Origin of the sequence: Amycolatopsis keratiniphila subsp. keratiniphila (assembly GCF_001620365.2) — a bacterium.
Taxonomy (GTDB): domain Bacteria; phylum Actinomycetota; class Actinomycetes; order Mycobacteriales; family Pseudonocardiaceae; genus Amycolatopsis; species Amycolatopsis keratiniphila.
The window spans coordinates 130,381-186,584 of record NZ_LQMT02000023.1 but is presented as its reverse complement, the minus strand read 5'-3'; the positions used below and the strand labels follow the sequence as shown (position 1 = coordinate 186,584).

Below are 56,204 nucleotides of genomic sequence, written 5' to 3'. Positions count from 1 at the left end.
AACCAGCCGCTGCGCGGGTGCTACAAGATCGCGATGCTGAGCCTCAAGGGCGGCGTCGGCAAGACCACCACGACGACCACGCTGGGCTCGACGTTCGCGTCGCTGCGCGGGGACCGGGTGGTCGCCGTCGACGCGAACCCGGACCGCGGCACGCTGTCGCAGAAGATCCCGATCGAGACCACGGCGACCGTGCGGCATCTGCTGCGGGACGCGGACAAGATCACCAGGTACAGCGACGTCCGCTCGTACACGTCGCAGGGCGGGAGCAGGCTGGAGATCCTCGCGAGCGAGCAGGACCCGGCGGTTTCGGAGGCCTTCTCCGAGGACGACTACCGGCGCACGGTCAACCTGCTGGAGCACTTCTACAACATCGTGCTCACCGACTGCGGGACCGGTTTGATGCACTCGGCGATGAAGGGCGTCCTGGACGTCGCGGACGCGCTCGTGGTGGTCTCGTCCGGCTCCGTCGACGGGGCGCGCAGTGCGTCGGCCACGCTCGACTGGCTGGAGGCGCACGGCTACGGCGACCTGGTCAAACGGTCCGTCGCGGTGATCAACTCGGTGCGGCCGAAGGGCGGCTCGGTCGATCTCGACAAGCTCTCCGCGCATTTCGGCGCGCGTGTCCGTTCGGTGTGCCGCATCCCGTTCGACCCGCACCTGGAAGAGGGCGCGGAGATCGAACTGGACCGGCTCGGCGAGGACACGCGGCTGGCGTTGCTGGAACTGGCGGCCACCGTCGCGGACGGCTTCGGCGGCCAGCAGTACCAGCCGATCCAGCCCTAGTCTTTACTCTTTGTCCTCGTCTTTACCTTTGCGCTGCTGCTCACCGAGCTTGCGCAGGAAGTCGGGGTCGTCGTCCGGGGCCAGTGTCGGTCGCGACGAGGGCACCCCGACACGCTCGATCCCGAACGCGCGCCACAACACCACGGCGACGGTGAGCGCTCCGATGGCCGCGAGCAGATAGATCATGCTCGGTCCCTTTCCGCGTGGAGGACGTTGCTCAGTCCCACGAGGCTAGCCTCTTTGCCGCGCGCGGGGGGACTCATGGATACCCCAATGTGACGAAGGGCGGTTACGAGCCCTTCGTCACTGGAGTCCTTTTTAGGGGAAATGCCTGGTCAGACCTTGCGAGTGGGCTCGCTGGCGTCGGTGGTCAGCTCGGCGAGGAGCTCGTTCACCTCGGCCTCACGGAACCGGCGGTGCCCGCCGGGAGTGCGGATCGAGCCGATCCGGCCCGCGGTCGCCCAGCGGGTCACGGTCTTGGGGTCGACCCGGAACAGGGCCGCCACTTCGCCGGGGGTGAGCAACCTTCCGCCCATGGTCGCGGTCATTTTCCGCCTCCTTCACGGTTTCGGTGCTAAACCGGAGGCGGGTCCGATGCCCGTCGTGCCGGGTAGCCAACACGGCAATCGTTGCATCTCACCCGTCAGGTACTCGAACGGTTGTCCATAGGTAAAGAGCCCTTAAAGGTCAAAACCGACAACCGCGACATGCGTGGATCGAGGCCCGGTCTTGTCACGGATGTATGAAAACGCGCCCTGATCTCGCGAATCGGGGCGTGGCACCTAAGGTGTAGCGGTGGACCAGGTGGATCGGAAGATCATCGCGGCATTGCGGGAGAACGGGCGGGCTACCTACGCCGACCTCGGCCGGTCTGTCGGGCTCTCGGCTTCATCAGTGCACGAGCGGGTCGGCAAGCTCGAAGCCGCCGGCGTGATCACCGGTTACCACGCCATGGTCGACCCCAACACGGTCGGACTCGGGGTGACGGCGCTGGTCGGCATCCACCCCACCGACACCGCGACCGAGGACGACGTCGCGGAGGCACTCGGGGCACTGGACGAGGTCGAAAGCTGCTACGCCGTCGCGGGTGACGAAGCCTTCGTCGTCAAGGTGCGGGTGGCGACCGTCGACGATCTGGAGAAGACGCTCGGCAGGCTGCGGCGGATCCCCGGCGTCGGCCGGACGAACACCACCGTCGTGCTCTCCACCCGCTTCGAAGGGCGGCCCAACAACGCGGGCCTGGACGAGGGCCGCAACGGCGACGCGTAGCCTGCGTTGATGTGAGCGATAATCACCTGCCCCGTGACCTGACGCTGTACGTGCTGGCCAGGTTCGTCCTGGTCGGGGTCATCGCGGGGGGCTTGCTGCTGGTCAACGTCCCGCTGCTGGTCGCGTTGCTGATCGGCCTGGTCGTGGGGCTGCCGCTGGGTCTGCTGCTGTTCCGCCCGCTGAACGCGCGCGTGACCGCCGGACTCGCCCGCCGCAACGAAAAGCGCGCTCGCGCCCGTGCCGAACTGCGCTCCCAGCTGCGCGGCGACCGAGCGGACGGCGCCGCGTGAGCCGTCTGCACAGCCGGAGCTGGGTTCGCGAAGCCGTCCGCATCATCGAGGCCGACGCGAACCGCAGCGCCGACACGCACCTGCACGTCTTCCCGTTGCCCGCCGAGTGGGGCATCGATCTTTACCTGAAGGACGAGTCCGTCCACCCGACCGGCTCGCTCAAGCACCGGCTCGCGCGTTCGCTGTTCCTGTACGGCCTGGTGAACGGCCAGATCGGGCAGGACACCGTGCTCGTCGAGGCGTCCAGCGGCTCGACCGCGGTTTCGGAGGCGTACTTCGCGCGGATGCTGGGGCTGCGGTTCATCACCGTGGTGCCGCGCAGCACGTCGCCGGAGAAGATCGCGCTCATCGAGTTCTACGGCGGCGAATGCCACTACGTCGACCGCGCCCCGGACATGTACCCGGAGGCCGAGCGGCTCGCCGCGGAGTGCAACGGCCACTACCTCGACCAGTTCACCTACGCCGAGCGCGCGACGGACTGGCGCGGGAACAACAACATCGCCGAATCCGTGTACGCGCAGATGCAGTCCGAGCGGCACCCCGTGCCGACATGGATCGTCGTCGGCGCCGGGACCGGCGGCACGAGCGCCACCTTCGGCCGCTACGTGCGCTACAAGCGGCACACCACGAAGATCGCCGTCGTCGACCCGGAGAACTCGTCGTTCTTCGGCGCCTGGCAGACCGGGGCGCTCGACTACAGCACCGGCATGCCGTCGCGGATCGAGGGCATCGGGCGGCCGCGCGTCGAACCGTCGTTCGTGCCCGGCGTGATCGACGAGATGCTCCAGGTGCCGGACGCCGCTTCGCTGGCGGCCATCCGCGTGCTGCGCGAGCGGACCGGGCACTGGGCGGGCGGCTCGACCGGGACGAACCTCTTCGGCGCGTTCACGCTGATCTCGCGGATGGTGTCGGAGGGGCAGGCGGGCAGTGTCGTCACGCTGCTGTGCGATGGCGGCGAGCGGTACGCGAATACGTACTACGACGATGCTTGGCTGGCGCAGAAGAACATCGACATCGCGCCTTATCTGGACAAGTACCGGGAGTTCTTGGCGAGCGGGAAGCTCGCTCCGGAGGCCTGAGGGTCTCGGCCGGGCTGGCGCTTCTCGGGGGTGTTGCGAAAGCCACTTTCGCAACCTTCAGCGTTGCGAAAGTGGCTTTCGCAACGCCGGATGGGCGGGTCTACCTCAGGTTCGCCGAATCACCAAAGGGAGCAAGGGACCTTTGCTACCACGTGAGCTACATGTGGTGACCGCACCGTTCCTGGACCACAACAGATAGTGCCTCGAAGCGAAAAACTCAAGGTATGAACGGCCCATTCATCCCCCGAACGAGGCCGGTCTGGTTAGTGCGCCAGTGGCCGACGGTGTGTGACCTGGTACCGCACTCACGTGATCGAAGCCGGAACTCGCGTGATCAGCGGCGGAACACTCGAGTGCGGCCTTCAATCACGCGAGTTACGTGCCTGATCACGCGAGTTACGCCTTCGCTCAAGCCGAGCCTCATGTTCCCAGTCCGTGAAGGGAGCCTTCAGCCCACTCGTGACAGCAGCGTGAACACACCAAACGACCCGAAATCCGGACAGTCCCGGAGCAAACTCAGAGCGCCAGCGCGACCGCGCTCAGCACCGCCCACCCCAGCATCGCGAACCCGGTGTCCCGCAGCGCCGGGATCAGCGCCCGCCCCTGCGCGCCGCCACCGACGGCCTTGACCGACTTCAGCAGCAACGGAGCGGTCACCAGGCCCAGCAACGCCCACGGCGTCACGAAGGCGAGCAGCACGCTCACGACGTACGGGACGGCGACCAGCGTCAGGTAAAGCCGTCGGGTGCCGCCATCACCGAGCCGGGTGGCGAGGGTGCGCTTGCCGGACTCGATGTCGGTCGGGATGTCGCGGAGGTTGTTGGCGGTCAGCACACCGGTCGAGAACGAGCCGACGGCGACCGCGCAGCCGAGCGCGGCCCAGCTCAGCTGTCCGGCTTGGACGTACACGGTGCCCAGCACGCCGGCCAGCCCGAAGAAGACGAAGACCGCGATCTCGCCGAAACCGTAGTAGCCGTAAGGCTTTTTGCCGCCGGTGTAGAACCAGGCACCCAGGATGCAGACCACGCCCATCGCCAGCAGCCACCAAAGTCCGCTGATAGCGACGAGCACCAGCCCGAGGACTCCGGCGAGTCCGAGTGCGACGAGAGCGGCCGTCAGGACGGCCTTCGGCTTCGCGACCCCGGAGCCGACCAGCCGCAGCGGGCCGACGCGGTTCTCGTCGGTGCCGCGGATGCCGTCGGAGTAGTCGTTGGCGTAGTTGACGCCGACGATCAGCGAAAGCGAGACGAGCAACGCGAGAATCGAGCGCGGCCAGGAGAAGCCGTCGAGCGCGACCGCCGCGCCGACTCCGGCGACCACCGGCGCCACCGCGTTGGGCAGCGTCCGCGGGCGCGCCCCTTCGATCCATTCACCAGCAGTCGCCATGCCGCCATTCTGGCCCTGGCCACTACCGGCCGGTATGCGGGGCTCGTCACCTGCCCGGCCATCGCGGGCAGGTGACGAGCGGCCCTACTTCAGGTCGTCGATCGCGTCTTCCAGGGTCCAGGTGAGCGTGCCGCTGTTCGGAACGGCGGTCTCCGGTTCGTCCGCCAGCGCGGGCCCGGCCAAAGCGACCAGTCCCATCGTGACGGCGGTGCAGGCCAATACTGTGCGTGTCCAGCGCGTCATATGTAGACGTAAACCCGCGGGTAATGATCGTGTCAACAACGTCCCGGTAATCGGTGGGGAATTCACGACCTTCGTAGGAGATTCCTGACGGCCGTCCTGTCGACCTTCCCGGGGCCCCTCAGGGGGAGTTCTTCGGCGAACTCGACCCGCTTCGGAGCGGCCGCCGCACCGGCCTCCTCACGGCACGCGGCACGCAGCGATTCGACGTCGCAACCAGCGCCGACGACGAGCGCGACGACGGCCTCACCCCACTCGGGGTCGGGTACTCCGACCACGCACGCGTCCCGGATTCCGGGTTGCGCGGTCAAGATCCGCTCGACGGCCGCGGCGGCCACCTTCACCCCGCCGGTGTTGATCATGTCGTCGATCCGCCCGAGGATCTCCAACCGCCCGTCGGCCGTCCACCGGCCACGGTCCGACGTGCGGAACCGGCCGCCCTCGAAGGCCTCCGCGGTCAGCCCGGGTCGCAGCCGGTAGCCGTGCGCGAGGACGCCACCCGTGATACAGACCCGCTCGTCTTCGAGGTCGACGTGTACTCCGTCCAGCGGTACGCCGTCGTAGACGCAGCCGCTCGCGGTCTCGCTCATGCCGTACGCGGGCACGATCTTCACGCCGGCTTCGGCCGCGCGCTCGCGGAGGTCGGCGGTGGTCGCCGCGGCGCCGACGATGATCGCGTCGAACGCGCGGGCCGCCGCGAGCCCCGGGCCGCCCGCGTCGAGCAACCGCCCGAGCTGAGTCGGCACGAGCGCGGTGTAGCGCGGGCCGTCCAGGCCCAGCAGCGGCGCGGCCGCTTCGGCGAAGGCGTCCGGCCGGAAACCGGAGCCGTGCAGGACGGCGGGCGTCGTCCCGGCCAGGAGCGAGCGGACCAGCACCTGCAGCCCGCCGACGTACTGGGCGGGGGTCGCGAGCAACCAGTGCCCCGGCCCGCCGAGCCGTTCGTGGGTCGCGTGAGCCGAGGCTGTCAGCGCCGACGCCGACAGCAACACCCCCTTCGGCTCGCCGGTGGACCCCGAGGTGGCGATGATCACCGCCGTCCCGGGCTCGGCTGGGCGGGCCGGTTCCATCGCGTTCCGCAGCGCCTCCGACGAGTAGGGGAGGACGGGCGAGCCGCCGTCGAGCGCCTCGGCCAGTGCCGCGGTCAGCTCGACGATCGACTCCGGACTCCCGTCCACCCCTACCGCACGCATCCCGCCAGGCTAACGCCGAAGGGACGCCCGCCTCAGCACTGCTTCGTGGCGCCGCCGTCGCTCAGGTAGTAGTCGGAGAACCAGCCCTGTTTCTGCGTGCCCGCGATCCGGCCCCAGGTCCAGGTCCGCTTGCCTTCGATGGATTCACCCACCGTCCAGCAGTGGTAATAGATCAGCGTGCCGCCGTCGACCCAGCCGTACGCGGAGCAGCTGGTGTGCGGGCCGGTGCGGTAGCGCATCCGCTGCTTCGCGCGCCCTTCGCCGCTGTCCTTGTTCGTGTGGCCGTGGTTGCAGCTCAGGGTCTGTACCGGGTCCGCGGGCGCCGCACTGGCGACGCCGCCGACACTGAGCAGCCCCGCCGCGACGATGCCGGGCAGCGTCAGTGCCGCTCTCCGTAGAGATTTCTTCATGGTCGTTCCCCCTCGAATGAGTCGGGTTTCTCTTTCGAGGGGGAACGTAAGCGCCGCCGAATGCCCTGCTCCAGGCCTTTTCGCCTGGTCGAAAAGGGGTCAGTAGTAGTACGGGAACGCCGACCAGTCGGGGGAGCGCTTCTCCAGGAAGGAGTCGCGGCCCTCGACGGCCTCGTCCTGCATGTACGCGAGCCGCGTGGTCTCGCCGGCGAAGAGCTGCTGGCCGACCAGGCCGTCGTCGGTGAGGTTGAACGCGTACTTGAGCATCCGCTGCGCCGTCGGCGACTTGCCGTTGATCGCCCACGCCCAGTCCAGTGCCTCGGCCTCGAGCTTCGCGTGCGGGACGGCGGAGTTGACCGCGCCCATCGCCTGCATCTGCTCGGCCGTGTACTCGCGCCCGAGGAAGAAGATCTCCCGCGCGAACTTCTGCCCGACCTGCTTGGCCAGGTACGCCGAGCCGTAGCCGCCGTCGAAGGAGCCGACGTCGGCGTCGGTCTGCTTGAACCGCGCGTGCTCGGCCGAAGCCAGCGTGAGGTCGCACACCACGTGCAGCGAATGCCCGCCGCCCGCCGCCCACCCCGGGACCACGGCGATGACCACCTTCGGCATGAACCTGATCAGCCGCTGGACCTCGAGAATGTGCAGCCGCCCGGCCCTGGCCGGATCGATCGTGTCGGAGGTCTCCCCGTCCGCGTACTGATACCCGGAGCGTCCGCGAATACGCTGGTCACCACCGGAGCAGAACGCCCAGCCGCCGTCCTTCGGCGACGGGCCGTTGCCGGTGAGCAGGACGCAGCCGACGTCCGAGCTCATCCGCGCGTGGTCGAGCGCGCGGTACAGCTCGTCGACGGTGTGCGGGCGGAAGGCGTTGCGGACTTCGGGACGGTCGAACGCGACACGTACGACACGTTTGCCTGAGCGGCTCTCAGAGGAGCGGTGATAGGTGATGTCGGTGAAGTCGAAACCTTCGACCTCGGTCCACAAGGCCGGGTCGAACAGCTCGGAAACCTGGGCGTCATCCACGTTTGGGAGAATAGGACGTGTGGCCGTGAGTCGTAGTGTGAAACCCGAGGTCTGCCGGTGAATCCTTCCACCGCGCAGGCCAGGGTCATCGTCGACGAACTCGTCCGCAACACCGTCTCGCACGTCGTCCTCTGCCCGGGCTCACGCAACGCCCCGCTGTCGATCGCGCTGTACGACGCGGCGGCGGCCGGACGCCTCCAGTTGCACGTCCGCATCGACGAACGCGGCGCAGCCTTCCTCGCCCTCGGCATCGCCGCGCGCACCGGCCGCCCCGTCGCCGTGCTGTGCACCTCGGGCACCGCGGCCGCGAACTTCCACCCCGCCGTGCTGGAGGCCGATCGCGCGGGGGTCCCGCTGATCGTGCTGACCGCCGACCGGCCGCCCGAGATGCGGGCCGCCGGCGCGAGCCAGGTCATCGACCAGCACCAGCTCTACGGCAACGCCGTCCGCTACTTCGACGAGCTCGCCGTCGCCGAACGCCGTGCCGGGCAGAACTCGTACTGGCGCGGCCAGATCTGCCGCGCCTGGAACGCCGCGTACGGCGAATGGCGCTGCGGGCCGGTGCACCTGAACATCCCGTTCCGGGAGCCGCTGGTGCCGGACATCGACGATGACGGCGAGTGGTACGAGTCACTCGAAGGGCGTCCCGACGGCGCTCGCTGGACCGAGCTTCCCGACTTCGGCGCGCTTCCCTCGTTCGTGGTGCCCTCGGCCCGGTCCGGCCTGGTCATCGCCTGCGACACCGGCGTGCAGGCGGCCAGCGAATGGGCCGAACTGCACGGCTGGCCGGTCGTCTCCGAGACCGGCGGCATCGGGATGGCAGGCGCGACGGCGATCTCGTCCGGCGCCTGGCTGCTCGGTGTCGAGGAGTTCATCTCGCGGCACAAGCCCGAACAGGTTCTCTGCATCGGCCGCCCGACGGTGTTCCGGCAGGTCCAGCGGGTGCTGTCCGATCCGGACGTCGAGGTGCTGCTGGTCCGGCCCGATTCGGACTGGCCCGCGCCCGCGCACAACGTCCGCCAGGTCGGCCAGTGGTTCGACGAGCCGTCCAAACCGGCCGACCCGGAATGGCTGGCGAGCTGGCAGCGCGCGGACAAGGCGGCGTCGGCGGCGGTGACCGAAGCGCTGGCCGCGGAGCCTTGGCCGAGCGGGCTGCGCCTGGCGACCGAACTCGTCGACGCGGTCCCGGAAGGGTCGCTGCTGGTCGTCGGCTCGTCCAATCCGACGCGTGACGTCGCGCTCGCCGGGCGGCTGCGGCCCGACGTCCTCGTGCACCGCAACCGCGGTGTCGCCGGGATCGACGGCATGGTCTCGACCGCGATCGGTGCCGCGACCGTCCACAGGGGACATTCGTACGCCCTGCTCGGCGATCTGACGTTCCTGCACGACGCGAGCGGCCTGCTGACCGGGCCCGCCGAACAGCGTCCCGACCTGACGATCGTGGTGCTCAACGACGACGGCGGCGGCATCTTCTCCCTGCTGGAGCAGGGGGCGCCGGAGCACAACGCCGGCTTCGAGCGCGTCTTCGGCACGCCGCACGGAGCCGATCTGGGCGCGCTGTGCGCCGGTTACCGCGTGCCGCATGTCGTCGCCGAGACACTCACCGAGTTCCGCGAGGCGCTCAAGCCCGCGCCGGGGCTGCGGGTGGTGGAGGTCCGCGTGGACCGAACGCGTCACCGCGAGCTGCACGCGCGACTCCGTACGGCGGTTTCCTCGGCTGTGCGGGCTGTCTAGCGGTTTTCGATCTCAGTCCAGGGGTTAGGAACCCCTCCTTTGGACGTGTCTGGAGCATGATCGGCTGGCTACGTTCGAGCGCGCTGACAAATCCTGGGAGGATTCGCAATGCGCTTGAAGACTCGCGCCGGCTTCGCCGGATTGACCGCGGGCGTCGTCTCGGTGCTGCTCGCCGGTTCCGCGGCGGCCGCACCCGCGCCCGGCTCGATCGGCATCGGCGACCCGTACTACCCGCACGCCGGTAACGGCGGCTACGACGTCGGGCACTACGACCTGCGGCTGACCTATCAGCCCGCGACCGACCTGCTGTCCGGGGCCACGACGATCCTGCTCACCGCGACGCAGGACCTCTCGGCCTTCAACCTGGACTTCGGTCTGAAGGTGTCGAGCGTCCGGGTGAACAACCGGCCCGCGAAGTTCGCGACGTCGACCGACGGCACCGGCGAGCTGACCGTCACGCCGTCGGCTCCGCTGAAGAAGGGCCAGACGGCCACCGTCGTCGTCGCCTACGCGGACACGCCCTCGAAGGTGAAGATCGACGGGTTCACCGCGTGGAAGAAAACCCCGGACGGCGCGCTCGCCGTCGACGAGCCGCAGAGCGCGGCCTGGTGGTTCCCGTCCAACGACCACCCGACCGATCTGGCCACCTACGACATCTCGGTCGAGGTCCCGAACGACGTCGCGGCGCTGTCGAACGGCACGCTCGTGCGCAAGACGGTGCAGCGGCCCGGCTGGACGCGCTGGAACTGGCGCAGCACCAAACCGCAGGCGACGTATCTCACGTCGCTGGAGGTCGGCAAATTCGAGGTGAACCAGCAGACCACTCCGGACGGTCAGCCGTTCATCACCGCGTACGGCGCCGACCTCGGCGAGTCGCTCGGCGCGGCCAAGGCCAGTATCGAGCGGACGCCGGAGATCACCGAATTCCTCGCCTCGAAGTTCGGGCCGTACCCGTTCGAGGCGCAGGGCGGCGTCGTCACCACCGGCATCACCTTCGCGCTGGAGAACCAGACGCGACCGGTCTACGGCGCCAGGGCGTTCCGGTCCGGCTCGAACACCTCGATCGTCGCGCACGAGCAGGCGCACCAGTGGTTCGGAGACAGCGTCACGCTCGGCAAGTGGAGCGACATCTGGCTGAACGAGGGCTTCGCCTCCTACGGCGAGTTCCTGTGGTCGGAGGAGACCGGCGAGGGCACGGCGGACGAACTCGCGCAGTACATCTACGACTCGGTGCCTGCCGAGGACCCGTTCTGGCAGGTCCTGCCCGCCGACCCGGGTGCGGAGAACCAGTTCGACGCCGCCGTGTACGACCGCGGCGCGCTCGCGGTGCACGCGTTGCGCAAGACCGTGGGCGACGACACGTTCTTCCGGATCCTGCAGACCTGGCAGCAGGTGAAGAAGGCCAAGTCGGCAGTGATCCCGGAGTTCATCGCGTTGGCGGAGAAGATCTCGGGCAAACCGCTGTACGACCTGTTCCAGACGTGGCTGTACACCAAGGGGAAGCCCGCGGTGGGCCCGAACGGTGCGCATGCTTTCCGGGCCGCTGTGGCCCCGGTCGCACCGAAGTCCTACCCGCAGATCAAGGCGACGCACGAATTCCTCGCCGCGCGACACGCCCACTGACGGGTAGCGATACGCTCGCGGCGTGACGGCCAAAACGGAGCGGGTGAGGCGCATCGGGTGGTATGCCGCCCTCGTTGTCGCCTCACTCGTCACCGTGCTCGGCGTCTCGCTGCTGTTCGCCGCCATCCGCAACGACAGCGCGATCGAAGCGGAGCTCGGGCAGGCCACGGCCCAGGTCGAGTCGGTGGCCTTCGACCGCACGATCATCAACTACGCGACCCCCGACGGCATCATCCACAGCCCCGCCAACGGCGTGCTCTACCCGTCGGGGCTGGCCGCCGGGCAGCTGGTGAACATCGAGTACGACGTCGGCGACCCGGAACTCGCGCGGGTGGCCGGGCGCTCGGCGGCGAACACGCTGCTGCCGCTGGGCAGCATGATCTTCTTCACCTGGCTGATCGCCGGTCCGCTGCTGTGGTGGATCCGGCGGCAACGGCTGGCTTACCGGCGCTTGCTCACCGAGTCCGCCGCCTGATCACGCGAGTTACGCCTTCAATCACGCGAGTTACGCCTCTAGTCACGCGAGTCCCGTCCCCAATCACGCGAGTCCCGTGCTCAGTCGCGCGAGCTTGCCGTGCGGAACCGGCGATCACACGTGATCAGACGGACGACACGCGTGATTGGAAGGCGAACTCGCGTGATTGGGGGCGGAACTCAGCCGACCGACTCCCGCCACCAGCCCAGCACCTCGTCCGCCACCCCGGGGGCAGCGACCAGGAGGGCGTCGACGGGCAGGGCGGTGTCCTCGCCGTGCCGGTCCAGCACCACGGCCCCGGCCTCGATGGCCAGCGCGACCGAGCCGGCGACGTCCCATTCGCGGTAGCTGTGCAGCACCGCCGCGGCCGCGTGCCCCAGCGCGACCTGCGCGATCGCCAGGGCCGCCGAGCCGAGCACCCGGACCCCGGCGTGCGCGGCGGCGGCCCGTTCGATGAACTGGCCCATCCCCGGCCAGACGCCCTTGCGCGTGAGCTCGGTGCAGACGATCGCCCCGGCGGTGCCGCGGCGGTCGGTCAGCGTGATCGGTTTGCCGTTCGCCCGGGCCCCGCGGCCGCGCGCGGCGGCGTAGATCTGGGCGCGGTACGGGTCCGCGACCACGCCCACCACCGGTCCCGAAGCGTCGATCAGGGCGAGGCTGTACGCGCACCACGGCACCCCGGCGACGTAGTTCGCGGTGCCGTCGACGGGGTCGACCACCCAGCGGTATTCGGCGACGTCGGCACCGTGGTCGGCGCCGAATTCGCCGCCGACGACGGGGATGCCGGGGAATTCCGCGGTCAGCACCCGGCGGGTGTGGCGCTCGAGGATCCGGTCGGTGTCGGTGACCCAGTCGAAGGGTGAGTCCTTCGGATCGGGCTGGGCGCCCCGGCCAGCGGTCGCGGTGATCACGTCGGTCGCGTCGTTGGCCAGCCGCCCGGCCACTTCGAGGGCCCTCGACACCAGCCCGGGCTCGACGGGCTGAGGCGGCCTAGACGACAGGAGGGTCATGCCTGCCTAGTGTGGCCGAGCCTGGTTTACGGAACACGACCTTGAGATGACATGTCGTCTGTTCCGTTTTTGTTGGCGTGGCCGTCACAACCGGATGCGACAGTGACCGCGTGCGAGTCGCGATAGTCACCGAAAGTTTCCTGCCCCAGGTGAACGGCGTGACCAACTCCGTGCTCCGCGTCGTGGAACACCTCCGCGACCGCGCGCACGACGTGCTGATCATCGCCCCCGGGCCGGGTCCCGTCGAGTACCTCGGCGCCCCGGTCGTGCGCATTCCCGCCCTCGACTTCCCCGGCGTGAACTCCCTCCCGGTCGGCGTGCCGACCAGGACGGTGCTCACCGCGCTGGCCGATTTCGGGCCCGACGTGGTGCATCTGGCGTCGCCGTTCGTGGTCGGCGCCCGAGGGCTCGCCGCGGCCAGGCGGCTGCGGGTGCCGTGTGTCGCGGTGTACCAGACCGACATCGCCGGATTCGCCGCCGCGTACGGCTTCGGCATCGCCGCCCGTGCCGCCTGGCGCTGGGTGCGCCGCCTGCACTCGCGGGCCGACCGAACGCTCGCGCCGTCGACGGATTCGGTGGAACAGCTGAAACTGCACGGGATCCCGCGGGTGCACCGCTGGGCGCGCGGCGTCGACATCGAGCGGTTCTCGCCGGTCCACGCCGATCCCGCGTTGCGTGCCGAACTGGCGCCGGACGGCGAACTGCTGGTCGGTTTCGTCGGCAGGCTCGCACCCGAGAAGGAGGTCGAGCGGCTGACCGCGCTGGCCGGGGTCGAGGGGATCCGCGTGGTCGTCGTCGGTGACGGGCCGGAGCTGCCGATGCTGCGCGAACGCATCCCGGGTGCGGCGTTCCTCGGCGCCCGCTACGGCGAGGAACTCTCCGCCGCGTACGCGAGCCTCGACGTCTTCGTCCACACAGGACCGCACGAGACCTTCTGCCAGGCCATCCAAGAGGCGATGGCGTCCGGCCTCCCGGTGCTGGCCCCGGACGCGGGCGGGCCGAAGGATCTGGTCCTGCCCGGCCGCACCGGCTATCTGCTCCCCGCCGACCGGGCCGGGTTCGCGACGGCGCTGGTGGACAAGGTGAACGACCTGCGCGACGAAGCGCTCCGGGCCAGGCTGGGGGAGAAGGCGCGCAAGGTCGTGCTCGGCCGGACCTGGCCGGCGGTGTGCCACGAACTGGTCGGCCACTACGAGGCCGTCCAGGGCAAGATCGCTCGCGCGGCCTGACTGATGCATATCGTCCAGCTGGCCAACTTCTACGGACCACGCTCGGGCGGGCTGCGGACGGCGCTGCACCATCTCGGCGCCGGGTACGTGGCCAGCGGTCATCAGGTGACCCTCGTGGTGCCCGGGCAGCGCTACGCGGACGAGACGCTGCCCTCGGGCGTACGCCGGTTTTCCCTTCCCGCGCCACAGATTCCCGGTACGGGCGGCTATCGCGCGGTCGATCCGCATCGCGTGCGCGCGGTGCTGAAACGCCTGGAGCCGGACAGGCTCGAAGTGTCCGACAGGCTCACCCTGCGCGGTATGGGTGTCTGGGCGCGGCGCAACGGCGTGCCCAGCATGGTGATCTCGCACGAGCGTCTCGACCGGTTGCTGGAGCAGTTCCTGATGCCCGAACCCGTCGCGCGGCGCGTCGCGGACGTCGCGAACCGGCGGATGGCGCGGCACTACGACACGGTGGTCTGCACGACGGCGTTCGCCCGCGCGGAGTTCGACCGGATCGCCGCGCCCAACGTGCGGCGCGTGCCGCTCGGCGTCGACCTCACGACCTTCGCCCCGGCCCGGCGCGACGACGGCTGGCGGCACACGCTGACCGGGAACGCCGACGCGCTGATCGTCCACTGTGGACGTCTGTCGCCGGAGAAGCACGTCGAGCGCAGTGTGGACACCGTCGCCGAGCTCACCGAGGCGGGGCACCGCGTACGGCTCGTCATCGCGGGTGACGGGCCCCGCCGCCGGGCGCTGGAACGGCGGGCACGCGGGCTTCCGGTGACCTTCCTCGGCTTCCTCTCCGGACGCGGCGACGTCGCGCGGCTGCTGGCCAGCGCCGACGTCTCCCTCGCGCCCGGTCCACACGAGACGTTCGGCCTGGCCGCGCTGGAGGCGCTCGCTTCGGGCACGCCGGTGGTGGTCTCGGCGTCGTCGGCGCTGCGGGAGATCGTGCGGCCCGGCTGTGGTGAGGCCGTCGACGATCGCGCGCCCGCCTTCGCGGGTGCGGTCACCGGACTGCTGGAGAGCCCGGAGGACGCCCGGCGGGCGGCGGCGCGGGCCCGCGCGGAGGAATTCGCCTGGCCGCGGGCGGTGCGGGGAATGCTCTCCGCGCACACTTGATCACTTTGTATCTTCTTTGTACAACCGGCATTCATCGTCCCCTCACGCCATCGAGCGAGAGGACGGCACGTGAGGTTCGAAGTACTGGGAACGTTCAGCATCTCTTCCGGTTCGGGGTCGGTCCCGCTGCACGGCCGGATGCGGAGAACGCTCCTCGGCGTGCTGCTGGTCCGGGCGAACACCTTCGTCCCGGTGAACGTGCTCACCGAGGCGCTGTGGGACAGCAAGTGGGAGCCGCGGGCGGTGCCGAAGCTGCACTGGCACGTCCACAAGCTGCGGCAGGCCTTGCCCGAGGGCGACCGGCTCGTCTTCGACAACGGCGGCTACCGGCTGGAGGTCCACCCCGGCGAACTCGACGTCGAGACCTTCGAGACGCTGGCGGGCCAGGCGTTGAAGGCCGCGGACCCGGCGCAGCGCGCCTCGCTGATCCGGCAGGCCCTCACGCACTGGCACGGCGCGCCCTACGAAGGCCTCGACGTCCCCTTGCTCTCGGACGAGACGATGCGGCTCTCGGAGCACCGCCTGGTCCTGCTCGAAGAGCTCTACCAGGCGGAACTCGACCTCGGCCGGCACGCGAGCGCGGCCGTCGAGCTGGCCGATCTGGTGCGGCGGCACCCCTTGCGGCAGCGTGCCCAGTACCTCCTGATGGACGCTCTGTGGCGAGCCGGCCGCACGTCCGACGCGCTCGCGGCGTACCGGCGTGCGCGCCGGATCTCGGTCGATCAGCTCGGCCTCGAACCGGGGCCGGAACTGCGGTTGCTGGAGCGGAGGATCCTCGCCGGCGAGGTCGCGGGGGCCGGTGCGCACCGTGCCCCGGCGTTGCTTCACCGGGCCAGGTGAACCTACGGGCTGTCGCTTTGCTCCCGCTTGGGTGACCTGTCTCAGAACTCCGGGGTTAGGGTTCGAGGTATGTCCCGAGCGAGTCTTGACAAGGATCCGCACGAAGTCGCCGCCATGTTCGACGACGTCGCGGACGGCTACGACCGCGCGAATTCGTTCATGACCTTCGGCTTCGACCGCCGCTGGCGCACCATCACCGGCCGGGTGCTGGACGCCAAACGCGGCGAGAAGGTGCTGGACCTCGCGGCGGGCACCGGCGTGTCCACCGTCGAGTACGCGCGCAACGGCGCGTGGTGCCTCGCGGCGGACTTCTCGGTCGGCATGCTCAAGGCCGGCAAGCATCGCGGCGTCCCGATGGTGGCCGCCGACGCGATGAAGCTGCCGTTCGCCGACGGCAGCTTCGACGCGGTGACCATCTCGCTCGCGCTGCGGAACTTCGTCGACACCAAGGCCGCGCTCACCGAGATCGCGCGGGTGGTCAAACCGGGCGGCCGGCTGGTGATCTGCGAGGTGTCGACGCCCACATTCCCGCCGATCCGCTTCCTGCACCGGAAGTTCATCGCGAAGCTGCTCACCTGGGTCGGCGCCAGGACCTCGTCGAACCCCGAGGCCTACTCCTACCTGGCCGAATCCATGCTGGCTTGGCCGGATCAGCGGACGCTGGGCGAGATCATCGCGAGCGCCGGGTGGACCGAGGTGGAGTGGCTGAACCTCACGTTCGGCGTCGTCGCCATCCACCGCGCCAAAAAGCCCTCTGTAGATTCTTAGACATGACCCGTCGCAACGCAGACCACGACGCCGAAGTCATCGTCGTCGGTGCCGGACCGGCCGGCTCCACCGCCGCCACGTACCTCGCCCGCGCGGGCGTCGACGTGCTGCTGCTGGAGAAGACCGAGTTCCCGCGCGAGAAGGTGTGCGGCGACGGCCTGACCCCGCGCGGCGTCAAGCAGCTCATCGACCTGGGGATCGACACCAGCGAGGACGCGGGCTGGGTGCACAGCCGCGGCCTGCGGATCCTCACCGGCGAGCTCACGCTGGAACTGGACTGGCCGGACCTGACGAGCTACCCGCCGTACGGGGTTTCGCGGACTCGCCAGGACTTCGACGACCTGCTCGCGAAGACCGCGGTGAAGGCGGGCGCGCGGCTCTACGAGCGCACCACCGTCACCGGTGCGGTGACCAGCCCGACCGGCCGCGTGATCGGCGTCGAGGCGAAGGTCGGCCCGGAGAAGACGCCGGTGAGCTACCGCGCTCCGCTGGTGCTGGCCTGCGACGGCGTCTCCGCGCGGCTCGCGCTGAGCGTCGGCATCCAGAAGAACGAGAAGCGCCCGATGGGCGTCGCGGTGCGGCAGTACTACAAGAGCCCGCGTCACGACGACCCGTTCATCGAGGGGCACCTGGAGCTGTGGGACCGCTCGGACCCGCGCGACCCGAAGCTGCTGCCCGGCTACGGCTGGGCGTTCCCGCTGGGCGACGGCACGGTGAACGTCGGCCTCGGCATGCTGTCGACGTCGGCCGCTTTCCGCAGCACCGACTACCGCGCGCTGCTGCGCCAGTGGCTCGACGGGACCCCCGAGGAATGGGGCTACCGCGAGGAGAACGCCATCGGCAAGGTCGGCGGCGCCGGTCTCCCGATGGGCTTCAACCGCACCCCGCACTACCGCGACGGCCTGCTGCTGCTCGGCGACGCCGGTGGCATGGTCAGCCCGTTCAACGGCGAGGGCATCTCGGCCGCGATGGAGTCCGCGCAGCTGGCGTCGGAGTTCGTCGTGCAGGCGCTGGCGCGTCGCGAAGGGCCTTCGCGTGAGCGTGCGCTGGAGGGCTACCCGCGCGCCGTCGCGGAGCTGATGGGCGGCTACTACCGGCTCGGCAACGTGTTCGCGAAGCTGATCGGGAAGCCGAAGATCATGCACGCCGCGACGAAGTACGGCCTGCGGATCAACTCGATCCTTCCGTTGGTCTACAAGGGACTTTCGGGTTGCTACGACGCCAAGGGCGGGGACGGCGTCGACCGTCTCATCGCTGCTCTGGCGCGGGCGACTCCCTCTCCGCGCTGACGCCACGCATTTCGTCCTCTGATTGCGGTAGTTCGCCCTTCGAACCACCGCAGTCAGAGGACGAAATGCGGGAAGTCGGGCGCGCGACGTCTGGACCGCTCATGGGCAACCCGGCCCTGCTCAGAGAGTTGTGAAAGCCACTTTCACAACCTTCAGCGTTGCGAAAGTGGCTTTCACAACGTCCCGTCCGAGGGTACGGCGGCGGGCGCGTCGCTCCAGGGGGTCGTGAGTGTTTTGGGTCGTTCTAACGACCCAAAACACTCACGACCAACCCCACCGCGCGCTCCGCCCACCCACCCCGCGCCGCCTCCCACCTGCGCCGGACCACACGTCTGGACCAGTCACGGGTACTCCGCGCAGTGGTATCGGTCACAGGACAAACGCGGTCAAACGGACCCCCGAAGCCGATCTTGAGAACGACGTCGCAGGTCACCGGTACCGCACGCCGGAAGTAACCGTACTGGCCGTGCGGTCAAGTTAGGGCAGCCTTATAGCACGGGGCCTAGGGACAAGAATGTGAGTCACGTCCTACACTCGCCCCATGCTTTGTGAATCGCTTCACATCCTCGACGGGAGGCTTGTGAACTATTTCACAAGCAAGGAGGCCGTCATGCACGGCCCGTAAGGGTTGCCTAACCCTCGGCGGTGTGACCCAGGTGACTTAGGGTGCCGACCGAGGGAAGCGGTGAACCCCGACTCGAAAACCGCAGCGGCGCGGAAAGGATGGCGAAAACCCCGTGCTGATGTTGCCCGTGCTGGCCCAGGCGGACACCTCGAAGGTGCCCAACCTGGACATGTACCTCCCCCTGGTCCTCTTGTTCGTCCTCGCGCTCGCGTTCGCGGTGCTTTCGGTGCTGCTCGGCCCGCTCGTCGGCCCGAGCAGGGCCAACAAGGCGAAGCTCGCGGCCTACGAATGCGGTATCGAACCGTCGCCGCAGCCGGTCGTCGGCGGCGGCCGGATGCCGGTCGCGTACTACATCACCGCGATGCTGTTCATCCTGTTCGACATCGAGATGGTCTTCCTCTACCCGTTCGCGGTCTCCGCGGACGCGCTGGGCATGTTCGGCCTGGTGGAGATCGTGCTGTTCATCGCGACGGTCGGTTTCGCGTACGCCTACGTGTGGCGTCGCGGCGGCCTGGATTGGAACTAGAGAAGCATGGGCCTCGAAGAAAAACTCCCCAACGGCATCCTCCTGGCCAGTCTCGAAGGCCTGGTGAACTGGGCCCGCAAGAACTCCATGTGGCCCGCCACCTTCGGTCTCGCCTGCTGCGCGATCGAGATGATGACCGTCGGCGGTTCCCGCTACGACATCGCCCGCTTCGGCATGGAGCGCTTCAGCGCGACGCCGCGCCAGGCGGATCTGATGATCGTCGCCGGCCGCGTCACGCAGAAGATGGCGCCGGTGCTCCGCCAGATCTACGACCAGATGGCCGAGCCCAAGTGGGTGCTGGCGATGGGTGTCTGCGCCTCGTCCGGCGGCATGTTCAACAACTACGCCGTGGTGCAGGGCGTCGACCACATCGTCCCGGTCGACATGTACCTCCCCGGCTGCCCGCCGCGCCCCGAGATGCTGCTCGACGCGATTTTGAAGCTGCACGCCAAGATCCAGGACGAGCCGATCAACGCCCGCCGGGCCGCGATCCGCGCCGCCAGCGGTGAGCGCACCGAGCTGATCGCCTCCTCGATCAAGTACGCGAAGAAGTGAGCGACGTGCCCGAAGAAAACTCCCCCGAAACCCCGGAAACCGGCGGCGAGCAGTCCAGCGCCGACCGGCCCGAAGGTGGCCTCGAGCCACAGGGCACCCGCCCGGCCGAGCCGGTCGTCACCGGTAAAGAGCGCCAGGGCATGTTCGGTGTCCGCGGCACCGGTGACACCTCCGGTTACGGCGGCGTCCGCCTCCCCGCGTACAGCCCGCCCCCGGCGGAGCGCCCGTACGGCGGCTGGTTCGACGAGTTCGCCGACGAGTTCTACGCGGCCTTGGCGGACAACAAGATCCCGGCGAGCGCGATCCAGCAGACGACGGTCGACCGCGGCGAGATCACCTTCTACGTCTCCCGCGAGCACCTCGTCGAGATCGCCAAGGTCCTGCGCGACGACGCCGGTCTCCGCTTCGAACTGCTCAGCTCGGTGTCCGGCGTCGACTACGGCGTCGACGTGCCACAGCGGCTGCACTCGGTCTACCACTTCACGTCGATGACCTACCGCCGCCGCATCCGGCTCGAGGTCACCCTCGACATCGAAGACCCGCACGTCCCGTCGCTGGTCGGGGTCTACCCGACGGCCGACTGGCAGGAGCGGGAGGCCTGGGACATGTTCGGCATCGTCTACGACGGCCACCCGGCGCTGACCCGCATCCTCATGCCGGACGACTGGGACGGCCACCCCCAGCGCAAGGACTACCCGCTCGGCGGGATCCCGGTCGAATACAAGGGCGCGGAGATCCCGCCGCCGGACCAGCGGAGGTCGTACTCGTGAGCACCGAACACCTCTCAGACGTCACCACGGGCACCGACACTTCGCCCGAGGGCAGCGACAGCGTCGAGTACGCCGACTCCCGCGAGACCACCGAAGGCCGCGTCTACACCGTTTCCGGCGGTGACTGGGAAGACCTCATCGAGGACTCCCGCCACGACGAGCGCATGGTCATCAACATGGGCCCGCAGCACCCGTCGACGCACGGCGTGCTCCGGCTCGTGCTGGAGATGGAGGGCGAGACCGTCACCCAGCTCCGCTCGGTCATCGGCTACCTGCACACCGGGATCGAGAAGAACTGCGAGTACCGCACGTGGACCCAGGGCGTCACCTTCGTGACGCGCATGGACTACCTCGCCCCGCTCTCGACGGAGATGGCGTACTGCCTCGGTGTCGAGAAGCTGCTCGGCATCCAGGCGCCGCGCCGCGCCGAACTGCTGCGCGTGATGCTGCTGGAGATCAACCGCATCGGCTCGCACCTGGTGTACATCGCCACCGGCGGGATGGAACTCGGTGCCACCACGGCGATGACGCTCGGTTTCCGTGAGCGCGAAGAGGTCCTGCACCTGCTGGAGCACCTCACCGGTCTCCGGATGAACCACGCGTTCATCCGTCCCGGCGGGCTCGCGCAGGACATGCCCGCCGACTACCACGAGGTGGTCAGCGCGTTCGTCAAGACGATGGACGAGCGGCTTCCCTTGTACGACAAGCTCTTCACCGGTCAGCCGATCTGGCGCAACCGGCTCAAGGGCGTCGGGTACCTGCCGGTCGACGCGTGCCTCGCGCTCGGCGTCACCGGCCCGGTGCTGCGCAGCGCCGGTCTCCCGTGGGACATGCGCAAGACCGAGCCGTACTCCCGCTACGAGGAGTTCGAGTTCGACATCCCGACCTCCACCGAGGCGGACTGCTGGGCGCGCTACCTGCTGCGCGTCGAGGAGATGCACCAGAGCCTGCGGATCATCAAGCAGTGCCTCAAGAAGCTCGAGCCGGGCCCGGTCATGGTCGAGGACAAGAAGGTCGCCTGGCCGGCGCAGCTCTCGATCGGCAGCGACGGCATGGGCAACTCGCTCGAGCACGTCCGCAAGATCATGGGCCAGTCGATGGAATCGCTGATCCATCACTTCAAGCTGGTCACCGAGGGCTTCAAGGTCCCGCCGGGCCAGACCTACACCTCCGTGGAGTCGCCGCGCGGTGAACTCGGCGTGCACCTGGTCTCCGACGGCGGCACCAGGCCGCTGCGGGTCCACGTGCGCGAACCGAGCTTCGTGAACCTGCAGTCGATGCCCGCGATGGCCGAAGGCGGCCTGGTGGCGGACGTGATCGCCGCCATCGCCTCGATCGACCCCGTCATGGGGGGAGTGGACCGTTGAGCACCCAGCCCGAAACGACACCCACGCCCGAGCCCGGCACCAGCCTGGCCGAGCAGACCCATATCGCCGCCGGTGGCGACGTCGACGTGATCGCGATCGCGCCGGATCCCGCCGAGGCGGAGGGGATCCTGGAGAACGCGAAGCTCGAAGACATCTTCGACGCCGACACCTACGCCAAGGCCCAGAACCTGATCGCGCGGTACCCGCAGTCGCGGTCGGCGCTGCTGCCGATGCTGCACCTGGTGCAGTCGGTGCAGGGTTACGTGAGCCAGGAGGGCATCGCCTTCTGCGCGCAGAACCTGGACCTGTCCGACGCCGAGGTCAGCGCGGTCGCGACGTTCTACACCATGTACAAGCGCCGCCCGTGCGGCGAGCACCTGGTGAGCGTCTGCACGAACACGCTCTGCGCGGCCATGGGCGGCGACGCGATCTACAAGAAGCTCCAGACGCACCTCGGCTCCGAAGAGAAGCCGTTGGGGCACAACGAGACCGCGGGCACGCCGAACGAGCCCGGCTCGATCACGCTGGAGCACGCCGAATGTCTCGCGGCCTGTGACCTCGCCCCGGTCATCCAGGTCAACTACGAGTACTTCGACAACCAGACCGAGGACAAGGCCGTCGCGCTGGTCGACGCGTTGCAGGCGGGCAAGAAGCCGGCCCCGACGCGCGGCGCGCCGCTGACGAACTTCAAGGGTGCCGAACTGCAGCTCGCCGGGTTCTTCCCGGAGGACGCGCAGCAGTACCGCACGGACGTCGACGGTCCTTCGCAGGCCGTCGAAACCCTGCGGGGCGCGCAGGTCGCGCAGGATCGCGGCTGGACGGCTCCCGCCATGAAGGACGTTCCGCTCCCCGAAGTGGAGAAGAAGTAATGGCCGATCCCATCACCCCGGTCCTCACGAAGCGCTGGCTTTCGCCCAACTCCTGGACGATCCAGTCCTACGAAGCCCTTGAGGGCTACACGGCGATCCGCAAGGCGCTCAAGGGCACGCCCGAGCAGCTCGTCCAGCTGGTCAAGGACTCCGGTCTCCGCGGCCGTGGCGGCGCGGGCTTCCCGGCCGGCATCAAGTGGTCCTTCATGCCGCCGAACGAGGACAAGCCGCACTACCTCGTCATCAACGCCGACGAGGGCGAGCCGGGTACCTGCAAGGACATCCCGCTGATGATGGCGGACCCGCACTCGCTGATCGAGGGCTGCATCATCGCCTCGTACGCGATGCGTTCGCACCACTGCTTCATCTACGTCCGCGGCGAGGCGCTGCACTGCATCCGCCGCCTCAACGCGGCCGTGCGCGAGGCGTACGAAGCGGGCTACCTCGGCAAGAACATCCTCGACTCCGGATTCGACCTCGACATCACCGTGCACGCGGGCGCCGGGGCGTACATCTGCGGCGAGGAGACGGCGCTGCTGGACTCGCTGGAAGGCCGTCGCGGTCAGCCGCGGCTCAAGCCGCCGTTCCCGGCCGCCGCGGGCCTCTACGCCGCGCCGACCACGGTGAACAACGTCGAGACCATCGCCAGCGCGCCGTACATCGTCAACGGCGGTTCGAGCTGGTTCCGCGAGATGGGCCGCGAGAAGTCGCCCGGCCCGAAGATCTACTCGATCTCCGGCCACGTCGAGAAGCCCGGCCAGTACGAATGCCCGCTCGGCACCACGCTGCGCGAACTGCTGGACATGGCGGGCGGCATGAAGGACGGCATCCCGCTGAAGTTCTGGACGCCGGGTGGTTCGTCCACGCCGATGTTCACCGCCGAGCACCTCGATGTTCCGCTGGACTTCGAAGGCGCGGCGGAAGCCGGGTCGATGCTGGGCACGACGGCCGTGCAGGTCTTCAACGAGACCGTCTCCGTGCCGTGGGCCGTGATGAAGTGGACGCAGTTCTACGAGCACGAGTCCTGCGGCAAGTGCACGCCGTGCCGTGAGGGCACGTACTGGCTGGCGCAGATCCTGGAGCGCATGGTCGAGGGCAAGGGCACCGAGGAGGACATCGACACCCTGCTCGACGTCTGCGACAACATCCTCGGCCGCTCGTTCTGCGCCCTCGGCGACGGCGCGGTCTCGCCGATCCAGAGCGGTATCAAGTACTTCCGGGACGAGTTCCTGGCTTTGTGTCAAGCAAACAAGCGCGAATTGGTGGGGGCGCAGGCATGACGATCGCACCCGACAAGCCCGGGACGTCCACAGAGGACACTCCGGTCCCCGAGGGCCACGTCAAGCTGGTCATCGACGGTGAAGAGGTCATCGCGCCCAAGGGCGAGCTGCTGATCCGCACCGCCGAACGGCTCGGCACGGTCATCCCGCGCTTCTGCGACCACCCGCTGCTCGACCCGGCGGGCGCCTGCCGCCAGTGCCTGGTCGAGGTCGAAATGGGCGGCCGTCCGATGCCGAAGCCGCAGGCCTCGTGCACCATGACGGTCGCCGACGGCATGGTCGTGAAGACCCAGCTGACCTCGGCCGTCGCGGACAAGGCCCAGCAGGGTGTGATGGAGCTGCTGCTCATCAACCACCCGCTGGACTGCCCGATCTGCGACAAGGGCGGTGAATGCCCGCTGCAGAACCAGGCGCTCGCGCACGGCCGCGCGGACTCCCGGTTCGTCGACACGAAGCGGACGTTCCCGAAGCCGCTGCCGATCTCCTCGCAGGTGCTGCTGGACCGCGAGCGTTGCGTGCTCTGCCAGCGCTGCACCCGGTTCTCCCGCGAGATCGCCGGCGACCCGTTCATCGAGCTCCTCGAACGCGGCGCCCACCAGCAGATCGGCACCGCCGAGACCGCGGACGTGCTGGACCTGGCTTCGCGGACGACGTCGGGCCAGCCGTTCCAGTCGTACTTCTCCGGCAACGTCATCCAGATCTGCCCGGTCGGCGCGCTGACGTCGGCCGCGTACCGGTTCCGTTCGCGGCCGTTCGACCTGGTGTCGTCGCCGAGCGTGTGCGAGCACTGCTCGTCCGGCTGCGCCGAGCGGACCGACTTCCGCCGCGGCAAGGTCATGCGGAAGCTCGCGGGCGACGACCCCGAGGTCAACGAAGAGTGGCTCTGCGACAAGGGCCGGTTCGCGTTCCGTTACTCGACCGCGGACGACCGCATCCGCCGTCCGCTGGTCCGCAACGCCGACGGCGTGCTGGAAGAGGCTTCCTGGACCGACGCGCTGCGCGCGGCCGCCGAAGGGCTGGCCAAGGCACGCGACGGCAAGGGCGCCGCGGTGCTGACCGGTGGCAGGTTGACCGTCGAGGACGCCTACGCGTACTCGAAGTTCGCGCGGATCGCCTTGGGCACCAACGACATCGACTTCCGCGCCCGGCCGCACTCGGCCGAGGAACTGGGCTTCCTCGCGTCGCACGTGGTCGGGACGACGCCGGAAAGCGGCGTCACCTTCGGCGAGATCGAGCGGGCGCGCACGGTGCTGTGCGTCGCGTTCGAGCCGGAGGACGAGGCGCCGATCGTGTTCCTGCGCCTGCGCAAGGCGGCCCGCAAGAACCGCACCCGCGTCGTCCACTTGGGACAGTGGACCACCTCGTCGGTCCGCAAGACCTTCGGCGAACTGCTGGCCTGCGCGCCGGGTGCCGAGGCCGCCGCGATCGACGGCATCGCGCAGCACGCGCAGGACGTCGACCAGGCATTGGCCTCGGAAGGCGCCGTGATCCTCGTCGGCGAGCGCGCCGCCGAGGTCCCGGGTCTCTTCTCGGCCCTGCATCGGCTGGTGGAGCGCACCGGCGCCCGGCTCGCGTGGATCCCGCGTCGCGCGGGTGAACGCGGTGCCCTGGCGGCGGGCGCGGCGCCGACGCTCCTGCCCGGTGGCCGTCCGATCGCCGACGCTTCGGCTCGTGCTGAGGTCGAAAAAGCGTGGGGCGTCACGCTTCCCGCCACGGAAGGCCGCGACACCACCGCGATCCTCAAGGCCGCTTCGGGTCAGGACATCGACGGCCTGCTCGTCGGCGGCGTCGACCCGGACGACCTGCCGGATCCGGACCTGGCCCGTCGCGCGCTCGAGAACGCGAAGTTCGTGGTGAGCCTCGAACTGCGGCACAGCGGGGTCACCGAGCACGCGGACGTCGTCCTCCCGATCGCCCCGGCGGTCGAGAAGGCGGGCAGCTACCTGAACTGGGAAGGCCGCCGCCGCGAGTTCGCCGTCACCCTCGAAGGCACCGGCGCCCTGCCGGACTGCCGGGTGCTCGACACCCTCGCCGTCGAGATGGACGCGGACCTGTTCACCCAGACCCCGGCCGCTTCGGCCGCCGATCTGGCCAAGCTGCCTGCTAGGAACGGGGCGTTCCTTGCGGAATTTGCAAGTAACGGACCGTTCATTGCACGCGCCGAGCCCAAGAACGGCCAGGTCCTCCTCGCCACCTGGCGCCAGCTGATCGACAACGGTTCGCTGCAGGACGGCGAGCCGCACCTCAAGGGCACCCAGCGCGAGGTCGTCGCCAAGCTCTCGGCGAAGACCGCCGAAGGCCTGGGCGGCAGCGTCAAGGTCTCCACCGAACGCGGTTCCATCACGTTGCCGATCGAGGTCGCCGACCTGCCGGACGGCGTCGTGTGGCTCCCGGGCAACTCCGACGGCTCGGCCGTCCGCGCCGCTCTAGCGGCCGGTCACGGTTCGGCCGTCACCCTCACCGGAGGTGAGAAGTGACTCCGTTGCTCAGCCAGATGCCGGACGCCGCCGAGCGGGCGGCGCTGCTGGCCGACGACCCGTTGTGGCTGATCCTGATCAAGACGGTCGTCATCCTGCTGATCGGCCCGATCCTGACGATCTTCCTGATCGTCTGGGAGCGCAAGGCCGTCGGCCGGATGCAGAACCGTCCCGGCCCCAACCGGGTCGGGCCCGGCGGTTACCTGCAGTCCCTCGCGGACGCGATCAAGCTGCCGTTCAAGGAACAGATCATCCCGGACACCGCCGACCGCAAGGTGTACTTCCTCGCGCCGGTGATCTCCGCGGTGCCGGCGCTGATCGCGCTGGCGGCGATCCCGTTCGGGCCGGTCGTCTCGATCTTCGGTGAGCGGACCGTGCTCCAGCTGGTCGACCTGCCGGTCGGCGTGCTGGTGATCCTGGCCTGCTCCTCGATCGGGGTGTACGGCCTGGTGCTGGCGGGCTGGTCCTCCGGCTCGCCGTATCCGCTGCTCGGTGGGCTGCGAAGCGCGGCTCAGGTGATCTCGTACGAGATCGCGATGGGTCTCTCCATTGTCGGCGTCATCCTCTACGCGGGTTCGATGTCGACCTCGCAGATCGTCGAGTCACAGCAGACCGGCTGGTACTTCTACCTGCTGCTGCCGAGTTTCGTGATCTACCTGATCTCCATGGTCGGTGAGACCAACCGCGCGCCGTTCGACCTCCCCGAGGCCGAATCCGAGCTGGTCGGCGGTTTCCACACCGAGTACAGCTCGATGAAGTTCGCGATGTTCTTCCTCGCCGAGTACGTCAACATGGTGATCGTCTCGGCGTTCGCGACCACGTTGTTCCTCGGTGGCTGGAAGTTCCCGTTCGTCGGCGCGGACCACGCGCTGAACCAGGGCTGGCTCCCGCTGATCTGGTTCGCCGCGAAGCTGTTCATCCTGCTGTTCGGCTTCATCTGGCTGCGCGGCACGCTGCCGCGGCTGCGGTACGACCAGTTCATGCGCCTGGGCTGGAAGGTCCTGGTGCCGGTCAACCTGGTCTGGATCGTCGTGATCGTCACGGTCCGCGCGATCAAGAACTCGGGTGGCCTGTCCACCCCGCAGATCCTCTTCGGCGGCGGCGCGCTCATCCTCTTCGTCGTCATCCTGAGCTTCCTGATCCCGGACAAGAAGGTCCCGGAAGACGACTACGTCCCGGTGACCGGCGGCGGATTCCCCGTGCCGCCGCTCGACCTGCAGGTCCCGGAGAAGACCCCGCGTCAGAAGGCCCTCGCGAAGGCCGAAGCCCGGGCTGCCAAACGCAAGCCCGCGGCGGTTTCCAGTGGAAGGGAGGCCGGCGATGGGGATGTTTGATCCCATCAAGGGTTTCGGTGTCACCTTCGGCATGATGTTCAAGAAGGTCGCCACCGAGGAGTACCCGGAGGCGGGCGCCCCCGCGGCTCCGCGGTATCACGGCAGGCACCAGCTCAACCGGCATCCGGACGGGCTGGAGAAATGCGTCGGCTGCGAGCTGTGCGCGTGGGCCTGCCCGGCGGACGCGATCTTCGTCGAAGGCGGCGACAACACCGAAGAGGCGCGTTACTCGCCCGGTGAGCGCTACGGCGCCGACTACCAGATCAACTACCTGCGCTGCATCGGCTGCGGGTTGTGCGTCGAGGCCTGCCCGACCCGGTCCCTGACGATGATCAACTTCTACGAGCTGGCCGACGACGACCGGCAGCGGTTGATCTACACCAAGGAAGACCTCCTCGCGCCGCTGCTGCCCGGTATGGAGCAGCCGCCGCACCCGATGCGGCTGGGCGACAACGAGCAGGACTACTACGTCAACGGCCCGGAACTCGCACGGAAGCCCGCCGAGTCGAAGGAGCCGGTCCAGTGATCACGGCTTTCCTCGCCCAGACGGACGTTTCGGCAGGCATCACCACCGGCGAGACCATCGCCTTCTGGGTGCTCGGCCCGCTCGCGCTGCTCGGCGGGCTCGGCATGATCTTCTCCCGCAACGCCGTGCACTCGGCGCTGTGGCTGGTCCTCACGATGCTGTGCCTCGGCGCGCTGTACATGATCCAGCAGGCGCCGTTCCTCGGCTTCACGCAGATCATCGTCTACACCGGCGCGATCATGATGCTGTTCCTGTTCGTGCTGATGCTGGTCGGCCGCGAGAGTTCCGATTCGGTCGTCGAAGTCCTGCGCGGACAGCGGGTCATGGCGACCCTGCTCGGCATCGGTGTCGGCGGGCTGCTCGCCGCGGGTCTCGCCCGCGCGCTGGCCAACGTCACCCCGGCGCTGCCGCGTGACCCGGCGGACCTCGACGGCGGCGGCCCCGGCGGGCTGGGACGGCTGATCTTCACCAAGTACCTGTTCCCGTTCGAGCTCACCTCGGCCCTGCTGATCACCGCCGCGCTCGGCGCGATGGTGCTCGCGTTCACCGACCGGCACGCCAAGGGCGGCAAGAAGTCGCAGAAGGAGCTGGTCGTCGACCGGTTCACCGGCAAGCACGACCGGCCTTCGCCGCTGCCCGGCCCGGGTGTGTTCGCCACGGCCAACTCGGTCGCCACCCCGGCGCTGCTGCCCGACGGCTCGATCGCCAGGGAGTCGCTCTCGGAGATCATCGAGTCGACTTCGGCCGCGCAGCTGGAAACCGAGCGCAAGCAGGTCGCCGGAACGGAAGAGGTTCCCGACGCCCACGCGCTCGTAGGTAAGAAAGAAGGGGACGAGGAATGACCCCGACGTACTACCTGCTCCTGTCCGCGCTGCTGTTCGCCATCGGCGCGGTCGGGGTGCTGGTGCGCCGCAACGCGATCGTCGTGTTCATGTGCATCGAGCTGATGCTGAACGCGGCGAACCTGTCCCTGGTCACGTTCGCCCGGATCAACGGGTCGCTGGACGGCCAGGTGATGGCGTTCTTCGTGATGGTCGTCGCCGCCGCCGAGGTCGTGGTGGGGCTTGCGATCATCATGGCGATCTTCCGCACCCGGCGCTCGGCCTCGGTCGACGACACCAACCTGCTGAAGTACTAGGGAGCACCGAGAGTGACCGCATCATCGTGGCTGCTGGTGGCCTTCCCGGCTCTCGGCGCCCTCATTCTTTTGCTGGCCGGTAAACGCGCTCGTCCCTGGGGACACCTCCTCGGCAGCGCGACCGTCACGCTGTCCTTCGTGTACGGCCTGATCCTGTTCTTCACGGCCGACACGAAGGCCACCGCGGACGTCAAGCTGTTCTCGTGGATCCCCGTTTCGGCGCTGCAGGTCGACTTCGGGCTTCGGATCGACGCGCTGTCGCTGACGTTCGTGCTGCTGATCACCGGCGTCGGCATGCTGATCCACTTCTACTCGATCGGCTACATGTCCGAGGACCGCGACCGGTCGAGGTTCTTCGCGTACCTCAACCTGTTCGTCGCCTCGATGCTGATCCTGGTGCTGGGCAACAGCTTCGTGACGCTGTACCTCGGCTGGGAAGGCGTGGGTCTCGCCTCGTACCTGCTCATCGGCTGGTACCAGGACCGCCCGTCCGCGGCCACCGCGGCGAAGAAGGCGTTCCTGATGAACCGCGTCGGTGACGTCGGGCTCGCGCTGGCGATCTTCCTGATGTTCAAGTACGTCGGGAGCACCGGTTACGCCGAGGTCTTCGGCGCCGTCGGCCAGATCCCGACCGGTGCGGTCACCGCGATCGCGATCCTCCTGCTGCTGGGCGCCTGCGGTAAGTCCGGCCAGTTCCCGCTGCAGGCCTGGCTTCCCGACGCGATGGAGGGCCCGACCCCGGTCTCGGCCCTCATCCACGCGGCGACGATGGTCACCGCCGGCGTCTACCTGGTCGCCCGCGCGCACGAGATCTTCAACGCCACCGCGGACGGCCGCCTGATCGTCACCCTCGTCGGCACGGTCACGCTGCTGATCGGGTGCATCATCGGTTGCGCGTACGACGACATCAAGAAGGTGCTGGCGTACTCCACGGTCAGCCAGATCGGTTACATGATGCTCGCCGTCGGCCTCGGGCCGATCGCCTACGCGCTCGGCATCATGCACCTGGTGGCGCACGGTTTCTTCAAGGCCGGGCTGTTCCTCGGGGCCGGTTCGGTCATGCACGCCATGAACGACGAGGTCGACATGCGGAAGTTCGGCGGGCTGCGCAAGCACCTGCCGGTCACCTTCTGGACCTTCGCCCTCGGCTACCTGGCGCTGATCGGCATCCCGCCGCTCTCGGGCTTCTTCACCAAGGACGCGATCATCGAAGCGGCGCTGAGCCAGGGCGGCTGGCGCGGCTGGGTGATGGGCGGCGCGGCACTGCTCGGCGCCGGGCTCACCGCGTTCTACATGACGCGCCTGATGGTGATGACCTTCTTCGGCAAGGAACGCTGGAAGGAGATCAAGTCCAGCGACGGCCGCGACTTCCACCCGCACGAGTCGCCGGCGATCATGAAGTGGCCGATGATCATCCTGGCGATCGGCTCGATCGGCGCCGGTGCGTTCTTCGCCCTCGGCGACCGGTTCGCCGAATGGCTTTCGCCGGTGGTCGGCCCGCTCGAAGAGGGTGGCCACAGTGTCATCCCGCACGCGCTGGTGCCGATCCTCACCGTGGCGCTTTCGGTGCTCGGCGCGGCGGCGGCGTGGCTCTTCGTCGGCCGTAAGGACGTTCCGGTGGAACGCCCCGAGCGGGTCTCGGCCGTGGTCAAGGCCGCGCGCAACGACCTCTACGGCAACGCCCTGAACGAGACGCTGGTCGCCCGCCCGGGCACCTGGCTCGCCAGGGCGCTGGTCTACGTGGACAACCGCGGCGTCGACGGCGCCGTCAACGGCCTCGCCGCCGCGCTCGGCGGCGGATCCGGGCGCCTGCGCCGCCTGCAGACCGGCTTCGTCCGCTCGTACGCACTGTCCATGCTGGGCGGCACATTCCTGCTTCTGGCGGCACTCCTGCTGGTGAGGTTCTCCTGATGACCTGGGTACTCGCAACCATCCTGCTGCCGCTGGTCGGCGCCGCGGTCGTCGCGGGGATGAAGAAGAACGACAGGCTGGCGACGCTCACCGCGCTCGTGGTGTCGCTCCTGACGTTCCTGCTGGTGATCCCGATGTGGGCGAGCTACACGCCTTCGGGGGACCGCATCCAGCAGAAGTCCTCGATGGACTGGATCCCGAACTTCGGCATCCACATCTCGTTCGGCATCGACGGCATCGCGCTGGTGATGATCGCGGTCATCGGCCTGCTGGTGCCGATCGTGGTCGGCGCGCTGGGCCTGACCGACAAGCTCCCGGCCGGGCGCTCGGCGGGCGGGTTCCTGTCGCTGATCCTGGTGCAGGAGGCGCTGACCATCGCGGTGTTCGCCGCGACCGACGTCTTCCTGTTCTACGTGCTGTTCGAGATCATGCTGATCCCGATGTACTTCCTGATCGGCGGCTACGGCGGCGCGAACCGGCAGTACGCGGCGGTCAAGTTCTTCCTGTACTCGTTCCTCGGCGGCCTGATCATGCTCGCCTCGGCGATCGGGGCGTACTCGCTCGCGTCGGACGAGCTCGGCAAGGGCAGCTTCGACTGGGAAACGCTCGTCACGGTCGTCCGCGACGCCCCGCTGGGCACGCAGATCTGGCTGTTCCTCGGGTTCTTCCTCGCGTTCGCGATCAAGGCCCCGCTGGTGCCGTTCCACACCTGGCTGCCGGACGCCGCGGGCCAGGCGCCCATCGGCGTCGCGGTACTGCTGGTCGGCGTGCTGGACAAGGTCGGCACCTTCGGGTTCCTGCGCTACTGCCTCCCGATGTTCCCCGACGCCAGCAAGGAACTCGCGCCATGGGTGCTGGTGCTCGCCGTCGCCGGTGTCCTTTATGGATCGATCCTGGCGGCTGGGCAGCGCGACATGAAGCGCTTCATCGCGTACGTGTCGATCGCCCACTTCGGTTTCATCGCGCTGGGCATCTTCACCTTCAACGAGCAGGCGATGGTCGGCTCGGTGTCGTACATGCTGAACCACAGCCTCGCCACCGGCATGCTGATCGTGGTCGTCGGCCTGATCGTGATGCGCGGCGGATCCACCAGGATCTCCGACTACGGCGGCATGGCGAAGGTGACCCCGCTGCTCGGCGGGATGCTGCTCATCGCCGGTCTGTCCACTTTGTCCCTGCCGGGCACGAACTCCTTCATCAGTGAGTTCCTGGTGCTGCTGGGGTCCTTTGTGGACTACCCGGTGTACACGATCATCGCGACGGTCGGCATGGTGCTGGCCGCGGCGTACGTGCTCTGGCTTTACCAGCGCGTCATGCAGGGCCCCGTCCGCGGTGACGCCCTGATGGCCGCGGGTGGCGGGCCGGGTACGGCGATCGCTCCCGAACTCGGGGCGACCAAAGCCATCAAGGACCTCGGCGGCAAGGAGATCGCGATCCTGGCGCCGATGGTCGTGCTGATCATCGCGCTCGGGTTCTATCCCAAGCCGGTGCTCGACACGATCACCCCGTCGGTGCAGGCGACGATGTCGTCCGTGCAGGGAGGCAAGTAAACCGTGCACTTCTTGACTCAGACGCCGGCGGTGCAGCTGCCGTCGATCGACTACTTCGCCGTCACGCCGATCCTGATCATCCTCGGGGCCGCGTGTGTCAGCGTGCTGTTCGAAGCCTTCCTGCCCAAGCACATGCGGTGGCCTTCGCAGGTCTTCCTGTCCCTGGTCGGGATCGGGGCGGCGGGCGTGTTCCTGGTCTGGTACGCCAGCTCCTCCGCGCCGAAGAACGGCATCACGACCTTCAGCGGCGCGATCGCCGTCGACCGGCCGTCGCTGTTCCTGTGGGGCACGCTGCTGGCGCTGGCCTTGGGCGCGCTGCTGCTGATCGCGGACCGCTCGGTCGAGCCCGGTGGCGCGTTCGTCGCGCAGGCCGGTATCCGCCCGGGCACGGTCCAGGACCGCGCGCAGGTGGGCACCACCGGGATGCAGACCGAGGTCTTCCCGCTGACGCTGTTCGCGCTCGGCGGCATGATGGCGTTCGTCGCGGCCAACGACCTGCTCACCATGTTCATCGCGCTCGAAGTGCTGAGCCTGCCGCTGTACCTGATGTGCGGTCTCGCCCGCCGTCGCCGCCTGCTCTCGCAGGAATCCGCGGTCAAGTACTTCCTGCTCGGCGCCTTCTCGTCGGCGTTCTTCCTCTACGGTCTCGCGCTGCTCTACGGCTACGCGAACTCCGTGAAGCTGTCGGACATCGCCAACGCCGCCGCCGGTTCGGACCGGTCGGACACGCTGCTGTTCGCCGGGCTCGGGTTGCTCGCGGTCGGCCTGCTGTTCAAGGGTTCGGTCGGCCCGTTCCACACCTGGACCCCGGACGTCTACCAGGGCGCGCCGACGCCGGTCACCGCGTTCATGGGCGCCTGCACCAAGGTCGCCGCGTTCGGCGGGATCCTGCGGGTGTTCCAGGTGGCGTTCGAGTCGACCAGCTGGGAATGGCGCGGCGTGCTCTGGGCCGTCGCGATCATCTCGATGCTGATCGGCGCGGTGCTGGGCCTGACGCAAACCGACGTGAAGCGCATGATCGCCTACTCGTCCATCGCGCACGCCGGGTTCCTGCTCGTCGGTGCCATCGCGATGACCGAGGAAGGCCTGTCGAGCACGCTGTTCTACCTGCTGGCCTACGGCTTCACCACGCTCGCCGCGTTCGGTGTCGTCTCGCTGGTGCGGGATTCGAACGGCGAGGCGACGCACCTGTCCGCCTGGGCCGGCTTGGCGAAGCGGTCTCCGGTACTGGCGGGCGTGTTCACCTTCCTGCTGCTCGCGCTGGCCGGTATCCCGCTGACCAGTGGCTTCGTCGGCAAGTTCGTGGTGTTCTCGGCGGCCCTGTCCGACGGGATGGCGCCGCTGGTCGTCGTCGCCCTGATCTTCAGCGCCGTCGCCGCGTTCTTCTACCTGCGGGTGATCGTGCTGATGTACTTCTCCGAGCCGGCGCCCGACGGCCCGACCGTCACCGTGCCCGGCGCGTTCACCACCACGGCGATCACGCTCGGCGTCATCGTCACGCTGGTGCTGGGCCTGCTCCCGGCGTTCGCCCTCGACTGGGCGGGCTCCGGCGGTTTCGCCCTCAAGTAGTCCCGGTTCGCGAAAGGCCCCCTCGCTGACGTGAGGGGGCTTTTTCGTGTCAGGGCGACGTCAGAGGGGTGTCAGGCCGGACCTCGATAGTTCCCTCATGACTTCCTCCACCTGGACCGGGATGGTCCCCGTCGAAGACACCGCGCTGGCCGTCACCGACACCGGCGGCCCCGGCGTCCCCGTCATCTACCTCAACGGCCAGTTCGCCACCCAGGGCTACTGGCGGCGGATCCTCGCCGACCTGGGCACGGACTTCCGCCACATCACCTACGACGAGCGCGCCCGCGGCAAGTCGCGGCGTTCGGCCGACTACTCCTTCGAAGCCGCCGTTCGCGACGTCGACGCCGTCCTCGCGGCCCGCGGCGTGGAACGGGCCATCGTGGTGGGCTGGTCCTACGGCGCGGTCGTCGCCGCTCACTGGGCCGCCCGGAACCCGGAGCGGACCATCGGCGCGGTGCTCGTCGACGGCGCGTTCCCGTACGACTGGCTGGACGATGCCATGGAACAGCGGATCCGCAAGATGTTCAAGCGGCTCAACCTGATCATGCCGCTGCTGCGCCCGACCGGTCTGACGCCGCGGATGACCGCGGCCCAGCAGGCGGAGAGCAACATCGAACTCGGCAAGCTCTCGCGGGAGGCCGAACTCGGCCCGGTGCTCGACCGTGTGAAGGTACCGATGCGGTACGTGGTCGCGTCGGGAACCTCCTTCGGCAGCAAGGGGGACGAGCAGGAACAGATCCGCGCCGGGCTCGACGCGGTGACCACCCGCAACCCGAACATCAAGGTGAGCGCGAAGGTCGAGAGCAACCACGGAGCGCTGCTGAAGAAGGACTTCACCGCTATTTCGGGGGCCGTTCGCGAGGTCGCCCGCCTCGGGGAATGACTTGCCGGGGCGCATGGGGCAGGTTGCTCGCGATGCCGAAGCCGAAGCCCAACCCCCAGGCGAGAGCGCTCGCCGAAGCACTGCGAGTCGCACGGAAGGCCGCCAGGCTGGCCGCGACCGAGGTGGCCGACAAACTGGCGTGGTCCCAGTCGACGATCAGCCGGATCGAAACCGGGCTGCGCGCGGCATCCGCCGAGGAGGTGTCCGCGCTGCTCGCGGTCTATCAGGTCACGGGGGAGCGTCGCGAGGCTTTGCTCTCGTTGGCCCGCGACAGCGGCCCCTGGTGGTTCGCTGACTTGGCCGTGCAGCAGGAAACGCTTGCACAGTATGGAAAGGAAGCCACCAAGATCGTCGCTTTCGGGACCACGCTGGTTCCTGAGCCGCTCCGAACACCTGCCTACGCGAGGGCTACGAACTCTTCTTTCGCGGTGTTGGGCCAGAAGAGACTTGCCGCTTACCTCGACGAAGCGGTGCTGCGACGCCAGGTCGGAGGGCCGAGAGTGATGGCGAATCAGCTACAGCATCTCATCGAGGTGGCCGAACGGCCCACCGTCGAACTCCGGGTCATCCCGTTCGCCGCCGGGGCGTACCCCGGCGGCGACTACGTTCTGCTGGAATTCGGCCCGGCGCGGCCGTTGGTCTACTTGAAACATCGGGGAACCGGGCTGTTCCTGCATCGGCGCTGCGATGTCGCACCTTACGTTCAGTCCACTATGGACGCTCTCGCGCTGGACCCCGCCCGGTCGGTGCGCCTGATCGAGTCAGTGGTCGAGGCTCGCTCGCAGCGCGGCGACCTTTTGCGCCAATAGCGTGGGTTCGCCGGGCAGGACGGTGATGTACCGGTTCCGGGGAGAACCACTCACGTGCATGGCGACCCGTCCGGCGTCGAGGTCGAGATACGTAAGGTCGTCCGTGGCTTCCGTGCGTCTTCCGCCGTCGGGGCGCATGGCCGCGGCGAAGAACCCGACGCCGAAATACGGCTGCTCGAACACCTCGTCCAGCTGCCGGGCCTCCCGGCTCCGTGACGTGGGCTCGTCGTAGAGGCCGTTCCCGCCGTCGCCGTTGAAATCGTCCTGGGGCAAGGAGAACGGGGCGAACCGAGCCGGCGGGTATTCAGGCAGGTTCATCACGAGCGCGGCCGCACGGTCGGACGTCCGCACGCCTTTCAACCACACCCGGTTTCCTTCGCAGATCGCCGTCACCGCAGCGCGCCCGCGTACGGCGACGAGCACGCTGTACTGCTCGGCCTCCGTGCGGACCGTCGCGTAGTACTCGGTGTTCGGCCGATCGAGTATGTGAAGGACGTCCTCGAAGTCGCTGGTCAGCCGCTTGCCCTCGGTGAACCCGAGCCCGCCGAGCTCCTCGAACGCTGCCCGGTCTTCGCCGTTCCGCGACGACGGCGGGATGTACCGCAGCCCGCCCGCGAAGATCAGATGCGGATCTCCGCAACCGGCGTGACGGAACGCGGTCAACAGTGTGTCGAGCGTGATCTCGACCGGGCGCGCGAGCACCACGTGGCTCCCTCCCCTGGAACTGTGGTGCTACTTCTTCTTCTCGCCGATCACCGGCGGCATCGGCTTTTCGATGTAGCCACCGAAGGTCTCGTCCGGGTCCGGGTTCTGGAGGTACGCCGGAGCCTTCTTCTCCTTGTCCTCCTCGCCCTTGCCGCGGGCGGCGCCGGGCGCCATCGGCATCCCGTTCGCGCCTCCGCGACCAGCGGAACCGGCCGCTCCCGCCGCGCCGCGGCCGCCCATGGCCTCGCCGGGCATCCCAGCGCCGCTTCGACCACCCATGCCAGGCTGTTGCCCTGTCCCGCCGGGCCTACCTGTCGCACCGGAACCGGGGCCGCCTGTCGCACCAGGTCCGCCCGTCGTACCTGGGACGCCTGGTGGCCTGCCGCCGGGGCCATATACGCCGGGCCCGCTTGTCCCAGGTCCGTATCCGGGCGGGAAGGCGCCGGGCGTGTTGTAGGCCGGGTTCGGCTTACCCGTCGGTCCGAAGTCGAGGTTCGCCGCCGGCGGTACGACCGGCGTGGTCTGGGGCGGCGTGTACGAATTCGCGCGGGTCCCGTCGTCCGGCAGCTGATGGCCAGGATGCTGCGTGCCCAGGTACTGGCTCGGCTGAGGGCCTTGCCCAGGCTGAGGACCGCCGCCCTGCGCGCCACCCGGCGCCGGCGCACTCGGCCCGCTAGGCCCACTCGGCGTGCTGGGGCCACTGGGTCCGCTCGGTCCCCGGTAGGGCTCGCCGGTGCCATGCTCGCGTCCGTCCGAGCCGTCGCCGAACCCCTTCACCGCTGGCTTGCCGCCGCCGCCCTCGTCCAGGGTGACGCTGCCGCCGGGGTCGGTGAGCTGCGCGTACTGGGCGGGCAGCTCGTCGCCGTTGGCGGTGCTGGCGGAGTGGTAGGACGCGAAAGTGTCGATGTTGTGCTGGCTGTCGGCTTGGTAGGCCTTGACCCGGTCCCAGTAGCCGAAGGTGCCGCCGCCGCCCATGAGGGCCTTGACGTCCTCGGCGGTCGGGGCGGGCTGCTCGGGCGGCACCGGCTTGACCGAGTTCTTGGTCGTGCCGAAGGCGTCCGTTTGGCTCGTCATGGCGTTCTGGGCGATCGTCACGTGCATCGCGTCGTCCGCGGCGGCGTCGACGAGCGGCCTGGTCGCGGCAATGGCCGCCTCGCTCGCGCCGCCCTGCCAGCCGCTGGCGGTCTTCTGGGCGAGTGCCGTGATCCGCTGCAAGCGTTCTGAGTGTTTGGAAGCCAGGGTGTAGGCACTTTCCTGTGCACGAGCCAGTGATCCGGTGCCTTCGCCACCCGTGATCTGTTCATAGATCTGGGTGGCGGTGAGCGGTCCTGCCGGCATCAGTTACCCCCTCGGATGGTGGCCAACACCCTGATCGCGGCTTCTCGTGCGATGGCGCACGGATCCTTCTTGCCGATGTTGACCTCAGACAGCGTCGAGGCGATGCCCAGTGATTGGGTATCGCTGGTCCCCAGCGCCACCGAACAGTCGCCTTGGCCGCGGATGTCGATGACTCCATAGGCGGTCACCGGATAGCCGTCGATCGGTTCGAGTGGTTCGAGAAACTTGTAGTTCGTCCCCTTACCCGCATAGAACTTCGCGGTGCCGCTGTCACCGAAATCACTGACGATCACTTGGACCACAGGCCGAGATGTGGAGGGGATGCGCCACAGACAGGAAGGTCCGGCTGCGCCGTCCGCTCGCTCGGCTTCGGCCCGGGTGCCCAGGAGTTCGTCGACCCGGGGTTCGGTGAGCGTGGCGCAGGGGTTTTGTTTGAACCGCGCCACGTCGATCGGGTGCTCTACCTTGGGGACGCCTGGAGGCAAGCCAGCCGAACTCGACGGTGCGGAGCTCGGTCCGCCGCTGGTGGGGGTGGGGCTGCCGTCGACGGTCGGCGTCGAGCACGAGGAGAGAGCTGCGAGCGCGGCCGCGCTGAGGAACAGGGTGGCGCGTCGCATCAGGTGAGGCCCTCCGACTGCTGTTTGATGGCGATTCTGGCGTGATCCTCGGCGGTGGCGTACTTGCCGAGAGCGGTGACGTACTTCTTGGCCATGTTCTCGCAATAGGCGACGCGGTCGTTCAGTGCCTTGACGAGCGCTTCGCCGGACTTGCGGGTAAGCAGGGCGTTGTCCCCGCTCGCGTACTCCAGCCCCGGAGGCTGGGCGGCGGCGATGTTGAACGCATGGGTGCGGTCTTTCCGGTATTCAACGGCCAGGTCAGACCACTCTTTGACCAGTTCATGCAGTGTCGCCTCGTCGTACTTGAACCCCGCACCTTCAGCGACAGGCGTCCCATAGGAGCCCCCAGTCGGCGGGGCCTTACAGACAGAGCCCGGGTCGAAGCCAGGTTGATAGACCGGTGTCCCCTCAGGCACGGCCATGCACCCCCGCGGCGCCGAACCGTTCCCCGCTGAATGGCCGAAGCCGCCCCGAAGTCACCGTCGTCATGTGCCCCTCCCGTGGCTACAAGGCGCGTCTCCCCGATGCACCCTGCGTAATCCGACGCCGGGAAGATTACCAGGGTTCCCGGGCCAGTGATCCCGTCTGCATAAAGCCACGTTCCCTGCTGAATAGCCGAGGCGGGCTCGGTGACCATCCGTGAAAACCGATCGTGTGAATGCGCCTCGAGAAACAGGGTTCTACCTGGTGGGCGACACGCAGAATTCGCATACTCTGCGTAATGAAGTTTCGAAGAGTGATTCTCGGCGCACTGCTCCTCGGCATGCTGGCGGGTTGTGCGGAATCCGTGGAAACGCCCCCTCCGTTACCGCAGTTTCCGAAATGGCAGCCGAAGCAACCGCGTCCTGCGGATCGCGACGAGAAGGCCGTCGATGCGGCGCTCGCGACGCTGGATCTCTGCGAGTTGATCGACCTCGCCGTCTACGACCGCAGAAAGGGAGACGTTACCCGGCCTGTCGAGCGGAAAGCCGAGGTCAAGTACGACAGGAAGCAGTGCTCGCTGTTCCGCGGGGGCTACGACCTCATTTCGGTTCGCGACATGGACCCGAGTCACCTCGTTCTCCACCGGGTCGACGGCGCCGTCATCGACTTGGGCGGGGTGAAGGGCTATCAGACCGAGACCCGGCGCATGGGCGGTCTCGATGGTTGCGAGATCACAGTGCCGGTGAGCTTCGAGCGCGCGATCAAGTTCGAGATCGGCAGCGCCAGTCGGGGCAAGGATTGCGAACTCCTCCGCGACTTCGCCACCGCGGGCGCCGCGAAACTGCCCCGCGACCTCGTGTACCCGCCGGACGGTCAGGACAGTGCCCGGGTCGGGGCCTGCGCGGACTGGGTCGCCACCGAAAGTGGGGACACCTGCGATCCGGCGGTCGAGGTCGAAGTGCCGACCGGCGCCGAGAAGATCATCGCCGCCGGCGCCGCCGACCCGAACGTCGAATGCGCGGTGTTCCGCGAGGCGGTCAGGATGGCCTTCGGTCCGGACTTCGCACCGGTCGCCACGCCGGGATCGTGCTACTTCGTCGAGCCGAAACACCGGCTTCAGATCGAAGCCGGGGCCACGGCGAACGGTGGCGCGCCGGGGGAATGGCACGCTGACCCGAACAAGACCTACAAAGACCACCAGCTGATCACGTTCGGCGAGAGCCCTGGGGTCACGTTCCGTACGGAGGACGACCGCGAATTCGCCCTTTACGCCTCACCGCTCGGGAAGATCGACGTCCGCGGGCATGTCCGGCTGAGGATCGTGCCCGAGCACGAGAGAGGGATCAAAGACTGGGACCGCCGGCAGGTCGTTTCGGACCTGGACGTCGGCAAGGCGCTCGCTGTGATGGATTTCGTGATGGCGACCCACTTTCGGGGGCCCAGGTGACGTCCACACCGTCGTAAGCTCTCCCCATGTACATCGAGCGGGTCCGGCTGGAGAACATCCGCGGCTTCAGCGGCGCCCGCGCCGTCGACCTGCGGCTGCCCGGCCCCGGCTGGGTGGTCCTCGCCGGGCGCAACGGTTCGGGCAAGACCTCGTTGCTGCGCGCCATCGCGGTCGCGGCGGCGCCGGACGTCGCGTGGGGCCTGTTGTCGGACGCCGGCAGCTGGATCTCGACGGACCAGACGTCCGGGTCCATCGAGCTTTCGGTCATGCGCGAGGAAGGCCCGGCGCCGGTCGAGGTCCGCTGGCTCGACTCCGGGCTGCTGCCGATCTCCGGGCTTCCTCCAGGCCAGCCGTTCTGTGCGGCGTACGGGCCGTTCCGTCGGCTCGCGGGCGGCAGTGGCGAGGCCGAGTCGTGGATGCGTGGCGCGGGGTCGCTGGCGCGGATGGCCAGCCTCTTCCACGAAGACGCCTCGCTCGCCGAGGGGGTCACCTGGCTGATCAATCAGCATCTCCGTGCCCTGGAAGGAAAAGCGGGCGCGCGTGAACTGAAGGACAAGGCGTTGGAGATCCTCGGGGACGGTCTCCTCCCGGGCGGTTACCGGATCCGGGACGTCGATTCGGACGGGCTTTGGGTCGAGTACCGGGGCGACCGGTTCCCACTGCGCGAGATGAGCGACGGCTATCGCACGGTGACCGCGCTCGTGGTCGACCTGCTCAAGCAACTCGACAGCGCCGGCCTCGATCACGAGAGCCCCGGCGTCGTGATCATCGACGAGGTGGACGCGCATCTCCACGTGTCGTGGCAGAAACGCATGGGGCCGTGGTTCAAGGCGCATTTCCCGCGGATCCAGTTCATCGTCACCACGCACAGCCCCTACGTCTGCCAGGCCGCCGACCCCGGCGGGCTCATCCGGCTTTCCGGGCCCGACGAGGAGGTTCCGCCGCGCGTGGTCTCCGAGGAGCTGTACGAGCGGGTCGTGTTCGGCTCCGGGGACGACGCGGTCCTGTCCGACCTTTTCGGCTTGGACACGCCTTATTCGCCGCAGGCGGTCGAATTGCGGGAGCATCTCGCCGAGCTCGAATTCCAGGTGGCGTCCGGCCGGGCGGACGCGAACGGCGTCCGGGAATGGGAACGCCTGCGCGGCATGCTGAGCAGCTCACCACCGAGCCGGGTCGACGAGGTGGCCAGGCGGTTCGAGGCCGACGATCGGTGATCGGGATCCGCCGGATCGCGCTGCCGGGACAGGTGGTGGCCGATCTCGAAGAGCTGACCGCGCGGATCCCTCCCGGTGACACGAAAGAAGCCCGGCGACTCTGGCGGGTTTCCCGTGCCGTACGGCGCTCTTTGCGGGCCGGGCTGGACGTCATGGCCGCCGGACGCGGCTACTGCATGTACTGCGGAGACGGTCTTGGGTCCACTGTGGACCATTTCGAGCCGATCGCGAGAAATCCCGGCCGCGCCTTCGACTGGCTCAATCACGTGCTCGCCTGCGAATACTGCAACAGCCACCACAAACGCGACCTGTTCCCGGTGGACGAAGACGGCAACAGCCTGCTCGTCGATCCGACCGCCGAAGACCCGCTGGAACACCTGTTCCTGGTGCTCTCGATCGGGACCTACCGCGCACTGACCGAAAAGGGCGAACAGACCATCAAGGTGTGCGGGCTGAACCGCGCGCAATTGGCGCGGGGGCGGGAAACCGCGGTCAGCCAGGTGACCGCGCTCGTCCTCGCCTGGTGGACGGCGCGCGAGCTGGGGGACGAGGTGAAGCGGCGCGCGATGGTCTGGACCCTGCTCGACCAGCCGCACGCCGACGTCCTCCACGCGATGCTCCGCCAGGCGGGGATGCCGGGCGCCCGCGCCGTGTTCAGGGCGGACGACGAGCTCATCGACCTGCTTCGCGCGCCGGAACTCGCCGAAGACCTTCAGCTCTCCGGCGGCGCGGTGTAGGCGGCCAAGGTGGCGTCGGCGCGGGTGCGGGCGGTGGCCGCGTCCGTTCCGTTGGCGACGTCGGCCTCGTACCAGGCCTCGTTGCTCAGCGTCATGAACCGCACGCCTTCTTCGCTGGTCATCCAGGCCATGGCCGCCTCGGGATCGGCGGCTTCGCCGGATTCGAGGTGCAGCGCGAGCCCGTTCAGCATCATGTCCCAGCCGATGCCCACCGCGCCCGGCCCGAATTGGTTCCAGTGCTCGTTGGGGACGGCGGTGTGGTCGAGTTCGAATCGCGTGCGCCCGTCGGCTTCGGGCGTCAGCCGGAGCTCGATCCAGCTGACGTCACCGCCGTACTCCCAGGTGGCGGCGAAGCTCTTCGGCGGGTCGCAGCGTTCGATCGTCCCGCCAGCGTTGCCTTCGAGCTGGTACTTGCCGCCGACGCGCAGTTCGCCGCTGACCGGCAGGAACCAGCGCGGGATGCGCTCGGGGTTGGTGCAGGCGTCCCAAAGGTCGTCGAGGCCGGTGTCGTAGACCTGGCTGACGGTCGCCGTCACCGCCTCGCCCGCTTCGATCACGCGCTTACCCAGCTTGCGCTGGACGGAGTTGATCTGGCTGGTCACGTCGACCATCGGTGCCCTCCTCTGCTCGGCTGCCGCCAAGATATCAGCAGAGGCTTATATAAGCCAGAATGGAAAAGGGGCGCCCGGCAGGTTCCGGACGCCCCTTTCCCGGCGGGATGGCTTACGGAGTGGGGGAGCAGGCCGTGCGCCCGACGACCACTTCGCCGGTGATGTTCGAGGCCGGGGCGAACTTGATCCGCAGCATGGTCAGCCCGATGCTGCCGTTGCCCGGCAAGGTCTGCTCGTTGAAGATCGCTTCGGCGAGCAGGGTGCCGTTGGACTTGGTGATCGGCTTGACGTAGCCGACCGGCACCGGCGACGGCAGGGTGCCGAGCCCGGTCGCGCCGCCGTAGGTCCAGCTCGCGTTCGTGCTGGTCTGGGTCGCCGTGCAGCTGACCGAGTAGGACCTGATCTTGATCCGCGGCCCGCTCGACGAGACCAGTGCCGACAGCTCGAAGTTCTGGCCCTTGGCTTCCGACTTCGTCGTGGTCACGTCGTTTTCGGGGTCGACGACGGTGGTCGTGCACGTCGTCGTGCCGCCACCGAACGTGATCCCGGTCCTGGTCACGACCCCGGAAGAGTTGCTGGTCGGTCCCTCGACCGCGCAGTCGGCGAGCGAGGCGATCGAGATCGGCGCCGAGGTGCCCTTGGTGAAGGCGGCGGAGCCGAGTGACGCCACTCCGGCCGGGTTCGACGCCGCGGCCGGAGCCACTCCGGCGCCGAGGCCCGCCAGCAGCAGTACGCCGACCAGGCCGGCCCGGCCTGCGATGGTGATGCGCATTTCCACGTCCTCCTCACGTGACGGAGAGCGAGCCGGTTGGCCGTTCTTCCTTTGTCATCACTATCTGCGTGTCGGATTCGCCCGTTGCGCGCGTGACGGTCGTTTCACTCGACCGTGGATCATGGACACCCGTTGGATATTCGGGTTCGTATCTGGATTCAGGTCTGTATATTCGGGCGTATGCCGACCTACCGCGTCCTCGTCAACGGCAAGTTCGACCACCCCGACGCCGACACCCGCGCCCGGCTCCTTGCGGAGTTGAGCGACCATCAGGCGATCGGGTTCACCGAGGACGGCCTGCTCACCTACAGCGCGCACCTCGGCGCGTTCACCTTCCGCATCACGCTGCAGGGCGAAGAAGAACGTGACGTACTCGACGAAGCCGAGCTGAAGGTCATGGAACTGCTGGACGCCAAGGGCTATCCGTACCGCGACGTCGCGGGCAAGGCGACCTGCATGGACGACATCAAGATCCGCCGCCGTCCAGGGTCCTGAGGATCTCCTCGGCAAGGAAGAGCCGGACGCGGCCTGGCGAATGGATTTCCGTCAGCACTCCCGCGTCGACGAGCTTGATCACGTTCTGGGTGGCGGCCCGATGTGTGACGCCGAGTACGTCTGAGGCCCTGTTGATCGTCATCGCCGGTGTCTCGAACAGTGCGTCGACGAGTTGGGGAAGCAGGCTCGAAGTGCGAGCGGACGTCGTCCTCGTCCGGTAGTCCTGCCGGAGTGAGTGAAGTGCGACGGCGCGATTGCGCGCGTCGATCGCCTGGTTTTCCAGTACCGACAGGAAGAAGTGGATCCAGCCGGTCCAGTCTCCTTGGGTGCTGACTGCGAGCAGTCGGGCGTAGTACTCGTCGCGCCGTGGTTCCAAGTATGCGGACAGGTCCAGCAGCGGGGCGGGCAAGAGGCCCCACTCGACAAGGAGCAGGGTGACCAGGAGTCGGCCGACCCGGCCGTTGCCGTCGATGAAGGGGTGTATGGCCTCGAACTGGTAGTGCAGGCAGGCGATGGTGATCAGCGGCGGCAGGGTGTGCTCGGCGTGCAGGTGCTTCTCGAAAGCGTCGAGGCATTCCCAGAGCACTTCCGGCGGTGGGGGAACGTAGCTCGCCGTGTCGAGAATGCAGCCCGGTGGGCCGATCCAGTTCTGCGAACGACGGAACTCGCCCGGCGTGGCGTATCCGCCACGGACTCCGGTGAGCAGGACCTGGTGTGTTTCACGTAGTAGGGGAAGACTCAGTGGCAGCCTGCGCTCGGGGTCGAGGACGTGTCCTAGCGCGGTCACATAGTTGAGGACCTCTTCGACGTCAGAGCCTCGTTTCGACGCGGTCGGCTGCAATTCGAAGAGCACGAGGTCGGACATGGTCGCCTCCGAGCCCTCGATCCGGCTGGAAAGCACGGCCTCGCGTCGCATCATCGAGTGGACCAGGAATGCCGCGCTCGGCAAGGTGCGTCCGATGCCGGCGAGCTCGCCGACCGCCCGGTCCGCGGCGGAAAGCGCGCTCGCCAAGCCGAGGTCGAACTCGATGTCCGGAGGGAGCGGTGGCGGGACGAAGGCGTGGTAGCCCCGCTCGGAGCGCACGAGATGAGCTCTCTGGCGGTCCGAAACGGCTGTGATCCGCATTGGCACTCACTTCCCCCACCCGGCCAACTGTGATACTTGAGGTCGAGAAAGTATCACAGTTGGCCGGGTGTGCTACTTGGCTCTGATAGTGCTCGCAGATCTCGCAGGGCTTCTCCTGCACGCCGGCGTTTCTGTGGTGTTCCCCCAGTTCGTGCCGACGCCGGCCGGATACTCGGCAGGGGTGTCATCTTCGTCACCGTTTCCGCAGGACAGCACGTCAACAGGCCTCAGCGGCTAGCCACTACGCTGGGAGCAACCCCGAACGGTGTCAAAGAGAGCGGAGCCGACGTGTCTGTGTCTTCACCTGCCCCAGGTGGTGCCATCGAGGACCTGCGCGCGTCCGTGGGGCTCCAGATCGCCGACGAGCAGCTCCTACGCACCCTCGCCACCGGTCTCGCCGACGTGGAGACCCTGCTCCGCGAGGTCGTCCGCAGTGACGTCAAGGCCGTCGAGGACGCCGCTTCGCATCTGGTCGAGGCGGGCGGCAAACGTTTCCGTCCGCTGTTCACGCTGCTGGCCTCGCAGTTCGGGCCGAAGCAGGGCGACCAGGTGGTCACCGCCGCCGCGGCCGTCGAGCTGGTGCACCTCGCGACGCTGTACCACGACGACGTGATGGACGAGGCGACGATGCGCCGCGGCGCGGAAAGCGTCAACGCCCGCTGGGACAACACCATCGCCATCCTGACCGGCGACTTCCTGTTCGCGCACGCCTCGCGGCTGGTCGCCGACCTCGGCACCGACGCGGCCCGGATCATCGCCGAGACCTTCGGCGAGCTGGTCACCGGTCAGATGCGCGAGACGGTCGGCCCGGCCGACGGCGACGACGCCGTCGAGCACTACCTCACGGTCATCGCGCAGAAGACCGGTTCGCTGATCGCCACCTCCGGCCGGTTCGGCGGGATGATGTCCGGCGCGCCGGACGAGTACATCGACGCGCTTCGCCGCTTCGGCGACATCATCGGGACGGCGTTCCAGATCTCCGACGACGTCATCGACATCGCGTCCGCTTCCGACGAGCTCGGCAAGGCGCAGGGCACGGACCTGCGGGAAGGCGTCCGCACGCTTCCGATGCTGTACGCGCTGGCCGACCCGGCCACCGACCCGCGCCTGGTCGAGCTGCTGTCCGGCCCGATCTCCGACGACAAGCTGGTCGCCGAGGCCCTCGACCTGCTGCGGGCTTCGTCCGGACTCGAACGCGCACGCGAAACTCTTTCCGACTACGCTCGTCGGGCGCGTGCCGAGCTCGCGGCGCTGCCCGCGTCGCCCGCCCGGGACGCCTGCGAATCGGTCGCCGACTACCTGGTCGCGCGAACGCATTGACAAAGGGCAGGTTAGATGTCCATTTTCGGACAGGTTTGGCTGTGGAGTCTGCTGGCGTTCGTCGTCGGCGCGCTGCTCACCTGGCTGGTGCTGGTGATCCCGGCCCGCAAGCGCATCCGTGAGCTCGAAAGCTCGCTGGCCACCGCGCACGCCGAGACGTCCCGGTTGCCCGCCGGGGTGAGCCTCGGCGCGGGTGCCGCGGCCGTCGCCGGCGGCACCGCGTACCTCACGAAGCCGTCGCACGACGATCTGGACGAGGAGTTCGCGGCGGCCGAGGAGCCGAAGCCCGCGTACCCCGAGACGCTCACCGAGCAGGAGCCCGCGCAGCAGTGGACCGAGCCTGCCGAGGAGCCTGCTCAGGACGTCGTCAAGGAGCCGGAGCACTCTCCGGCCGCGACGCAGACCTTCGAGCCCGAAGAAGAGTACGAGGCCGAGTACCGCACCGCGGAGCAGACGGAGCCGGAGCTCGAACCCGACCCGGAGCCCGCGGCCGAGCGGACGCAGTTCATCCCGGCCGCCCTGCCGGAGCCGGAACCCGAGCCTCAGCCTGAGCCCGAGCCGGCGAACCCGTACGTCGCCGCGGCGACCGACTACCTCCAGCCCGCGTCGAAGCTGGACCTCGAGCCGGAGCCCGAGCCCGAACCCCAGCCGCCGTTGCCGGGCGAGGGGCCGTACCGGTCCCGTCTGGAGATGCAGCTGGACCCCGAAGGCGCCGAGACGCAGCCGGAGCCGGTGTCGCTGTTCAGCCCCGCGTCGCGCGTGGAGACGGAACAGGCGCCCGTAGAGACCAACTGGTTCGAGCGGGAAGAGGAGCTTCACGATCCTCCCGCGTACGCCTTCGGCTCCGACGAAGAGGCGAAGGCCGGGCACCTCGATTCGGAACCCGAGACGCCCGCCGAAGCCACCCAGGTGCTGCCCAAGCGCACGCCGCGGGGCGCGGTTCGCGGTGGTTTCGAGCCGCCGCAGCCGATCCAGCCGTCCATGCGGGCGATCGAGCGCCGTGAGCCGGAGCTGTCCGGTGGGCAGAGCGGTTCGCTGTTCGAGCCCGCGGTCCAGCCTGGCGACGCGATGCCGGCGCCGGAGCCTCCGCCCGCGCGGCAGGTCTCCGCTCCGGTGGCCGAGTCCGTCCCGCCCGGCCCGTTCGGTCCCGGTTCGGCGATGCCGCGGCCGGGTGGTGGCCGTCCCGCCGACGACTTCGCGGTCAAGGCGAGCGTGACCGCTCTGCGGTACTGCACGGAGGACTCGCAGCAGTTCCCGAAGATGGTGGCGGAGGTCTGGTTCCGTACCGCCGCCGACGCGGAGCGCGTGGGCTTCCGTCCCCTCACCTAGCTGCAATGAACGGGCCGTTCATAGCGTTCGAGGGCGACCTACACGACCGTCCAGGTGTCCTTGCCGCGCAGCAGCCCCTGCAGATCCGGCTTGCGCGCGGCCTGGGCCTCGGTGACCTGGGCACGCGCCTGGTCGTCGTAGGTGGGCCGCTCGACCTGCCGCAGGATGCCGGTCGGCACGTGGTTCAGGTTCTGGTCGCCGATCCGCGAAAGCGCGAACGCGTACGACGTGTCCTCGATCGTGGGGTCGTGCACGACGAGGTTCTCCTCGCCGATGTTCGCGACCTTCCCGACCTCCAGCCCGGCCCAGCCGCCGCGCGTGACGCCGTATTCGCCCTGCGGCCCGAATTTGATCGGCTCGCCCGCCTTCAGCGGGATGAGCCGGGTGGCGGCCTCGTCCTTGTCCTTGAGGACGTCGAAGGCGCCGTCGTTGAAGATCGGGCAGTTCTGGTAGATCTCCACCAGCGCCGACCCGCGGTGTTTCGCGGCGGCTTCCAGCACCTCGGTCAGGCCCTTGCGGTCCGAGTCGAGCGCGCGGCCCACGAACGACGCCTCGGCGCCGATCGCCAGCGAAAGCGGGTTGAACGGGGTGTCGACCGAGCCCATCGGGGTGGACTTCGTGACCATGCCCGGCCCGGACGTCGGCGAGTACTGGCCCTTGGTGAGGCCGTAGATCCGGTTGTTGAACAGCAGGATCTTGATGTTCACGTTGCGCCGCAACGCGTGGATCAGGTGGTTTCCGCCGATGGACAGCGCGTCGCCGTCACCGGTGACGACCCACACCGACAGATCGGGCCGCGCGGTCGCGAGCCCGGTCGCGATCGACGGCGCCCGGCCGTGGATCGAGTGCATGCCGTAGGTGTTCAGGTAGTACGGGAACCGGGAGGAGCACCCGATGCCCGAGATGAACACGATGTTCTCGCGCTTGAGGCCGAGCGTCGGCAGGAACGACTGCACGGCGTTGAGCACGACGTAGTCACCGCAGCCGGGGCACCAGCGGACCTCCTGGTCCGACTTGTAGTCCTTGGCCTTCTGCGGTTCGGTCTCGGTCGGCACAAGGTCCAAGCCGCCGAGGGTGGGGATCCCCAGGTCGATCGCGGTCACTTCGCCCCCTCCGTACTGGTGATGATCTCCGTGAAGACGCCTTGCAGCTCTTCGGCCTTGAAGGGCAGCCCGGCGACCTTCGTGTACGACTTCACGTCGACGAGATACTTGGCCCTCAAGAGCATCGAAAGCTGGCCGAGGTTCATTTCCGGGACGACGACGGTGTCGTACGAACGGAGTACGTCACCGAGGTTGCCGGGGAACGGGTTGAGGTGGCGCAGATGCGCCTGCGCGATCGGCATGCCGTCCTTGCGGACGCGGCGGCACGCGGCACCGATCGGTCCGTAGGACGAGCCCCAGCCGAGTGCCAGCACCCGTGCCTTGCCGCCGCTCGGATCGTCGACGACGACGTCGGGGACGTCGATGCCGTCGATCTTGGCCTGGCGCAGCCGCACCATCTTGTCGTGGTTGTCCGGGTCGTAGGAGATGTGGCCGGTCTTGTCGGCCTTCTCCAGCCCGCCGATGCGGTGCTGCAGCCCGGCGGCGCCCGGCAGCGCCCACTGGCGGGCGAGGGTCTCGGGGTCGCGTACATACGGCCAGAATTCCCCGGAACCGTCCTCGGCATTCGGCTCGGTGGCGAATTCCACGCGCAGATCCGGCAGATCCTCGACATTCGGGATCAGCCACGGCTCGGAGCCGTTCGCGATCGCGCCGTCCGAGAGCAGGAACACCGGCGTGCGGTACTTCAGCGCGATCCGGGTGGCCTCCAGCGCCGCGTCGAAGCAGTCCGCGGGCGACAGCGGCGCGACGATCGGCACCGGGGATTCGCCGTTGCGGCCGAACATCGCCTGCAGCAGGTCGGCCTGCTCGGTCTTGGTCGGCAGGCCGGTCGACGGGCCGCCGCGCTGGACGTCGACGACGACCAGCGGCAGTTCGGTCATCACCGCGAGGCCGATGGCCTCGGACTTCAGCGCGACACCGGGCCCGGACGTCGAGGTGACGCCCAGCGCGCCGCCGTAGGAGGCACCGAGCGCCGCGCCGATACCGGCGATCTCGTCCTCGGCCTGGAAGGTGAGGATCCCGTAGTTCTTGTGCTTGGACAGCTCGTGGAGGATGTCCGACGCCGGGGTGATCGGGTACGTGCCGAGCAGGATCTGCAGGCCGGACTGCTGCCCGGCGGCGACCAGCCCGTACGCCAGCGCGGTGTTCCCGGTGATCTGGCGGTACGTGCCCTGGTTCAGCTTCGCGGGCGCGACCTCGTACGTCGTCGCGAACGACTCCGTGGTCTCGCCGTAGTTCCAGCCGGCGCGGAAGGCCAGGATGTTGGCCTCGGCGATGTCGGCCTTCTTCGCGAACTTCTCGCGCAGGAACCGTTCCGTGCCTTCGGTCGGCCGGTGGTACATCCAGGAGAGCAGGCCGAGCGCGAACATGTTCTTCGCCCGTTCGGCGTCCTTTTTGGACAGTCCGGTCTCTTCGAGCGCGCCCCTGGTCAACGTCGACATGGCGACCCGGTGGACTTGATAGGCCGAAAGGGTGTCGTCGTCGAGGGGGTCGTTCTCGAAGCCGACCTTGACCAGGTTCCGCTTGGAGAACTCGTCGGTGTTGAGGATGATCGTCCCACCCGCCGGGACGTCGGCGAGGTTCGCCTTCAGGGCGGCGGGGTTCATCGCGACCAGGACGTCCGGCCGGTCGCCCGGGGTGAGGATGTCGTAGTCGGCGAAGTGCACCTGGAAGCTCGAGACGCCCGGGATGGTGCCCTGTGGCGCGCGGATCTCCGCGGGGAAGTTCGGCATGGTCGACAGGTCGTTGCCGAAGGCGGCCGCTTCCGAGGTGAACCTGTCGCCGGTCAGCTGCATGCCGTCACCGGAGTCGCCGGCGAACCGGATGACCACCCGGTCCAGCTTGGCGACCTCGGTCGGCCTCACGGCCGACAAGGAGCCGTTGCCGTTCGCGCTCGTGCTCATGGGTCAGGGATTCCCTCTCTCCCGACGTGCGTCGTCCCCGGCCGTGCCGGGGATCGGCGTGCCTCGCCCGGCGATGTCGGCCAGGTCACAGGTCCATGTCCCGAGGTTAGCCCTCGGCACACTTCCCAGGTTGCCGTAGAAACGGGCCGGACCTACTTCTCAAGTGTCCTGAGCTCGTCGCTGAGCGGGGATTATCCGGTTTATCTGTTACTGATGGTAACGGGCTGCGATTCGGCTCGATTGTGAGCCGTATCTCCTTCCAGCGTAGTGAAGTCCGGTCGAGGAACGGTCAGCAGTTGGACAGTGAGGCCCGCAACCGCGCCAGCCGTTCGGTGAACGCGGGTGCGGTGAGTGACGCCACTTGAGGCTCGATCTCGGCGTCGACGGCGGCCGAATGGTCGGTCAGCGTGGCGGTGTGCCGAAGCGTGCGCTTCGTCGCGAGAAGGACGTCTCGCGGAGCGCCGACGGCGGGTTTCGCCAGTTCACGGGCGGCCTCGACGAGATCTCCTTCGACGAGCCGGAGCGCGAGCCCGCATTCGACAGCGGCTTCGGCGCCGACGACCTCTCCGAAGAGTGTCATCGCCGCGGCCTTCTGCGGGCCGACGAGCCGCTGGATCATCCACGTCATCCCGCCGCCGGGATGGATGCCGAGATCGAGAAATCTGGCCACGAACTTCGCCTTCGGTCCCACGATGCGGACGTCCGCGGCGAGCGCGAGGTTCAGTCCGGCGCCAACGGCGGCCCCGCCGACCGCGGCGATCGTCGGCAGGGAACAGCGCGCCACCGCGAGGAAGCCGTCATAGATCGCGCGGAGCCCGTCCTCCCGGGCACCGGCGAGCGTGTCCAGGTCGGCGCCCGCGCAGAACGCCGGTGGCGCGCCCGTGACGACCAAGGCGTGGACACTCTCGTCGGCCTCGGCGCGCGAGACGGCCTCGGCCAGCCGCGCGGACAGGTCGAGGGTCAATGCGTTGCGGGTCGCGGGCGCGTCGATGGTGAGCACGGCGACGCCGCCGTCATGGCTGGAGCGGATCTGATCGGTCACGCGGTCGAGGGTGTCACGCTTCGGGCGTCGGCGGGCGTTCCAGCAACCTGGACAGGACGACGGTCGAGACCGTGCGGTCGACGATCTCCAGTCCGCGGAGCCGTTCCAGGGCGGTCTCCAGGTGATGGATGTCCGAAGCGCGCAGATGGACGATCGCGTCGGCCGCGCCGGACACCGTGTAGGCCGCGACGACCTCGGGCAGTGGTTCCAGCCGGGCGCGGATCCGGGCCGGGGTGATGTTGCCGTTGCAGGTCATCTCGACGAAGGCCTCGGTGCCCCAGCCCAGCGCTTCGGGGTCGACGACCGCGGTGAACCCGCGCAGGACCCCGGTTTCGAGCAGCCGGTCGACCCGGCGTTTCACCGCGGGCGCGGACAGGCCGACGACTTTGCCGATGTCGGCGTAGCTGGACCTCGCATTGGCCATCAGGCACGAAACGATTCGCTGGTCGATGGTGTTCACACGCAATGTTTAGCAGGTATGTGCGCAGCGAACAGCGATTGATTGCGGAATTAGGTAACCCTTACCCTTCGGGTATGCCGGAACTGGAGCAGCAGCCCCGTGTACCCACGACGCGCCGCTACCTCATGTGCCCGCCGCGGTACTTCGCGGTGGATTACGTCATCAACCCGTGGATGGACCCGTCGGTCCCGGTCAGCGTCGACGCCGCGATGGCGCAATGGACCGAACTCCGCGACACCTACCGACGCCTCGGCCACACCGTCGAGGAGATCGACGCCCAGCCCGGCCTGCCCGACATGGTGTTCGCCGCGAACTCCGGCACGGTCGTCGACGGCCGGGTCCTCGGCTCGCGGTTCCGCGCCCCCCAGCGCACCGCCGAGGCCGAGCACTTCCGCCGCTGGTTCGTCGAGCACGGCTACCGCGACATCACCATGCCCGAGAAGATCAACGAAGCCGAAGGCGACTTCGCCTGGACCGGCAAGGTCCTGCTCGCCGGCACCGGCTTCCGCACCGACCCGGCCGCGCACGCCGAGGCGCAGGAGGTCCTCGGCGTCCCGGTGGTCTCGCTGCGGCTGATCGACCCGAGCTACTACCACCTCGACACCGCGCTGTTCGTGCTCGCCGAGGCGACCGACACCACGTCCGCCCAGATCGCCTACTACCCGGAGGCCTTCTCGGCCGGGTCGCGGAAGGTGCTGGAGCGGATGTTCCCCGACGCGGTAATCGCGGACCGGGCCGACGCGGAGTGTTTCGGCCTGAACGGGGTGTCCGACGGCCGCAACGTCGTCCTGCCGGTCGAAGCGACCGGTTTGGCGGCGCGGCTGACCGAACGCGGCTACGAGGTCGTCTTCCTGGACATTTCCGAGCTCCGGAAGGCGGGCGGCGGCCCGAAGTGCTGCACCCTGGAGATCCGCAAGTAATCCATTAGTGGACACCTTGCGGGAACATGTAACTACTCCATTCGCCAACGCGATTAATCGGGAAACGAACTCGGTCCCGAATGAGGCGCGGATGGTGATCCTGGCGATCGGCGGCGTGGGCAAACCCGTGCGCACGCTGGATCCCGGCGAAGACGAAACATGGGTGACCGTCGAGCAGTTCGAGCGGGTGCTCGACGCGGTGGCCGGACGTGAGGACGTCGGGCTCACTTTCGACGACGGCAATGTGTCGGACGTCGAGATCGCGCTCCCCAGATTGGTGGAGCGCGATCTCACGGCCGAGTTCTTCCCCCTCGCCGGCCGGATCGGGCAGCGGGGCTTCCTCGACGCCGACGGCCTTCGCGCACTGGTCGAAGCGGGCATGTCGATCGGTTCGCACGGCTGGGAGCACCGCGACTGGCGGCGGCTCGACGGCAGGAACGCCCGGCGCGAACTCGAAGTCGCGCCGAAACTGCTCGCGGAGCTGAGCGGGAAACCCGTGCGTGCCTACGCGCCGCCGTTCGGCGCCTACGACCGGCGGGTGCTCAGCAGGCTCCGGCGTTCCGGCGCGACGCGCGTCTACACGCACGAAGGCGGGACGGTGTCGCGCGACAGCTGGCTGCGGCCGCGCACCGAGGTCCGGCACGACGTCGATCAGGAATGGATCGACAGCGTGCTCGGTAACCGGGATGGGCTGTACCGTCGAGCGGGACGAGTCATGGCGCGGGTCGCCAGGCTTGCCCGCTTTTGACCGGTTTTCCTTGTACGGTGGGAAAATAACCCTTGAGCCGAACCGTCGGCGAAGGCATTCTGAGCACCCTCGATAAAGAAGCCTTATTAACTAAGGGGTGCTCGGTATGCGGAAACTGCTCCTGTTCTCGGCGATGGTGGTGGCCGCCGGACTGGCGCCCGCGGCGACTGCCGCGGCTTCGGTGCAGGCGGGCCCGACCGCGCAGCAGCTGCTGGCGAAGACCGCCGGCTGCAAACAGGTCTCGAACGGCAAGTACAAGACCGACGAGGAGACCGGCCGGACCATCGCGGTCTGCGACGCGGGAAGCGCCGTGTTCTGGAAGGCCGACATGGACGTCGACTGCGACGGGCAGCCGACCGCGCGGTGCAACAAGAACACCGACCCGTGGTTCCAGGACGGCACCGCGTACCCGCGCTCCGACGGCAAGGCGCTGGTCGCCGACGAGACGCCCTACATCGTCGTGCCGAGTATCAGCAGCACGTGGAACTTCGAGAAGGCCGGCCTCAAGGGCGCCGGTTCGTGCGCGGTGATCTACAACGACAAGGTGCTGTACACCATCATCGGTGACACCGGCCCGAAGAACATCATCGGCGAGGCGTCCTACGCGACCGCGAAGGCGCTGGGCATCAACCCGGACCCGAAGAACGGCGGCGTCGACTCGGGTGTCACGTACATCTGCTTCAAGAACTCGAAGGTCTCGCCCATCGAGAACCACGGGAAGGCGACTTCCGTGGGGGAAAGCCTGGCGGCGAAGTTCGTTCGGGGCTGACGAAAACCGGACGGCCCCGGGAGCGTCTTGGTCGGGTTGGTCGTGAGTGGCGTTTCGGGTTAGAACCCGAAACGCCACTCACGACCCGCATTTCTCGCACGTCGAGGCGCGGCGGCCGGTCGGGTCCCAACCTTCGCGGCGGAGGACGGTGTGGACCTCTGCGGCGACCTCGCACGGGGAATTCCGCACGTCGTTCCAGCCGTAGACGAGACGCGCCCGGCCTGCCAGCTCGGCCGCGTTGTCCCGCATCCGGTCCCGGAAGGCCACGTCCGGCATGGCGTGGGTGGCGCGGCCATCGAGTCTGACCGTCACCCCGGCGCCATGCTGGTCGTAGGTGACGTCCTCCCAGAGGATCTTGCCCTTCACCTCGAAAGGTGTTTGCCGGCTACCTTGTGGGAGACCGTGTGCGTCTTCGACCGCTTCCTTGTATTCGACTTCGAGGGCCGACATCAGCCCACCCCCGAGAAGTGCGAGACCGTGCCGGATGGCGGGCCGGTAACGGAAAGGCGGCCGTAAGAACACGCAGTTCTCCATCGCCGCCAAGGAGACTTTGCTTCGGCTGACGAGGTCGACCACTGTATTGGTCGCCGTTTTCGGGGTTCTCTGGGCTGTGGCCAGATCTATGATCGTGTCGGTCACGCGGGTCCGTGGGGGAGAGGTCCCGATCGCGATATGCGGCAGGGCACGCGAACGGTGCACGATCACCAAGGGCCAGACCGAGACTGCCGAGAACGTGTACGGCACCGTGATTTCGACAGGGCCGTCGACGACGGGCATCAGCCCCCACTCCTCGGCGGCGGTGCGGTGACTCAACACCGCATGGCCGCCGCCGTACTTCAGCGCCGCGTGAATCTTGGCCGACCTGGAGAGGTCGCCGGTGAACATCGCATAGACGCGCGGTAGCACTCGTTGCCAGCGTCCGGCCGCGAGGTTGGCCTCGATATCGGCCACTGTATGGCCGTAGGCGCGAAGTTGCCGGGTGTCAACGACTCCATGCTGTTCCGCCAGGACGACAGGCCAGCTCGGGCGTTGTTCGGCCGGGATGGATTCCACCGACCAGCGTTTGTGAAGAGGCACCCTTCGACGATCGCCGCTGAGCCGTGGGTCTGGCGGGCGTGGAGCGGATCTGTGGATAACAGGGGGAGAGGTGACGTGGCTGTGGATAGCTGGGTCCAGTGGGTCGTGAGTGG

At 68.4% G+C, this 56,204-nt stretch carries 57 protein-coding genes (1 of these 57 running past the window's edge); 37 read left to right on the top strand and 20 right to left on the bottom strand.

Annotation, left to right across the window (positions count from 1 at the left end; translation table 11 throughout):
* Window positions 1-783 carry the 3' portion of a MinD/ParA family ATP-binding protein gene (locus tag AVR91_RS25245; RefSeq protein ID WP_063272793.1) on the top strand. The gene continues 531 nt to the left of window position 1, outside the view, so the window shows 783 of its 1,314 coding nt (coding positions 532-1,314); its start codon lies off the left edge, out of view; it ends in the stop codon at window positions 781-783.
* Between the two features lie 3 nt (window positions 784-786).
* Here AVR91_RS25245 and AVR91_RS25240 read toward each other — a convergent pair whose 3' ends face one another.
* Both AVR91_RS25240 and AVR91_RS25235 read right to left on the bottom strand, forming a co-directional pair.
* Window positions 787-969 (bottom strand): hypothetical protein, encoded by a 183-nt coding sequence (locus AVR91_RS25240; RefSeq protein WP_005151794.1) that lies wholly within the window; start codon window positions 967-969, stop codon window positions 787-789.
* Window positions 970-1,118: 149 nt separating this feature from the next.
* Window positions 1,119-1,331 (bottom strand): BldC family transcriptional regulator, encoded by a 213-nt coding sequence (locus AVR91_RS25235; RefSeq protein WP_016330944.1) that lies wholly within the window; start codon window positions 1,329-1,331, stop codon window positions 1,119-1,121.
* 247 nt (window positions 1,332-1,578) lie between these two features.
* Between AVR91_RS25235 and AVR91_RS25230 the strand changes: the two genes are divergently transcribed.
* From AVR91_RS25230 to cds1, 3 genes are read left to right on the top strand one after another with little or no spacing between them, the layout of a single operon-like run.
* Window positions 1,579-2,052, top strand: a complete 474-nt coding sequence (locus tag AVR91_RS25230; RefSeq protein WP_016330945.1) for an Lrp/AsnC family transcriptional regulator — start codon at window positions 1,579-1,581, stop codon at window positions 2,050-2,052.
* Between the two features lie 11 nt (window positions 2,053-2,063).
* Entirely contained in the window at window positions 2,064-2,342 is a 279-nt protein-coding gene (locus AVR91_RS25225; RefSeq protein ID WP_016330946.1) for a DUF4229 domain-containing protein, read from the top strand.
* Entirely contained in the window at window positions 2,339-3,421 is a 1,083-nt protein-coding gene (gene cds1 / locus AVR91_RS25220) for an L-cysteine desulfhydrase Cds1 (RefSeq protein ID WP_063272794.1), read from the top strand. Before AVR91_RS25225 ends, cds1 begins: the two co-directional genes overlap by 4 nt.
* A 516-nt stretch (window positions 3,422-3,937) precedes the next feature.
* On the opposite strand, the gene AVR91_RS25215 is transcribed toward cds1, so the two are convergent.
* The 5 genes from AVR91_RS25215 to AVR91_RS25200 form a co-directional block, all read right to left on the bottom strand.
* The gene (locus tag AVR91_RS25215; protein ID WP_063272795.1) at window positions 3,938-4,807 is read right to left on the bottom strand and encodes a 1,4-dihydroxy-2-naphthoate polyprenyltransferase; all 870 of its coding nucleotides are present in this window, start codon (window positions 4,805-4,807) and stop codon (window positions 3,938-3,940) included.
* A gap of 84 nt (window positions 4,808-4,891) precedes the next feature.
* Window positions 4,892-5,050 (bottom strand): hypothetical protein, encoded by a 159-nt coding sequence (locus AVR91_RS43415; RefSeq protein ID WP_167337758.1) that lies wholly within the window; start codon window positions 5,048-5,050, stop codon window positions 4,892-4,894.
* Between the two features lie 62 nt (window positions 5,051-5,112).
* A complete protein-coding gene (gene menE / locus AVR91_RS25210) occupies window positions 5,113-6,237 on the bottom strand; it encodes an o-succinylbenzoate--CoA ligase (protein ID WP_063272796.1) in 1,125 nt (374 codons plus the stop codon).
* 32 nt (window positions 6,238-6,269) lie between these two features.
* Window positions 6,270-6,647: a hypothetical protein gene (locus tag AVR91_RS25205; RefSeq protein WP_063272797.1), complete on the bottom strand. Its 378-nt coding sequence runs from the start codon at window positions 6,645-6,647 to the stop codon at window positions 6,270-6,272.
* A gap of 99 nt (window positions 6,648-6,746) precedes the next feature.
* Window positions 6,747-7,670, bottom strand: coding sequence for a 1,4-dihydroxy-2-naphthoyl-CoA synthase (locus AVR91_RS25200; protein WP_007030899.1), 924 nt, complete (start codon window positions 7,668-7,670; stop codon window positions 6,747-6,749).
* 57 nt (window positions 7,671-7,727) lie between these two features.
* On the opposite strand from AVR91_RS25200, the gene menD reads away from it, so the two are divergent.
* The 3 genes from menD to AVR91_RS25185 all read left to right on the top strand — a co-directional run bounded on the left by menD (window position 7,728) and on the right by AVR91_RS25185 (window position 11,502).
* Window positions 7,728-9,404, top strand: coding sequence for a 2-succinyl-5-enolpyruvyl-6-hydroxy-3-cyclohexene-1-carboxylic-acid synthase (menD, locus tag AVR91_RS25195; RefSeq protein WP_063272798.1), 1,677 nt, complete (start codon window positions 7,728-7,730; stop codon window positions 9,402-9,404).
* 108 nt (window positions 9,405-9,512) lie between these two features.
* On the top strand, window positions 9,513-11,027 hold the full coding sequence (locus tag AVR91_RS25190; protein ID WP_063272799.1) for a M1 family metallopeptidase: 1,515 nt from the start codon (window positions 9,513-9,515) through the stop codon (window positions 11,025-11,027).
* A 22-nt stretch (window positions 11,028-11,049) separates the two neighbouring features.
* The gene (locus tag AVR91_RS25185) at window positions 11,050-11,502 is read left to right on the top strand and encodes a DUF3592 domain-containing protein (RefSeq protein WP_063272800.1); all 453 of its coding nucleotides are present in this window, start codon (window positions 11,050-11,052) and stop codon (window positions 11,500-11,502) included.
* Window positions 11,503-11,681: 179 nt separating this feature from the next.
* On the opposite strand, the gene AVR91_RS25180 is transcribed toward AVR91_RS25185, so the two are convergent.
* Complete coding sequence (locus AVR91_RS25180) at window positions 11,682-12,512, bottom strand: inositol monophosphatase family protein (protein WP_063272801.1); 831 nt, start codon at window positions 12,510-12,512, stop codon at window positions 11,682-11,684.
* Between the two features lie 110 nt (window positions 12,513-12,622).
* On the opposite strand from AVR91_RS25180, the gene AVR91_RS25175 reads away from it, so the two are divergent.
* From AVR91_RS25175 to AVR91_RS25075, 21 genes are all read left to right on the top strand, one after another.
* Window positions 12,623-13,741 carry a glycosyltransferase family 4 protein gene (locus AVR91_RS25175; protein ID WP_172843538.1) on the top strand — a complete coding sequence of 373 codons (1,119 nt, stop codon included), beginning with the start codon at window positions 12,623-12,625 and terminating at the stop codon, window positions 13,739-13,741.
* 3 nt (window positions 13,742-13,744) lie between these two features.
* Window positions 13,745-14,848, top strand: coding sequence for a glycosyltransferase family 4 protein (locus AVR91_RS25170; protein WP_016330956.1), 1,104 nt, complete (start codon window positions 13,745-13,747; stop codon window positions 14,846-14,848).
* A 69-nt stretch (window positions 14,849-14,917) separates the two neighbouring features.
* Window positions 14,918-15,688 (top strand): AfsR/SARP family transcriptional regulator, encoded by a 771-nt coding sequence (locus AVR91_RS25165; RefSeq protein WP_063272803.1) that lies wholly within the window; start codon window positions 14,918-14,920, stop codon window positions 15,686-15,688.
* 69 nt (window positions 15,689-15,757) lie between these two features.
* On the top strand, window positions 15,758-16,456 hold the full coding sequence (locus AVR91_RS25160) for a class I SAM-dependent methyltransferase (protein WP_063272804.1): 699 nt from the start codon (window positions 15,758-15,760) through the stop codon (window positions 16,454-16,456).
* Window positions 16,457-16,458: 2 nt separating this feature from the next.
* On the top strand, window positions 16,459-17,745 hold the full coding sequence (locus tag AVR91_RS25155; protein WP_063272805.1) for a geranylgeranyl reductase family protein: 1,287 nt from the start codon (window positions 16,459-16,461) through the stop codon (window positions 17,743-17,745).
* A gap of 743 nt (window positions 17,746-18,488) precedes the next feature.
* Entirely contained in the window at window positions 18,489-18,896 is a 408-nt protein-coding gene (locus tag AVR91_RS25150) for an NADH-quinone oxidoreductase subunit A (RefSeq protein WP_037335926.1), read from the top strand.
* Window positions 18,897-18,902: 6 nt separating this feature from the next.
* Window positions 18,903-19,451, top strand: a complete 549-nt coding sequence (locus tag AVR91_RS25145) for a NuoB/complex I 20 kDa subunit family protein (protein WP_005151847.1) — start codon at window positions 18,903-18,905, stop codon at window positions 19,449-19,451.
* A gap of 5 nt (window positions 19,452-19,456) precedes the next feature.
* Entirely contained in the window at window positions 19,457-20,221 is a 765-nt protein-coding gene (locus AVR91_RS25140) for an NADH-quinone oxidoreductase subunit C (protein WP_063277009.1), read from the top strand.
* Complete coding sequence (locus AVR91_RS25135) at window positions 20,218-21,588, top strand: NADH-quinone oxidoreductase subunit D (RefSeq protein WP_063276990.1); 1,371 nt, start codon at window positions 20,218-20,220, stop codon at window positions 21,586-21,588. The genes AVR91_RS25140 and AVR91_RS25135 overlap by 4 nt, the downstream gene beginning before the upstream one ends.
* Window positions 21,585-22,457 (top strand): NADH-quinone oxidoreductase subunit NuoE, encoded by an 873-nt coding sequence (nuoE, locus tag AVR91_RS25130; protein WP_016330963.1) that lies wholly within the window; start codon window positions 21,585-21,587, stop codon window positions 22,455-22,457. Before AVR91_RS25135 ends, nuoE begins: the two co-directional genes overlap by 4 nt.
* Window positions 22,457-23,737: an NADH-quinone oxidoreductase subunit NuoF gene (gene nuoF, locus AVR91_RS25125; RefSeq protein ID WP_063276991.1), complete on the top strand. Its 1,281-nt coding sequence runs from the start codon at window positions 22,457-22,459 to the stop codon at window positions 23,735-23,737. Before nuoE ends, nuoF begins: the two co-directional genes overlap by 1 nt.
* A complete protein-coding gene (locus AVR91_RS25120; protein ID WP_063276992.1) occupies window positions 23,734-26,214 on the top strand; it encodes an NADH-quinone oxidoreductase subunit G in 2,481 nt (826 codons plus the stop codon). Before nuoF ends, AVR91_RS25120 begins: the two co-directional genes overlap by 4 nt.
* Entirely contained in the window at window positions 26,211-27,548 is a 1,338-nt protein-coding gene (gene nuoH / locus AVR91_RS25115; protein WP_063276993.1) for an NADH-quinone oxidoreductase subunit NuoH, read from the top strand. The genes AVR91_RS25120 and nuoH overlap by 4 nt, the downstream gene beginning before the upstream one ends.
* Complete coding sequence (gene nuoI / locus AVR91_RS25110) at window positions 27,535-28,074, top strand: NADH-quinone oxidoreductase subunit NuoI (RefSeq protein ID WP_016330967.1); 540 nt, start codon at window positions 27,535-27,537, stop codon at window positions 28,072-28,074. The genes nuoH and nuoI overlap by 14 nt, the downstream gene beginning before the upstream one ends.
* On the top strand, window positions 28,071-28,916 hold the full coding sequence (locus AVR91_RS25105) for an NADH-quinone oxidoreductase subunit J (protein WP_063276994.1): 846 nt from the start codon (window positions 28,071-28,073) through the stop codon (window positions 28,914-28,916). Before nuoI ends, AVR91_RS25105 begins: the two co-directional genes overlap by 4 nt.
* Window positions 28,913-29,212, top strand: a complete 300-nt coding sequence (gene nuoK / locus AVR91_RS25100; RefSeq protein WP_005151882.1) for an NADH-quinone oxidoreductase subunit NuoK — start codon at window positions 28,913-28,915, stop codon at window positions 29,210-29,212. The genes AVR91_RS25105 and nuoK overlap by 4 nt, the downstream gene beginning before the upstream one ends.
* A 12-nt stretch (window positions 29,213-29,224) precedes the next feature.
* Window positions 29,225-31,123: an NADH-quinone oxidoreductase subunit L gene (gene nuoL, locus AVR91_RS25095; protein WP_063276995.1), complete on the top strand. Its 1,899-nt coding sequence runs from the start codon at window positions 29,225-29,227 to the stop codon at window positions 31,121-31,123.
* Window positions 31,123-32,673, top strand: a complete 1,551-nt coding sequence (locus tag AVR91_RS25090; protein WP_063276996.1) for an NADH-quinone oxidoreductase subunit M — start codon at window positions 31,123-31,125, stop codon at window positions 32,671-32,673. Before nuoL ends, AVR91_RS25090 begins: the two co-directional genes overlap by 1 nt.
* Before the next feature lie 3 nt (window positions 32,674-32,676).
* The gene (gene nuoN, locus AVR91_RS25085) at window positions 32,677-34,242 is read left to right on the top strand and encodes an NADH-quinone oxidoreductase subunit NuoN (protein WP_063276997.1); all 1,566 of its coding nucleotides are present in this window, start codon (window positions 32,677-32,679) and stop codon (window positions 34,240-34,242) included.
* Between the two features lie 97 nt (window positions 34,243-34,339).
* Complete coding sequence (locus tag AVR91_RS25080; protein ID WP_063276998.1) at window positions 34,340-35,125, top strand: alpha/beta fold hydrolase; 786 nt, start codon at window positions 34,340-34,342, stop codon at window positions 35,123-35,125.
* Between the two features lie 32 nt (window positions 35,126-35,157).
* The gene (locus AVR91_RS25075) at window positions 35,158-35,934 is read left to right on the top strand and encodes a helix-turn-helix domain-containing protein (protein ID WP_063276999.1); all 777 of its coding nucleotides are present in this window, start codon (window positions 35,158-35,160) and stop codon (window positions 35,932-35,934) included.
* Here AVR91_RS25075 and AVR91_RS25070 read toward each other — a convergent pair.
* Genes AVR91_RS25070 through AVR91_RS25055 form a run of 4 tightly spaced genes read right to left on the bottom strand, consistent with a single transcriptional unit; the run spans window position 35,887 to window position 39,016 of the window.
* Window positions 35,887-36,639, bottom strand: coding sequence for an ESX secretion-associated protein EspG (locus AVR91_RS25070; protein ID WP_063277000.1), 753 nt, complete (start codon window positions 36,637-36,639; stop codon window positions 35,887-35,889). The two genes, AVR91_RS25075 and AVR91_RS25070, sit on opposite strands and share 48 nt — an antisense overlap.
* Before the next feature lie 27 nt (window positions 36,640-36,666).
* On the bottom strand, window positions 36,667-37,977 hold the full coding sequence (locus AVR91_RS43545; protein WP_063277001.1) for a hypothetical protein: 1,311 nt from the start codon (window positions 37,975-37,977) through the stop codon (window positions 36,667-36,669).
* The gene (locus AVR91_RS25060) at window positions 37,977-38,594 is read right to left on the bottom strand and encodes a DUF3558 domain-containing protein (RefSeq protein WP_063277002.1); all 618 of its coding nucleotides are present in this window, start codon (window positions 38,592-38,594) and stop codon (window positions 37,977-37,979) included. Before AVR91_RS25060 ends, AVR91_RS43545 begins: the two co-directional genes overlap by 1 nt.
* A complete protein-coding gene (locus tag AVR91_RS25055; protein WP_063277003.1) occupies window positions 38,594-39,016 on the bottom strand; it encodes a hypothetical protein in 423 nt (140 codons plus the stop codon). Before AVR91_RS25055 ends, AVR91_RS25060 begins: the two co-directional genes overlap by 1 nt.
* A 299-nt stretch (window positions 39,017-39,315) precedes the next feature.
* Between AVR91_RS25055 and AVR91_RS25050 the strand changes: the two genes are divergently transcribed.
* The 3 genes from AVR91_RS25050 to AVR91_RS25040 are packed head-to-tail and all read left to right on the top strand — an operon-like array spanning window position 39,316 to window position 42,415.
* On the top strand, window positions 39,316-40,464 hold the full coding sequence (locus AVR91_RS25050) for a hypothetical protein (protein WP_228709334.1): 1,149 nt from the start codon (window positions 39,316-39,318) through the stop codon (window positions 40,462-40,464).
* 26 nt (window positions 40,465-40,490) lie between these two features.
* Window positions 40,491-41,678 carry an AAA family ATPase gene (locus tag AVR91_RS25045; protein WP_016330979.1) on the top strand — a complete coding sequence of 396 codons (1,188 nt, stop codon included), beginning with the start codon at window positions 40,491-40,493 and terminating at the stop codon, window positions 41,676-41,678.
* The gene (locus tag AVR91_RS25040) at window positions 41,675-42,415 is read left to right on the top strand and encodes an HNH endonuclease (RefSeq protein WP_016330980.1); all 741 of its coding nucleotides are present in this window, start codon (window positions 41,675-41,677) and stop codon (window positions 42,413-42,415) included. Before AVR91_RS25045 ends, AVR91_RS25040 begins: the two co-directional genes overlap by 4 nt.
* On the opposite strand, the gene AVR91_RS25035 is transcribed toward AVR91_RS25040, so the two are convergent.
* Window positions 42,391-43,026, bottom strand: a complete 636-nt coding sequence (locus tag AVR91_RS25035) for an SRPBCC family protein (RefSeq protein WP_063277005.1) — start codon at window positions 43,024-43,026, stop codon at window positions 42,391-42,393. The genes AVR91_RS25040 and AVR91_RS25035 overlap by 25 nt on opposite strands.
* A gap of 112 nt (window positions 43,027-43,138) precedes the next feature.
* Window positions 43,139-43,798 (bottom strand): hypothetical protein, encoded by a 660-nt coding sequence (locus tag AVR91_RS25030; protein WP_063277006.1) that lies wholly within the window; start codon window positions 43,796-43,798, stop codon window positions 43,139-43,141.
* A 180-nt stretch (window positions 43,799-43,978) separates the two neighbouring features.
* On the opposite strand from AVR91_RS25030, the gene AVR91_RS25025 reads away from it, so the two are divergent.
* On the top strand, window positions 43,979-44,293 hold the full coding sequence (locus AVR91_RS25025) for a DUF6204 family protein (RefSeq protein WP_063277007.1): 315 nt from the start codon (window positions 43,979-43,981) through the stop codon (window positions 44,291-44,293).
* Here AVR91_RS25025 and AVR91_RS25020 read toward each other — a convergent pair.
* Window positions 44,265-45,419 carry a Fic family protein gene (locus AVR91_RS25020; protein ID WP_063277008.1) on the bottom strand — a complete coding sequence of 385 codons (1,155 nt, stop codon included), beginning with the start codon at window positions 45,417-45,419 and terminating at the stop codon, window positions 44,265-44,267. The two genes, AVR91_RS25025 and AVR91_RS25020, sit on opposite strands and share 29 nt — an antisense overlap.
* Before the next feature lie 294 nt (window positions 45,420-45,713).
* On the opposite strand from AVR91_RS25020, the gene AVR91_RS25015 reads away from it, so the two are divergent.
* Both AVR91_RS25015 and AVR91_RS25010 read left to right on the top strand, forming a co-directional pair.
* On the top strand, window positions 45,714-46,739 hold the full coding sequence (locus AVR91_RS25015; RefSeq protein ID WP_063273584.1) for a polyprenyl synthetase family protein: 1,026 nt from the start codon (window positions 45,714-45,716) through the stop codon (window positions 46,737-46,739).
* 15 nt (window positions 46,740-46,754) lie between these two features.
* Complete coding sequence (locus AVR91_RS25010; RefSeq protein ID WP_063273585.1) at window positions 46,755-48,068, top strand: sunset domain-containing protein; 1,314 nt, start codon at window positions 46,755-46,757, stop codon at window positions 48,066-48,068.
* A gap of 38 nt (window positions 48,069-48,106) precedes the next feature.
* On the opposite strand, the gene AVR91_RS25005 is transcribed toward AVR91_RS25010, so the two are convergent.
* The 4 genes from AVR91_RS25005 to AVR91_RS24990 all read right to left on the bottom strand — a co-directional run bounded on the left by AVR91_RS25005 (window position 48,107) and on the right by AVR91_RS24990 (window position 52,577).
* Complete coding sequence (locus AVR91_RS25005) at window positions 48,107-49,171, bottom strand: 2-oxoacid:ferredoxin oxidoreductase subunit beta (RefSeq protein ID WP_016330986.1); 1,065 nt, start codon at window positions 49,169-49,171, stop codon at window positions 48,107-48,109.
* A complete protein-coding gene (locus tag AVR91_RS25000) occupies window positions 49,168-51,075 on the bottom strand; it encodes a 2-oxoacid:acceptor oxidoreductase subunit alpha (RefSeq protein ID WP_063272401.1) in 1,908 nt (635 codons plus the stop codon). Before AVR91_RS25000 ends, AVR91_RS25005 begins: the two co-directional genes overlap by 4 nt.
* 289 nt (window positions 51,076-51,364) lie before the next feature.
* Window positions 51,365-52,117, bottom strand: a complete 753-nt coding sequence (locus AVR91_RS24995; protein ID WP_063272402.1) for an enoyl-CoA hydratase — start codon at window positions 52,115-52,117, stop codon at window positions 51,365-51,367.
* A gap of 13 nt (window positions 52,118-52,130) precedes the next feature.
* A complete protein-coding gene (locus AVR91_RS24990; RefSeq protein WP_005151923.1) occupies window positions 52,131-52,577 on the bottom strand; it encodes an Lrp/AsnC family transcriptional regulator in 447 nt (148 codons plus the stop codon).
* A gap of 74 nt (window positions 52,578-52,651) precedes the next feature.
* On the opposite strand from AVR91_RS24990, the gene ddaH reads away from it, so the two are divergent.
* The 3 genes from ddaH (at window position 52,652) to AVR91_RS24975 (ending at window position 55,014) form a co-directional block, all read left to right on the top strand.
* Window positions 52,652-53,497: a dimethylargininase gene (gene ddaH / locus AVR91_RS24985; protein WP_172843537.1), complete on the top strand. Its 846-nt coding sequence runs from the start codon at window positions 52,652-52,654 to the stop codon at window positions 53,495-53,497.
* 91 nt (window positions 53,498-53,588) lie between these two features.
* Entirely contained in the window at window positions 53,589-54,245 is a 657-nt protein-coding gene (locus AVR91_RS24980) for a polysaccharide deacetylase family protein (protein ID WP_063272403.1), read from the top strand.
* Window positions 54,246-54,351: 106 nt separating this feature from the next.
* Window positions 54,352-55,014 (top strand): glycoside hydrolase family 75 protein, encoded by a 663-nt coding sequence (locus AVR91_RS24975; protein WP_063272404.1) that lies wholly within the window; start codon window positions 54,352-54,354, stop codon window positions 55,012-55,014.
* Between the two features lie 78 nt (window positions 55,015-55,092).
* On the opposite strand, the gene AVR91_RS24970 is transcribed toward AVR91_RS24975, so the two are convergent.
* Window positions 55,093-56,091, bottom strand: a complete 999-nt coding sequence (locus tag AVR91_RS24970) for a hypothetical protein (RefSeq protein WP_063273469.1) — start codon at window positions 56,089-56,091, stop codon at window positions 55,093-55,095.
* Window positions 56,092-56,204 lie beyond the last annotated feature (113 nt).

Bases quoted from the DNA above. Each gene is read 5' to 3' on its own strand.
- ddaH (WP_172843537.1), top strand. From the start codon at position 52,652: ATGCCGGAACTGGAGCAGCAGCCCCGTGTACCCACGACGCGCCGCTAC.
- AVR91_RS25010 (WP_063273585.1), top strand. From the start codon at position 46,755: ATGTCCATTTTCGGACAGGTTTGGCTGTGGAGTCTGCTGGCGTTCGTC.
- AVR91_RS25060 (WP_063277002.1), bottom strand. From the start codon at position 38,594: ATGCGACGCGCCACCCTGTTCCTCAGCGCGGCCGCGCTCGCAGCTCTC.
- nuoK (WP_005151882.1), top strand. From the start codon at position 28,913: ATGACCCCGACGTACTACCTGCTCCTGTCCGCGCTGCTGTTCGCCATC.
- AVR91_RS25055 (WP_063277003.1), bottom strand. From the start codon at position 39,016: ATGGCCGTGCCTGAGGGGACACCGGTCTATCAACCTGGCTTCGACCCG.
- AVR91_RS25150 (WP_037335926.1), top strand. From the start codon at position 18,489: ATGTTGCCCGTGCTGGCCCAGGCGGACACCTCGAAGGTGCCCAACCTG.
- AVR91_RS25050 (WP_228709334.1), top strand. From the start codon at position 39,316: ATGAAGTTTCGAAGAGTGATTCTCGGCGCACTGCTCCTCGGCATGCTG.
- AVR91_RS24980 (WP_063272403.1), top strand. From the start codon at position 53,589: ATGGTGATCCTGGCGATCGGCGGCGTGGGCAAACCCGTGCGCACGCTG.
- AVR91_RS25145 (WP_005151847.1), top strand. From the start codon at position 18,903: ATGGGCCTCGAAGAAAAACTCCCCAACGGCATCCTCCTGGCCAGTCTC.
- AVR91_RS25235 (WP_016330944.1), bottom strand. From the start codon at position 1,331: ATGACCGCGACCATGGGCGGAAGGTTGCTCACCCCCGGCGAAGTGGCG.
- AVR91_RS25045 (WP_016330979.1), top strand. From the start codon at position 40,491: ATGTACATCGAGCGGGTCCGGCTGGAGAACATCCGCGGCTTCAGCGGC.
- nuoI (WP_016330967.1), top strand. From the start codon at position 27,535: ATGGGGATGTTTGATCCCATCAAGGGTTTCGGTGTCACCTTCGGCATG.
- AVR91_RS25170 (WP_016330956.1), top strand. From the start codon at position 13,745: ATGCATATCGTCCAGCTGGCCAACTTCTACGGACCACGCTCGGGCGGG.
- AVR91_RS25035 (WP_063277005.1), bottom strand. From the start codon at position 43,026: ATGGTCGACGTGACCAGCCAGATCAACTCCGTCCAGCGCAAGCTGGGT.
- AVR91_RS43415 (WP_167337758.1), bottom strand. From the start codon at position 5,050: ATGACGCGCTGGACACGCACAGTATTGGCCTGCACCGCCGTCACGATG.
- AVR91_RS25190 (WP_063272799.1), top strand. From the start codon at position 9,513: ATGCGCTTGAAGACTCGCGCCGGCTTCGCCGGATTGACCGCGGGCGTC.
- AVR91_RS25075 (WP_063276999.1), top strand. From the start codon at position 35,158: ATGCCGAAGCCGAAGCCCAACCCCCAGGCGAGAGCGCTCGCCGAAGCA.
- menE (WP_063272796.1), bottom strand. From the start codon at position 6,237: ATGCGTGCGGTAGGGGTGGACGGGAGTCCGGAGTCGATCGTCGAGCTG.
- AVR91_RS25090 (WP_063276996.1), top strand. From the start codon at position 31,123: ATGACCTGGGTACTCGCAACCATCCTGCTGCCGCTGGTCGGCGCCGCG.
- AVR91_RS25030 (WP_063277006.1), bottom strand. From the start codon at position 43,798: ATGCGCATCACCATCGCAGGCCGGGCCGGCCTGGTCGGCGTACTGCTG.
- AVR91_RS25160 (WP_063272804.1), top strand. From the start codon at position 15,758: ATGTCCCGAGCGAGTCTTGACAAGGATCCGCACGAAGTCGCCGCCATG.
- AVR91_RS43545 (WP_063277001.1), bottom strand. From the start codon at position 37,977: ATGCCGGCAGGACCGCTCACCGCCACCCAGATCTATGAACAGATCACG.
- AVR91_RS25180 (WP_063272801.1), bottom strand. From the start codon at position 12,512: ATGACCCTCCTGTCGTCTAGGCCGCCTCAGCCCGTCGAGCCCGGGCTG.
- AVR91_RS25205 (WP_063272797.1), bottom strand. From the start codon at position 6,647: ATGAAGAAATCTCTACGGAGAGCGGCACTGACGCTGCCCGGCATCGTC.
- nuoF (WP_063276991.1), top strand. From the start codon at position 22,457: ATGGCCGATCCCATCACCCCGGTCCTCACGAAGCGCTGGCTTTCGCCC.
- AVR91_RS25080 (WP_063276998.1), top strand. From the start codon at position 34,340: ATGACTTCCTCCACCTGGACCGGGATGGTCCCCGTCGAAGACACCGCG.
- AVR91_RS24975 (WP_063272404.1), top strand. From the start codon at position 54,352: ATGCGGAAACTGCTCCTGTTCTCGGCGATGGTGGTGGCCGCCGGACTG.
- AVR91_RS25240 (WP_005151794.1), bottom strand. From the start codon at position 969: ATGATCTATCTGCTCGCGGCCATCGGAGCGCTCACCGTCGCCGTGGTG.
- AVR91_RS25025 (WP_063277007.1), top strand. From the start codon at position 43,979: ATGCCGACCTACCGCGTCCTCGTCAACGGCAAGTTCGACCACCCCGAC.
- AVR91_RS25215 (WP_063272795.1), bottom strand. From the start codon at position 4,807: ATGGCGACTGCTGGTGAATGGATCGAAGGGGCGCGCCCGCGGACGCTG.
- AVR91_RS25120 (WP_063276992.1), top strand. From the start codon at position 23,734: ATGACGATCGCACCCGACAAGCCCGGGACGTCCACAGAGGACACTCCG.
- AVR91_RS25020 (WP_063277008.1), bottom strand. From the start codon at position 45,419: ATGCGGATCACAGCCGTTTCGGACCGCCAGAGAGCTCATCTCGTGCGC.
- AVR91_RS25155 (WP_063272805.1), top strand. From the start codon at position 16,459: ATGACCCGTCGCAACGCAGACCACGACGCCGAAGTCATCGTCGTCGGT.
- AVR91_RS25000 (WP_063272401.1), bottom strand. From the start codon at position 51,075: ATGAGCACGAGCGCGAACGGCAACGGCTCCTTGTCGGCCGTGAGGCCG.